Below are 55,830 nucleotides of genomic sequence, written 5' to 3'. Positions count from 1 at the left end.
CCGGTGGCGGACGGCGGGGCCGGGGCACCGGCGGCGGACGGCGGGGCGGCCCCCGCCCGGCCGCGGCGCTGGGCCCGACGCCGGCAGGACCTCGTGGTCTTCGGCCTGTTCCTGCTCGCCGCGGTCTGGGTGACCAGCCAGATCTGGGTGGACCCGGCCGGCCGGGTGGCCTCGCTCTACAGCAGCGACCCGGCCCAGGTGCAGTTCTTCCTCGCCCACTCGGTACGCGTGGTGCTGCACGGCGAGTTCCCGTTCTTCACCGAGCAGTTCAACTATCCCGACGGGGTCAACCTGATGGCCAACACGGCCATCCTCGCGCTGGGCATCCCGATGGTGCCGGTGACCCTGCTCTTCGGCCCGGCCGTGACGTTCGTGGTGCTGGTCACCCTCGCCCTCGCCGGCACCGCCTCGGCCTGGTACTTCGTGCTCTCCCGGCACGTCGTGCGCAGCCCGCTGGCGGCGGCGGTCGGCGGCTGGTTCTGCGGGTTCTCGCCGGCGATGCTGTCGCACGCCAACTGGCACCCCAACATCATCTCCCAGTTCCTGCTGCCGTTCATCGTCTGGCGGGTGCTGGTCATCACCCGGTCCCGGCGGCCGTGGCGCGACGGTCTGGCGCTCGCCCTGCTGGTCACCGTCCAGGCGTTCATCAACGAGGAGATCCTGCTCTTCACGGCGTTGGCCTGCGGGGTGTTCCTGCTCGCCGTGCTCGCCCAGCGTCCGGCGCTCTGGTCGGCGGCGTGGCGGCCGCTGGCGAAGGCCCTGGCGACCTGCACCGTCGTCGCCGGGGCGCTGCTGGCGTACCCGCTCTACATCCAGTTCGCCGGGCCGATGGCGTACCACGGGCTGAGTGACGCGGTCCGCGACTACGGCAACGACATCGCCGCGTTCTTCGCCCCCGGCTCGCCGACGCTCGGCGGCAACGAGCGCGCGAACGTCAACCTCGCCCCGAACTACTCGGAGGAGAACGCCTTCTTCGGCTGGAGCCTCTCCCTGATCGCCGTCGGCATCGTGGCCTGGCTGCGGCGGGAGCTGCTGGTCCGGGCGCTCGCCGTGACCGGGGTCTTCTTCGCCGTGCTCTCGCTCGGCGAGCGGGTGTCCTGGTGGGACCGCGAGCTGGTCACCGGGCCGTGGGAGTGGCTGGTCCGGCTGCCGCTGCTCGACGCGGTGGTGCCGACCCGGTTCGGCCTCATCACCGGCGTGGTGGTCGGCATCCTGCTGGCGCTGGCCGTCGAGCGCTCCCGGGCGCTGCCGGTCGAGCCGCGGACGCTGCGTACGCTCACCGTCGCCGGGCTCGTCCTCGCGCTGCTGCCGATCGCGCCGATGCCGCTGAAGGTCACCTCGCGCCCGCCGGTGCCGGACTTCATCACCGCCGACCGGTGGCGCGGCTACGTCGGGCCGGACCAGACCCTGGTGCCGATCCCGGTGCCGAACATGGGCCACACCCACGGAATGCGCTGGGCCGCGTCCACCAACCTCGACTTCAAGATCCCCGGCGGCTACTTCCTGGCCCCGCGCAACGGCAACACCGGCGACCCCGGCCGCTTCGGTGGCCGGCCCAGCGGGGTGGGGCAGTTGCTGGAGGAGGTCGCGTCGACCGGCCGTACCCCCGAACTGGACGACCGGCAGCGCCGCCGGTCGCTCGACGAGCTGCGGCACTGGCGGGCGGCCATCCTGGTGCTCCCGGTCGACCAGCACCACGCCGAGCCGCTGCGGCGCACCGTCGAGCAGCTGGTCGGCCCCGGCCGCCGGGAGCTGGACGTCTGGGTGTGGGACGTCCGGGCGCTGACCGACCAGCCGGCCTGATGGCCGCCCCGGCGGCGACCGGCACCGTCGACGCGGCACCGGCCCGGCGCCCGCGCCGGCTGCCGGCCCGCGCCGCCGACGCGCTGGTCGTCGCCGGCTACCTCGCCCTGGCGGTGCTGCTGACCGTCGGCCAGTGGGGGCGGCCGGGGCGGCTGTTCCACCAGGCGGGGGACCAGATCCTCTTCGAGTGGATGCTGGCCCGCGCGGCCCGGGCCGTGACGGGCCTGGAGAACCCGCTGTACAGCTCGGCGCTGAACGCGCCGGACGGCGTGAACCTGATGGCCAACACGTCGGTGCTCGGCCTGGGCGTGCCGCTGACCCCGGTCACCCTGCTGTTCGGCTCGCAGGCGGCGTTCCTGGTGGCGGTGGTCGGCTGCCTCGCCGGCACCGCGACCGCCTGGTACGTCCTGCTGCGCCGCCGGCTGGTCGACTCCCGGGTGGCCGCGGCCGTCGGCGGCCTGTTCTGCGGCTTCGCCCCGGGCATGGTCGCGCAGGCCGGGGCGCACCTGCACATGGCCGCGCAGTTCCTGGTGCCGGCGATCCTGGCGCTGGTGTTCCACCCCGACCCGCGCCGGGCGGTGCGGCACGGGGCGCTGCTGGGGCTGCTGGTGGCGTACCAGGTCTTCCTCGGCGAGGAGGTGCTGGTCTTCCTGGTGCTGGCGGCCGGGACGTTCGCGCTCGCGTACGCGGCGGCCGACCGGTCGGCGGCCCGCCGGCTGGCGCCCGCGCTGCTCGTGCGGCTGGGGGTCGGCGTGACGGTCTCGCTGCCGCTGCTGGCGTACCCGCTGTGGTTCCAGTTCTTCGGCCCGGGCCACTACCGGGGGATGCCCTTCCACGCGTACGGCTACCAGCTCGACGCCGCGTCGTTCACCGCCTCCGCCCGGCAGACCGTGTTCGGCGACGACCACCTGCCGGGCCTGCTCGCGCCGAACCCGACCGAGGAGAACTCCTTCTTCGGGCCGGGGCTGCTGGTGCTCGCCGTGGTGATCGTGATCTGGCTGTGGCGCCGGCCGTCGGTCCGCGCGCTGGCCGTCTGCGGGGTGCTCTTCGCGCTGCTCTCCCTCGGCGCGCAGGTGCGCCTGGACGGCACGGCCACCGGCATCCCCGGCCCGTACCGGCTGGTCGCGGAGCTGCCGCTGCTCGACCTCGCGGTGCCGGCGCGCTTCCCGCTGGTCTGCATCCCGGTGCTGGGCATCCTGCTCGCACTCTCCCTGGACCGTCTCCGCGCCGCCGCAGGGGCCGAACCGCGGCCGGGCGGGGTGCCGGTGCGGCTGCTCTGGGGCGGGGCGGTGGCCGCCGCGCTGCTGCCGCTGCTCCCCACCCCGATCCGGACCGTGCCGGCCTGGCCGGTGCCGGCCTTCGTGGCCGAGGGCGGCTGGCGCGCGTACGTGCCGCCGGGCCGGACCCTGGTGCCGGTGCCGCCGGTGACCGGCGCCGGGGTCAGCCCGGCGATGCTCTGGTCGGCCCGCACCGGGCTGGCCTTCCCGACGCCGGGCGGCTACTTCATCGGCCCCCGGGCCGCCGACGACCCGGCCGCCCGCTGGGGCGCGCCGGATCGTCCCACGGCCGTGCTGCTGCGCCGGGCGGCGGAGACCGGCGAGGTGCCGGCGGTCACCGACGCCGACCGCCGGCGCGCGGTGGAGGACCTGCGCCACTGGCGCGCCGCCGTGGTGGTCCAGGGTGGACTGCACCACGGCGACCCGGTCCGGCGTACGGTCGAGGCGCTCCTCGGCCCCGGCCGCGAGGTCGCGGGCGCCTACGTCTGGGACGTGCGCCCGCTGGTGGGGTGACGGGTCAGCCGACCAGGGGACGCACGTCCCACAGCCAGACGTCGTCGACGCGCTGCGGCGGGCCGATCAGCGCGGTCATCAGCTCCCGGAGGACCGCCTCGCGCGGGTGCGCGCCGAGGACGACCACGGACGCCTTCCAGAAGCGCAGGTCCTCGACCGCCTGGCGGCGGTTCTCGTCGGTGAGCGGGGGCACCTCGCCGGAGTCCATCGTGGTGTAGACCAGGGTGCTGGTCGGCCGGTTCGGCGCGCCGAAGACGCCCTCGCCCAGCTCGTTCGGCCCGATGAAGTAGCCGCCGGGGATGGGGAACGCGTGCCGCGTCAGGGCGCTCCAGCGCAGCGTGGGCAGGCCGTGCACGTTGCTCGGGATCGGCACCGGCACCAGCGTCCGGCCCGCCGGCACGTACGGGCGCCAACCGCCGGCGGTGATGAAGTGCGGCGGGGGCTCGACGGGCTGCGCCGGCAGCGGGCGGGGGACGAGCGGCAGCACGGCGAGCGCGACGGCCGCGTACCCGACCGGCCGGCGCCACCGGCGGCGCGGCCTGACGCCACCGGTGGTGTCGTCGCCGACGCGGGGGGCCGGCACCGGCGGGCGGCCGTCGCGGGCCACCGCGTCCCAGGCCAGCGCGAGCAGCACGCCGACCGCCGCCCCCACCACCAGGGCCAGCCGGGTCGGCATCATCATCTCGACCAGCGGCAGGTCGTCGGGGATGTACGACCACGGGCCGTCCGTCTCGGTCTCCACCCCGTTCAGGCGCACCTTCGGGCCGATCGAGGCCACGGTGAAGACCACCACCAGCACCGCCACGATCCGGGCCGCGAGCGAGCGGCGGACCAGCAGCACCAGCGCCACCAGCGACAGCAGCACCAGCGGCCAGCCGAACCAGGTGTTCTGCTCGGTCAGCCCGATGGTCTTCTCCACCGCCTCGTCCCCGGCGACGGTGTCCCGGGCGAACGTGACGAAGGCCGCCAGGTCCTCGCCCCAGTTGTGGAACACCCCGCCCTGCAGGCCCCGGTAGGACTGCGGGCCGTTGAACTGGAACCAGATCGGGTAGGCCGTCAGCAGCAGGGCCAACCCGCCGCCCACGCCGAGCGCGGCGGCGAAGGTGCCGGCCACCGCCCGCGTCCGCGCCGGCCGCATCACGGCGTACGCGACCACGGCGACCAGGCAGGCCAGCGCGGTCAGCAGCAGCATCTCCTCGTTGATGAAGATCTGGTACGCCACCAGCAGCCCGAGCACGACGCCGTTGCGCCGCCACCGGCCGGGCTCGCCCAGCCGGAACACCCGCAGCACGATCAGCGGCAGCAGGAAGTTCGAGACGAAGTTGGGCTGGCCGTTGGCGTGGTGCACGATGCCGGGCGCGAAGCCGAGGAACGCGCCGCCGACGAAGGCCGCCGCCCGGGAGCGCACCAGGTGCCGCGACAGCACCCAGTACGACGTGCCGGCCGTCGCGGCCAGCGCGGCGCCCAGGTAGAGCGCGTACATGACCTGCGGGCCGAGGAGCATGGTCAGCGGCGCCAGCGGCAGCGTCACCCCGAGCAGCGAGGTGTTCGCCATCATGTTCACCCCGTCCGGGGCGTTCTGGCGGTCGGTGAACAGCGGGTTCTCCAGGTGCCGCACCGAGTACGCGCCGTGCGAGAAGAGCCACTCGAACCAACTGTGGTCGGTGGGCAGGTGCGACGACACCCGGTTCTGCACGTCCACCCAGTAGTTCAGGCACACGAGAACGCCGAGCAGGACATAGGCTCCGATGGCCAGTACGTCGGCGCGGGCCGGCCTCCGCCGGGGCCGCCGCGACGGCTCGGCCGCGACGGGCGCGGAGACGGAGTTCAGCGAGGGGTCTATCACCGGCACAGCCACGACGCGCCATCGTACAGGCGCGGATGCGTCGCTTTTGCCGGGCCGGTGCCTCCCCGGCCGGTTTGCCGGTCCATGCGGGAGTGTGACGGGGAGGACAGCACGTGACGGTCATCGACCTCGGTGAGCGGCGGGACGTCCCGCCGCCGGTCGACCCCGGGCCGGGCCGGGCGGTCCGCCGCTGGGCTCCCGCCCTGGTCGCCCTGCTCTGCCTGGCCGTGCTGACCGCCGCCGCGCCCCGGGCCGCGCCACCGCCCGGCGCCGTCATCCCGGCCCGCCCGGACGCCGACGTCGTCGTCGCGGGCGACCTGCTGCTGGTGGTGGACCGCACCGGGCCCGGCGTGGCGCCCGGCCCCGGCCCGGCGGGTGGCCGCCCATCGGCTGCCCTCGGGCCGTCCACTGTGGCAGCTGCCGCTGACCGGGCCGGTGAGTCCCTTCCCCGTCGTGCGCGTCGGCGACGTGGTGGCGCTCGGCATGCCGGAGGAGCCGGCGGGGCCGCAGGTCGTCGGGCTCGCCGCCGCCGACGGCGCGGTGCGCTGGCGCGTCGACGGGCAGTTGGACGGCGCCACGCCGGCCGGAAACCTGCTCGTGTGGGGGACCGCCGGCGCCGGGCCGGGGGCGTCGGTGCTGCGGTCGGTCGACGCCGCCACCGGTACGGTCCGCCGGACGCTGCGGCTGCCCCCGGGGGCCCTGCACTGGTCAACCGGGGACGGCCGGGTGACGCTGTTGACGGTGCTCGACGGCGGGCGGCTGGAGCTGCGCGACCCGGACTCGGGCGACGTCCTGCACGCGGCGGCCCTGCCCGCCGCGGCCGGGCCGCCCCAGGTGCTCGGGGTCACCGACGACCTGGTCCTGGTGTCCGAAGGGGCCGGTGTGCTCTCCGCCTACGACACGGCCGCCCTGCGCCGGCGGTGGAGCGCGCCGCGCGGCCCGTCCGCCCGGCCGTACGCCTTCGGGTGCGGCGTCGTCATCTGCGTCGGGGACGGCGGGCGCGGCTTGCGGCTGCTCGACCCCGCCACCGGCAGCGCCCGCTGGCGCGCCGACGACTGGCCGCTGCTGACTCCCGTGGGCGATCGGCTGCTGGCGGCTGGCTATCCGCGCGGCGGTGCGGCGGAACACGTGCTGCTCGACGCGGCGACCGGTCGCCCGGTGCGGGAGCTGGGCCGCTGGCAGTTGGGCGACCTGGCGCCGTGGGAGGACCGCGCAGTCCTGCACCGTCGGCAGCGGGACGGGCGGGTCCTGGTCGGCCGGCTCGACGAGCGGGGGGACGGCATCCGGGTGCTGGCGGCCCTGCACGGTGTGGTCGGGGCGTGCGGCGCGTACGGGTCGCTCGTCGTCTGCCGCCGGGAGGGCGGCGCGTACGGGGTCTGGGAGCTGCCCGGATGACCGGCGGGGAGGGGCGGGCATGACCCTGATCGACCTCGGCGAGCTACGCGACGAGCCGGACGGCGAGGCGCCGCTGCCCCGCCCGCCCCGCGCCGTCGGGCGGCCGCTGCGGATCGCGCTGGTGCTCGCGTTGCTCGTGGCCACCCTGGCGGGCGCCGCGCCGGCACCGGAGCGGGTCTCGGTCGTCGTGCCGGCCCGCGTCGGGTCCGAGGCGTTCCTCGACGGCGACCGGTTCTACGTGGTCGAACCGGCCGAGGGGGAGCCCGGGGGGACCGTCGAGGTGCGCGCCTACGCCCTGCCCGCCCGGACCCCCGCCGACGGGCGGGCGCCGGCTCCCCTGTGGCGCGCCCGCCTCCTCGCGCCGGGCCGGTTCTGGCAGGTGCAGACCGGGCCCGGGGTGGTGCTGTTCTCGGTCACCGGGGACCAGAGCCTCGGCCAGACGATCGCCCTCGACCCCGCCAGCGGCCGGGAGCGCTGGCGGCAGGCCGGCTACCACTGGGCGGACGTCGCCGGGACGCTGCTGATGCAGGACGCCGCCGCCCTGCGGTCCGTGGACCCGGCCTCCGGGCGGGCGCACTGGTCGGTGCCGACGCCGCCCGAGGGGGTGCGCTTCGGCGTCCGCGACGGGCTGGTCGAGCGGTTCGTGCTGGTCACGGCCGACGGGCGGGCGGAGGTGCGCGACCCCCGCTCGGGCGACCTGCTGCACGCGGCGGACCTGCGCCTCGACGGGCAGCCCTCGTTCGGTCAGCCGACGGTCATCGACGACCTGTTGCTGGTCGCTCGGGCCGGCGTGGTGACCGCGTACGGGCTGGACGGGCTGCGACCGCGGTGGGCGGCGCGCGTGCCGCTGGTCGAGCACGTCATCGACTGCGGCGAGTTGCTCTGCGCCGCCGGGCAGACCGGGGGGTTCCGTGCGCTCGACCCGGCCACCGGCGCGCTCCGCTGGACCGCGGAGGGTTGGCTGGGGGTGCTGTCCGGGCGGGACGGGCGGCTCCTGGCGCTCGCGCCGGGGTCGACCGGGGAGCGGTTCAGCGTGCTCGACGCGGCGACCGGTCGGCAGGTCGCCGACCTGGGCACGTGGCAGCTGATGCCGTGGCAGGACGGCGACCGGCTCCTCGCCGTGCGGCCGGCCGCGTCCGGCGGCGGACTGGTGGTCGGCGAGCTGGACGTCGTGGCCGGCCGGTCCCGGGTGGTCGACCTGCTCAGGGACGCCTCCGGGGACTGCCGGGGCGGCACGGAGGCCGTGCTGTGCCGGCTGCGCACCGGCGAGTACGGCGTCTGGCGGTTCGAGGGCTGAGCCCGGGCGCGCCGGATGGTCGTCCGGCCCACGCCGCCGGGTCACCCGTCGGGCTGCTTCGGGTGCCGGGTCACCAGTTGGGCTGGTCCGGCGCCGGGGGCAGCGGCACGCCGGGCGGCCGGAGCACGTACGCCACCCCGCCGCTGCCGGCCTGCCAGGCGGCCTCGAACCGGTCCCGGTCGACGGTCCGGCGCACCCCGTCGTCGTCCGGGGCGTACGGGTCGTTGAGCACCGGCGCGCCGGTGTCCGTGAAGCCCACCAGCACCAACAGGTGCCCGGCGGTGTCGTAGTCCAGGCCGGGCACCTGGCCGGCGGTGAACGCGGCGGAGACGATCAGCGGGATGCCGGCCGCCACGAACGCCTCCGCCTCGGCCAGCGAGCGCAGCCGGGTGACGAAGGCGTCCACCCCGTGCAGCCCGGCGTACGCGGTGTTGAACGGCCAGTTGCCGGCCCCGGCGTAGGCGTGGTCGTAGCAGTGCCGGGCGGCGTGCACCACCACCGGGCGGGGGCCGGCCGGGGTCACCCAGGCGTACCGGTCCGGGGCGGGGGCGGCGTCCCAGAAGGCGAGCACCATCGACGTGCAGGTGGGGCTGCACCAGGAGTCCCCGCCGCCGCCCCACTGCGGGTGCGCCCCGGCGTGCAGCCGCTGCGAGTAGCGCGGCACGTCGAGCACGGTGCCCCAGGCGGCCGGCGTCGTCCGGGCGGCACCGGGTGCGGCGGCCGGGGCCGGGGCGACTCCGGCGGGCCGGGCGTCCGCGCCGGACGGGGCCGCCACGGACGGTGGGCCCCCGGCCGCCGGCCGGGTCGCCGCGGCCTCCGCGCGCGGTGCGGAGGCGACGGCCCCGACCGTGCGCAGCACCGGCGTGCCGCCGGTCTCGCCGTCCGCCGGCCGGAGCAGGGTCACCCGGGCCTGCCAGCCGGTGACCGTCGCGCCCGTGACCAGCAGGGTGTCCGTGTCCACCCGGGCGTCGGCGTCGCGCTGCCCGGGGACGGAGGTGCGGCGGAACGTCTCGTCGTCGGCGGCCCAGTCGGCGAGGACGTACCAGCCGGTGGCCGGGGCGTCGTCGTGCCAGCCCCGCAGCTCCACCCGCAGCCAGCAGCCGCCCGGGGTCTGCCCGGTCCACGAGGGCACCACGTCGCGGACGGCGAAGCCGGCCGGCACCGGCGGCGAGGTCCAACTGCCCGCGACGTACCGGCGGGTGCGGCCGTCGGCGTCGGTGTGGTCGAGCCGGTCGACCGGGTCGGCCAGTTCGAGCCCTCCGGGGACGGCGCGCAGCCCGGCCAGGACGCCCCGGTCCGCGTCGTCCGGCAGACGGAAGCCCCGGTAGGCGACGTCCCGCCCGGCCGTCGGCGCCGCGTCGGTCATGCGTCTCCCCGTCCGTCGCGAAGGTTGATGCCGGAAGCATCGCGTACGACGAAGGTTTTCTGCAACGGTGGCCGGTCCGGACGGCGGGTGCGGCCCGGGTTGGCGGCCCGCACTAGGTTGTCGGGTGGTCAGGGCGCGAGGAGGCCGGGATGCGGGTACTGGTGGTCGAGGACGAGCGCAACCTCGCCGACGCGATCGTGCGGGGGCTGCGCAAGCGGGGCATGGCGGTGGACGTCGCCTACGACGGTGACAGCGGCCACGAGATGGCGTTCGTCACCCGCTACGACGTGGTGGTGCTGGACCGGGACCTGCCCGGCGTGCACGGCGACCAGATCTGCGCGGACCTGGCGGCCTCCGGCGCGCTCACCCGCGTGTTGATGCTGACCGCCAGCGGCACCGTCGCCGACCGCGTCGAGGGGTTGCAGCTCGGCGCCGACGACTACCTGCCCAAGCCGTTCGCCTTCGACGAACTGGTCGCCCGGGTGCAGGCGCTCGGCCGGCGGGCCACCCCGGCCGCGCCGCCGGTGCTGGAACTCGCCGATCTGGTGCTCGACCCGGCCCGCCGGGTCGCCACCCGGGGCGGGCAGCCGGTCGACCTGACCAACAAGGAGTTCGGCGTGCTCTGCGAGCTGCTCAAGGCGCGCGGCGCGGTGGTCTCCAGCGAGGAACTGCTGGAGCGGGTCTGGGACGCGAACACCGACCCGTTCACCACCATCGTCCGGGTCACCGTGATGACGCTGCGCAAGAAGCTGGGCGACCCTCCGCTGATCGAGACGGTGGTCGGGGCCGGCTACCGCACGGCGGAGGGGGCACGGTGAGCGCGAGGAGTGAGCCGGTTCTGCGAGCCCCGCAGTCGCGAACGAAGGTGGCACGGTGAGCGCGAGGAGTGAGCCGGTTCTGCGAGCCCGGCGGTCCAAACCGAGGGACCCGGCCGTGCGGAGGCGCCTGCGGCCCACCCTGCGGCTGCGGCTGACCCTGCTCAACGGCGTGCTGCTGGTCGGCGCCGGGGCGATTCTGGTGCTGCTGGCCTGGCTGCTGGTCCGCGACGCGCTGCGCCCGACCGACGAGCTGCTCCCCGGCACGACCGTGGTGCTGGCCGACGGCCGGTCGCTGGACGCCGCGCAGTGGCAGCGGCAACTGGTCGACGCCGCCAGCACGGAGCTGCTGGTCAAGGGCCTGGTGGCGCTGCTGGCGATCAGCGTCGTCGGGGTGGCCGGGGCGTACGCGGTGGCCGGGCGGGCGCTGCGCCCGCTGCACCAGGTCACCGCCACCGCCCGGCGGCTCGGCGAGACCACCCTGGACCAGCGGATCGGCTACTCCGGCGCCGACGACGAGGTGGCCGAGCTGGCGAAGACGTTCGACGCGATGCTGGACCGGATCGCCGCCGCGTTCGAGGCGCAGAAGCGCTTCGTCGCCAACGCCTCGCACGAGCTGCGCACCCCCCTCGCCGTGATGCGTACCGAGATCGACGTGACGCTCAGCGACGACGAGGCGGACGCCGCCGAGTACCGCCGGATGGCCACCGTCGTGCGGGACGCCTCCGAGCGGGCCAACGGGCTGGTCGACGCCCTGCTGGTGCTGGCCCGCAGCGAGGCGCAGGCGGGCCGTCGGCTCGGCCGCCGCACCGAGTGCGACCTCGCCGCCGGGACCGCCAACGCCCTGTCGGCCGTACGCCGGGAGGTGGAGCGGATCGGGCTGCGGGTGCAGACGTCGCTGGAGTCCGCGCCGGTGGTCGGCGACCCCGGGCTGCTGGACCGGCTGGCCGGCAACCTGATCGAGAACGCGGTGCGTTACAACCACCTGCACGGCCGGCTCTGGGTGCGTACGGGCTCGGACGGGTGCCGGTCCTGGCTGGTGGTGGGCAACACCGGCTTCGAGGTGGACCAGGCCGACGTGCCGGGCCTGTTCGAGCCGTTCCGGCGCGGCGGCCGGGAGCGCACCGGCGCGCGCGGCTCGGGCCTCGGGCTCTCCATCGTCCGGGCGGTCTGCGACGCGCACGGCGGCACGGTCCGGGTGATCGCCCAGCCCGGCGGCGGGCTGGAGGTCACGGTGACCCTGCCGGCGGCGGAGGCCGCCCCGGCGGTGACCGCCGAGGAACCGGCCGCCGGGCGGTGACGCGGCGCCGGGGGTTGCGGGGCGGGCCGGCTCGATGAAAGGATCATGGTGTCAGCCCGACATCCGGAGGGGGGTGCGTCGAATGTTCACCGTCATGATCTCCGCGCCCCGTCTCGCCGGCTGACCCTCACGCATCCGGGGCGCCTCCATCCCCAGCGGAGGAACCCGTGTATCCACGGATCCACAACATCAGTTTCGATTGTCACGACACCTACGCCCTGTCCGGCTTCTGGTCGGCGGTGCTCGGCTACGCCCGGCACGCCGACGACGCACCGGGCGACCCGGAGGCGGTCCTGCTGCCGCCGGACGGCGACACCACCCCGAGCGTGTTCTTCCAGCAGGTGCCCGAGGCCAAGACGGTCAAGAACCGGGTGCACGTCTGCCTGCAACCGGCCGGTCGGACCCGCGACCAGGAGGTCGAGCGGGTGCTCGGGCTCGGCGCGGTCCTGGTGGACGACCAGCGACGCGCCGACGGTACGGGCTGGGTGGTGCTCGCCGACCCGGAGGGCAACGAGTTCTGCGTCCTGCGCGGCGCGGCGGAGCGGGCGGGTGCGTCGACAGAGGAGGAACACCAGTGAGCGCGACCATCCACAACATCGGCATCGACTGCCGCGACACGTACGCCCTGGCCGGCTTCTGGGCGCAGGTCTTCGACTGCCCCCGGCAGCCGGACGACTTCCCCGGTGACCCGGAGGCCATGCTGCTGCCCCCGGGTGGCCCGGAGGTGCTCTTCCTGGCCGTGCCCGAGGGCAAGGCGGTGAAGAACCGCCTGCACCTCGACCTGGAGCCCGCGGACCGGACCCGGGACGAGGAGGTGGCGCGGCTGCTGAGCATCGGCGCCACCCAGGTCGCCGACTGCCGCCGCCCCGACGGTTCGGGCTGGGTGGTGCTCGCCGACCCGGAGGGCAACGAGTTCTGCGTGCTGCGCAGCGCCGCCGAGCGGGCGGCCACGGCGGGCTGACGCGGCAGGGGCCCGTCACCGGTGGTGACGGGCCCCTCCGTGCCCGGCGGTCAGTACTTCTGCTCGATCTGGCCGCGGATCTCGACGAACTCCGCCGCCGCGGCGGCCGAGGACGAGAAGAACATCACGATGATCCCGACGCTGCCGTGGTCGGCCCACGCGCAGACGCCCAGCGGCACGCCGGCGGACTCGCCGTCGCCGCACCTGGCCTCGCCGCCGTTCGGGCCCGGGGCGATGCTGGTCAGCCTCTTGACCTCCAGCTCCTTGGAGATCCCCTTGACCGCGTCGTCGAGTTCCCGCTCGGGGTTGAGAACGAAGGTGGAGGCGGCGACCACCATGACCATGTCGCGCTCGTCGGCGCTGCCGTAGAAGGCGCCGGCCACGCCCGTCGCCTGGGGCACCGAGGTCTTCAGTTCCCGCACCATGTCGTCGGCCAGCTTCTTCAGCGTCGGCTCGGTGCTCTGCGGGCGGCCCGCGAGGGTCTCCGGCGTGACGACCCGGATCCGGGGGGTGGAACTGGTCTCCGGGGACGGGGCGGCCTCCGACGACGGCGCGGCGCTCGGCGTGGCGCTCGACGCCGGGGTCGCCGTCGGCGTCGGGTTCACGACCGGGGTGTCGTTGTCGGAGAGGGCGACGTAGCCCACGGCGCCCCCGCCGAGGCAGAGCACCAGCAGCCCGACGATGCCCAGGGTCAGGACCAGGTTGACATGCGACCGTGCGGGCCCGCCACCCGGCTGGGGCGCGCCGACGTACTGCGGCGGGTAGCCGGCGTGCGGGGCGGGTGGGAAGCCCTCCTGCGGCGTGACGGGATATCCGCCGTACGGCTGGGTGGGGTACGGGGCCGCGGGGGAGCCGGAGGCCGGCGCGGCGGACCAGCCGCCGTGGTACGGCGGCTGCCCGCCCGCCGGCGGCCAGCCCTCCGCCGGCGGCACGGGATAGCTGTCCGGCTGCGGCGGGTGGAAGTCGTAGTGGGTGTCGTGCTCATGCTGCCCGGACCAGGGATCGACCGGCGGTGAGGACATGGATCAGCTCCAGGCGACGTTGCGAACGCGTGATCGTAGCCAGCCACAACTGCGTCCCGCCATCCCCTTCCCGACCGGGCGGGCCGTAACGACGATCGCGGTGGCCGCCACCATCCAAGCTGGACGGGGCAACCACCGCGAACGCGGGGGAGCGGGGTGGACTCAGGCGGGCAGGCTGGCGACTCCGCGCGGCAGGAACCGCTGGCCCGTCACCTGCTCCGAGGTGCCGGTCCGGTCCAGGTACGGCGTGACGCCGCCCAGGTGGAACGGCCAGCCGGCGCCGAGGATCATGCACAGGTCGATGTCCTGCGCCTCGGCGACGACGCCCTCGTCGAGCATGAGCCGGATCTCCTGGGCCAGCGCGTCGAGCGCGTTCTGGCGCACCTGCTCGGCGGTGAGCGGCTGGTCGCCGACCACCAGCAGCTTCGCCACCTCGTCGTTGACCTGGTCGTCGACGACGATCGGCTGACCGGAGTCGGCGATCCGCTTGAGGTTCTCGCTGACCCCGAACCGGTCCGGGAACGCGGCGTGCAGGGTGCCGCCCACGTGGTACGCGACGGCCGGCCCGACGAGCTGGAGCAGGGCGAGCGGGCGCATCGGCAGGCCCAGCGGGTCCAGCGCGCTGTTCGCCACGTCCAGCGGGGTGCCGGCGTCGACGGCCGCGAAGACGGTGCCCAGGAAGCGGGTGAGCAGCCGGTTGACCACGAACGCCGGCGCGTCCTTCACCAGCACCGAGGACTTCTTGAGCTGCTTGCCGACCGCGAAGGCGGTGGCGAGGGTGGCGTCGTCCGTCCGCTCGCCCCGGACGATCTCCAGCAGCGGCATCATGGCGACCGGGTTGAAGAAGTGGAAGCCGACCACCCGCTCCGGGTGCTCCAGCTCGGCCGCCATCGCGGTGACCGACAGCGACGAGGTGTTCGTCGCCAGCACGGCCTCCGGCTTGACGATCTTCTCCAGCTCGGCCCAGACCTGCTTCTTGACGTTCAGGTCCTCGAAGACCGCCTCGATGACGAAGTCACAGTCAGCGAACGAAGTGAGCTGGCCCGGCGTCGACGCGGCGAAAGCCTCTGCCTTCGGCGAGCCGCTGATCAGGCCGTACAGCTTGGCGGCGGTGCCCTTGTCCATCCGGCCCTTGCTGACGGCCTTCTCGATCTGGGTGTGCACGTAGCCGACGCCCTTGTCGACCCGGGCCTGGTCCAGGTCGGTCAGCACGACCGGCACCTGGAGGCGGCGGGCGAAGAGCAGGGCGAGCTGGCTGGCCATCAGGCCGGCGCCGACGATGCCCACCTTGGTGACCGGGCGGGCCAGGCCCTTGTCCGGCGCGCCGGCCGGCCGCTTGGCCCGCCGCTGCACCAGGTCGAAGGCGTACAGGCCGCTGCGCAGCTCCTCCGAGAAGACCAGGTCCGCCAGGGCCTCGTCCTCGGCGGCGGTGCCGGTCGCGAAGTCGGCGTCCTTCGCCGTCTCCAGCAGGTCCAGCGCCTTGTACGCGGCCGGGACCGCGCCGTGCAGCCGCTGGTCCAGCGTCGACCGGGCGAAGTAGAGCACGCCCGCCCACATGTCCTTGTCGACCTCGGGACGGGTCACGGTGACCTCGCCGCGGACCACGCCGGCGGCCCACTCCAGGGACCGCTCCAGGAAGTCCGCCGGCTCCAGCAGCACGTCCGCGATGCCCATCTCGGCGGCCTGCTTCGGCTTGAGCATCTTGTTCTGCATCAGCGGGTTCTGGATGACCACCTGGGTCGCCGCCGGGATGCCGATCAGGTTCGGCAGCAGCTGGGTGCCGCCCCAGCCGGGGACCAGGCCGAGGGAGACCTCGGGCAGGGCCAGCGCCGCGGCGCCGCCGGAGAGCGTCCGGTAGTGGCAGTGCAGGGCCAGCTCCAGGCCGCCGCCCATCGCCGCGCCGTTGACGAAGGCGAAGGTCGGGATCTCGCTGTCCCGGAGCCGGGCGAAGACCCGGTGGCCGAGCCGGCCGATCTCCAGGGCCTGCTCGCGGTCGGCGAGCTGCGGGAGGCTGGTGAGGTCCGCGCCCACGCAGAAGACGTACGGCTTGCCGGTGACCGCGATGAACGCCGGGTTCGCCGCCACGGCGGCGGTGATCGCCTCGTCCAGGCTGGTCAGGCCGCCCGGGCCGAAGCTGTTCGGCTTGGTGTGGTCGAAGCCGTTGTCCAGGGTGATCAGGGCGGCCGGCCGGTCCAGCCCCGGTACGTTCACCGAGCGCAGCAGCGCCTTGGTGACAACCTCGTTCGGTGCGGCGAGGCTCACTTGTCTCCACCCTCCCAGTGCGGGTTCTCCCAGATCACGGTGCCGCCCATGCCGATGCCGATGCACATGGCGGTGAGGCCGTAGCGGACCTCCGGGTGCTCGGCGAACTGCCGGGCGAGCTGCGTCATCAGCCGCACGCCCGAGGAGGCGAGCGGGTGACCGATGGCGATCGCGCCGCCCCACGGGTTGACCCGGGGGTCGTCGTCGGCGATGCCGAAGTGGTCGAGGAAGGCGAGCACCTGCACGGCGAACGCCTCGTTCAGCTCGAACAGGCCGATGTCGTCGATGGTCAGGCCGGCGAGGCGCAGCGCCTTCTCGGTCGACGGGATCGGGCCGACGCCCATCACCTCGGGCTCGACGCCGACGAAGCCGAACGAGACCAGCCGCATGGCGACCGGCAGGCCCAGTTCGCGGGCGACGTCCTCGGAGGCGAGCAGGCTGGCGGTGGCGCCGTCGTTCAGGCCGGCCGCGTTGCCCGCGGTGACCTTGCCGTGCGGGCGGAACGGGGTCTTCAGGGTGGCGAGTTTCTCCAGCGAGGTGTCCCGGGGCGCCTCGTCCACCGTGGCCAGGCCCCAGCCGCCGTCGGCGTCGCGGATCGCCATCGGCACCAGGTCGTCCTGGAGCTTGCCGTTGGCGTACGCCTTCGCGGTCTTCTGCTGCGAGGCGAGCGCGAAGGCGTCGGTGCGCTCCTTGGTGACGTGCGGGACGCGGTCGTGCAGGTTCTCGGCGGTCGCACCCATGACCAGCGCGGACGGGTCGACCAGCTTCTCGGCGACGATCCGCGGGTTGGGGTCGACGCCCTCGCCCATCGGGTGGCGGCCCATGTGCTCGACGCCCCCGGCGATGGCGACGTCGTACGCGCCCATGGCGATGCCGCTGGCGACGGTGGTCACCGCGGTCATCGCGCCGGCACACATCCGGTCGATCGCGAAACCGGGGACGGTCTTGGGCAGGCCGGCCAGCAGGGCGGCCGTCCGGCCGATGGTCAGGCCCTGGTCGCCGATCTGGGTGGTGGCGGCGATGGCGACCTCCTCGACCCGCTCCGGCGGCAGCTGCGGGTTGCGGCGCAGCAGTTCGCGGATGCAGCGGATCACTAGGTCGTCGGCGCGGGTGTTGGCGTACATGCCACCCGCCTTGCCGAAGGGGGTGCGGACGCCGTCGACGAAGACGACATCCCGGACTTCACGGGGCACTGGAGCCTCCTTTTCGACCATGATTCGGCCTTCGCGCCGACAGGCGGCACGACGGACCGAATGAAGGTCGCCGGCACGGGCGTGTTCCCCCGGATGCTACTCGCCAGTAACCATAGTCGGCACCCACCCCCATGTGGCCAACCCCACACCCACCCCCGGGTCCCCCCGGTCCCCGCCCCCTCCCCGTGCGCGCGTTGATCATGAGGTTGTTGTTTCGACACGCCGGGCGGCGACAGCAACTTCATGATCAACGGCGAGGGCGACGGGAGGGGAGGGGGAAGGAGGGGTCAGGTGGGTGGGGGTGGGTCGGTGAGGGCCTCGGTGAGGTCGGGGAGGAGGAGGCCGATCTGCCACTCGCGGGCGTTGAAGCCGCGCAGTGTCTCCGCCACGGTCTCCTCGGTGACCTCCTCCGGGGGGACCCAGGCCAGGCGGCGGATCGTGTCGGGGGTGATCAGGTTCTCCGGGGGCAGGCGGTGCGCCCCGGCGATCCGGACCACCACCTCCCGGCACCGGGCCAGCCGGGCCGCCGCCACCGGGTCCCGCTCGGCCCAGCGGTGCGGCGGCGGGGGACCCTCGACCGTCGGGGCGACCGGCAGCGCGTCCTCCGGCAGTTGCCGGGCGTCGTCCAGCGCCGCCAGCCAGGTGCGGGCCAGCCGCCGCACCGAGCGGCCGCCGAATCCGGGCAGGGTGAGCAGCGTCTTCTCGTCCTTCGGGTCCAGCTCGGCCGCCGCGACGATGGCCGAGTCCGGCAGCACCCGCCCCGGGGCGGCGTCCCGTCGGGCCGCGATCTGGTCCCGGGCGTACCAGAGGGAGCGCACGCGCGCCTGCGCGCGCGCCCCGCGCACCCGGTGGATGCCGGAGGTGCGGCGCCACGGCTCGGCGCGGACCCGGGGCGGCCGGGCGCCGGTGCGCACCAGCGCGGCGAACTCCTCCGCCGCCCAGGCGGACTTGCCCTGCCGGGTCAGCTCCTCGTCGAGCGCGTCGCGCAGGTCGACCAGCATCTCCACGTCCAGCGCGGCGTAGGTGAGCCAGGACTCCGGGAGTGGGCGGCTCGACCAGTCGGCGGCCGAGTGGTGCTTCTCCAGGCTGTAGCCGAGTAGCTGCTCGGTCAGCGCGGCCAGGCCGACCCGCTCGAACCCGGCCAGCCGGGCGGCCAGTTCGGTGTCGAAGAGCCGGCGCGGGCGCAGCCCCACCTCGGCCAGGCAGGGCAGGTCCTGGCTGGCCGCGTGGAGCACCCACTCGGCCTCGCCGATCACCTCGTCGAGGGCGGTCAGGTCGGGCAGCGGCAGCGGGTCGATCAACGCCGTGCCGGAGCCGGCCCGGCGCAGCTGCACCAGGTATGCCCGCTGGCTGTAGCGGTAGCCCGAGGCCCGCTCGGCGTCCAGGGCGACCGGGCCGGTGCCGGCGGCGAAGCGGGCCACGACCTCGGCGAGCTCGTCCGGCGTGGCCGCCGGCTGGGGTGTGCCCTCGCGCGGGGCGGTCAGCGGAACGGGCCCGTCGGCGTTCGGTTCGGTCCCCGCGTCCTCCGGCTCCGGCCGGGCCGACGGCGGGTGGTGCGCTTCGTTTCCCGTACGGCTTTCGGCGGCCCGACGGCGCAGGGGTGGTTCGTCGGTCACCTGACAACCCTAGTGCGCGACGCGATCCGGCGGGTGCAGCCGGTCCGGTGCGTGTCGATCGGACGGTCGGCCGGGTCCTCCCCCCAGCCGGACATCGGGGAAGACAAACCCCTTTCGCGCAGGTACGGTCCATCGAGCCGTTTGCGCCGGTACGGCATCATCAGGCCCCGGGACACCGCGGGGCGGCTACGGGGAGGGCAAGGCGATCATGACTGCTGGCTACGGGTCGGCGGACACGGGTCCGGCGGGGCCGGGCGACGGGAGCTACCGGCCGGGGCCGCTGCCGCCCCGGATCGAGCCGCCCGCGCCGGCGTACCCGCCGAACGTCCCGGGGCAGGCCCCCGCCGCGCCGCCGCGGACGACCTGGTCACCGCCGCAGCAACAGGGCCAGTGGGGCGCCGCCCCGGTCGCTCCCGCCGGCTGGGGGCAGGGTGGCGCGCCGTCCGCCGCCCCGACAGCCCCCGGCGGCCCGACGTCCGCCGGAGCCGCCCCGGGCGCCGGCTGGCCTCCCGCCGCCGGGCAGGCGTCCCCGGGCGCCGCCGGGCAGCCGCCCGTGCCCGGGCAGCCGCCGGCCGCCGGGCCGGCCCAGCCGTACCCCGCCGGCCCCGTCCAGGTGGGCGCCGCGCCGACCTCCCGGGGCCGCTGGCTGACCGTCACCGCGCTCGTGCTCGCCGGGCTGCTGGCCGTGGTGACGGGTGTGCAGGCGTACCAGATCCACCGGCTCTCGGACCGGCTCGGCGACACCGACCGCCGGCTGGACGCGGCGCAGGCGGCCGACGGGACCCGGCTCGACGGGCTGGAGAACCGGGCCGAGGCGCTGGAGAAGCAGGCGGGCGCCGCGTTCAACCCGGAGGCCGTCGCCAGCGCGGTGCTGCCCAGCGTGTTCCGGGTCCGGGCCGGCAACTCCACCGGCACGGCGTTCGCCATCGGCAAGCCGGCCGCCGGCGGGGGCACCAACCTGTTCACGAACTACCACGTGGTGGAGTCGGTCTGGGAGGCCGGCGAGCGGGAGGTCTTCCTGGAGCGCACCGACCAGCGCTTCCCGGCGACCATCGTCAGGGTCGACGAGGCGAACGACGTCGCCCACCTGCGGACCACCGGCAAGTTCACCGGCCTGGTCGCCGCGCCGGCCGCCGTGAAGTCCGGGCAGCAGATCGTCGTCGTCGGCGCGCCGCTCGGCCTCGAGGACAGCGTCACCACCGGCGTGGTGAGCGCCTTCCGCGAGGCGGGCGGCGGCCAGGGTCCCGTCATCCAGTTCGACGCCCCGATCAACCCCGGCAACTCCGGCGGCCCGGTGATCAACGGCAGCAAGCAGGTGGTCGGCATCGCCACCGCCAAGGCCCGCGACGCCGAGGGGATCGGCCTCGCCGTGCCGATCAAGGTCGCCTGCGACGGTTTCAAGATCTGCTGACCCGGTCAGCACCCGACCCGTACCCACCCGGTCCGGCGACCATGCCACCCGGACCAGCTCACGTGGAGGAAGAACGACATGTCCCAGCCACCGACCGGGCCGGGCGGCTACCCGCCGTACCCGCCGCAGCCGCCGGCCGCGCCCGGTCAGCCGCCGTCGGGCGGCGCCCCGCACGGCACCACCTACGGCACCCCCCGCCAGCACGCTCCCGAGCAGGCCGTGCCGCAGCAGTACGGCACCCAGCCCGCCGGGCCCGCCGGTTACCCGCAGTCGGCGCCGCCGGCCGGGTCCGCCGGTTACCCGCAGTCCGCGCCGCCGGCCGGGTCCGGCTACGCCCCGGCCGGGACGCCGGCTGCCGCGCCCCAGGCCGGCCAGGTCTCCGTCCCGCCCGCCTTCGGACAGCCGATGTCCGTGCCCCCCGCGTCCGGGCCGGCGTACGGGCAGCCGATGTCCGGCCCGCCCGGCTCCACCCCGCCCTTCGGCGCCCCCGCGCCGGGTGCCGGCAAGAGCCGCAAGGTGCTGGTCCTGGCCGTGGTGGCCGGGCTGCTCTTCGTCCTCGGCGGGGTGATGACCGGCCTGTTCGTCAGCACGAGCAGTGAGCTGGACCGCACCGAGAAGAAGATGGCCAGCGAGGTCAGCCAGCGCGACGGCACCATCGCGGCCAACGGCAAGGAGATCGAGAAGCTCAAGGCCGACCTCCAGTCGGTGAAGGACAAGCTGGACGACACCGAGCAGGACCTCACCGGCACCCGCAACGACCGGGACGAGCAGGCCCGGCAGAAGAAGGTCATCGCCAACTGCCTCGACAAGCTGACCACCGCGCTCGGCGCGGCGGCGGCCGGCAACAAGGCGGCCTACGACAAGGCCGTCCAGGGCATGGACAAGATCTGCAACGAGGCCGAGAAGTATCTGTGAGGTGACCCGTCGCGGGGTCAGGCCGCGCCGGCGGGGCGACGCTCCGGCAGCGCGGTCACCCCGGGCGGGGGCAGCCCGGCGGTCGAGGCCAGCAGCGCGCACCAGGCGCGCAGGTGCGGGGCGAGGTCGTCGTCGACCGGCGTCCAGGAGGCACGGATCTCGATGTCGCCGGCCGCGGGCGGCCCGGCCAGGTCGCCGAACCGGGTCGACATGGTCTGGGTGATCGTGCCGCCGATCGCGGTGTGACCGGCGTCCTGCGCGTCCAGGGCGTCGGTCAGCCACGTCCAGCCCACTCCGGGCAGCAGCGGGTCGGCGGCCAGGTCCACCTCCAGCTCCGCCGTCACGTAGGTGACCAGCCGCAGGTTGCCCCGCCACGCCTCGTGCCCGGCCGGGTCGTGCAGCAGGATCAGCCGCCCGGAGGCCACCTCGTCGCCGTCGCGCACGACGGTGGCGGAGAGCGCGAAGGCGTACGGGGCGAGGCGCTGCGGCGCGCCGACCTCCTCCAGCACGATCTCCGACCGGGGTGCCGCGGACCGCAGCCCGGCGACCGCGCGGGCGAAGGTCTCCGGGAGCGCGATCGGGGCGGCCATGCCGGCAGCCTATGCCCGGCGACCCGTCGCCGCCGGAACGGCACGCCGGGAGCCGGCCCTCCCGCGGCCCGCGTGCGACGGCCCGGCGGGCCGGGGAGGCCCCGCCGGAGGCGCCTTCGTCCCGGCGGGCTGACGGGGGTCACAAAAGGCGGCGCTGCCCGCTGCCGCGCGCATGCCGCGTGGCACGATGGCCGCGATGACCACCACCACGACGGGCGACGACGCCCGAGACGAAGACCTCCGCTCCGGCGGACCGGCCGACTCGCCCTTCGTCCGGGCCTGCCGGCGTCGGCCCGTCCCGCACACCCCGGTCTGGTTCATGCGGCAGGCCGGCCGGTCGCTGCCGGAGTACCGCGAGATCCGGGCCAACGTGGCGATGCTGGAGTCCTGCCGCCGCCCCGAGCTGGTTACCGAGATCACCCTCCAGCCGGTACGCCGGCACGGGGTGGACGCCGCGATCCTGTTCAGCGACATCGTCGTGCCGGTCGCCGCCGCCGGGGTGGACCTGGACATCGTGCCCGGCACCGGCCCCGTGGTGGCCGAGCCGGTGCGCACCCTGCCCGACGTGGAACGGATCCGGCCGATCACCCGCGACGACGTCTCCTACGTGGACGAGGCGGTCCGACTGCTCGTCGCCGAGCTGGGCGACACCCCGCTGATCGGCTTCGCCGGCGCGCCGTTCACCCTGGCCAGCTACCTGGTCGAGGGCGGCCCGTCGCGCACCCACGCGAAGACCAAGGCCCTCATGTACGGCCAGCCGGAGCTGTGGCACGCGCTCTGCCGCCGGCTGGCCGAGGTGACGCTGGGGTTCCTGCGGGTCCAGGTGGCCGCCGGGGTCTCCGCGGTGCAGCTCTTCGACTCGTGGGCCGGCGCGCTGTCCGAGGCCGACTACCGCCGCTTCGTGCTGCCGCACTCCGCCGCGGTGCTCGCGGGGCTGGCCGACGCGGGCGTGCCCCGGATCCACTTCGGGGTGGGCACCGGCGAGCTGCTCGGCGCGATGGGTGAGGCCGGCGCCGACGTGGTCGGCGTCGACTGGCGTACGCCGCTGGACGTGGCGACCCGCCGGATCGGCCCGGACAAGGCCGTGCAGGGCAACCTCGACCCGTGCGTGCTGCTCGCGCCGTGGCCGGTCGTGGAGGGCGAGGTGCGGCGGATCCTGGAGCAGGGCCGGGCCGCGCCCGGGCACGTGTTCAACCTGGGGCACGGCGTGCCGCCGGAGACCGACCCCGACGTGCTGACCCGGGTGGTGGCCCTGGTGCACGAGCTGTCCGCCCAGCCGGCGGACCGGGGCTGAGCGGCATGCGGGCGCCGTGGCGGGTGGCGGTGGTCGGCGGCGGGATCGCCGGGCTGGCCGCCGCGGTCCGGTTGCGTGACCGCGCCCCCGCCGACACCGAGATCACCGTGTACGAGCAGTCCGGCACGCTCGGCGGCAAGCTGCGCACCGGCGAGCTGGCCGGCTCGGCGGTGGAGTTCGGGGCGGAGTCGTTCCTGATGCGCGACCCGGCCGGGGGCGAGTCCGCCGCCGTGGCCCTGGTCCGCCGGCTCGGCCTGGGCGAACGGATCGTGCACCCCACCGTCGGGCAGGCCGCGCTGGTGGTCGACGGCGCGCTGCGCCCGATCCCGGGCGGCACGCTGGTGGGCGTACCGGGGGACCTGGAGCGGGTGACCACGGTCGCGCGCCCGACGGCGGACGCCGACACCGACGCGGGCCGGCCGCTGCTCGGTGCGGACGACGACGTCTCGGTCGGCGCGCTGGTCCGGGCCCGGTTCGGCGACGAGGTGGTCGACCGGCTGGTCGAACCGATGCTCGGCGGCGTCTACGCGGGCCGGGCCGACGACCTGTCCCTGGTGACCACCATGCCGGCGCTGGCCCGGGCCGCCCGGGTGGAGCACACCCTGGTGGGGGCGGTGCGCGCCGCGCAGGCCGCCGCTCCCCGGTCGCCGGGTACGCCGGTCTTCGGCACCCTGGCCGGTGGGCTCAGCACGCTGGTCCGGGCCGCGGCGGCGGCGAGCGGGGCGACGATCCGGCGGGACGCGGCCGTGCGCGAGCTGACCCCGACCGGGCCCGGGTGGCGGCTGACCGTCGGCCCGACCCGCGACCCGGAGCTGGTCGACGTCGACGCCGTGGTGCTGGCCGTGCCGGCCCGGCCGGCGGCGCGGCTGCTCGGCGGTCCGGCACCGGCGGCGGCCGAGCGCGTCGGCGAACTGGACTACGCCAGCGTCGCGCTGGTCACCCTCGCGCTGCCCGAGCCGGAGCTGCCCGAGCTGTCCGGCTTCCTGGTGCCCGGCACCGAGGGGCTGCTGATCAAGGCGTCGACCTTCTTCACCACGAAGTGGGGGCACCTGCGCCGGGCGGACGGGCTGGCGCTGGTCCGCGCCTCCGTCGGCCGGTACGGCGAGGAGCGGCAGGTGCAGCGCACCGACGAGGACCTGGCCGCCACCGTGCACCGGGAACTGTCGGCGGTGCTCGGTGCGCCGCTGCCCGCCCCGGTCGCCGGGCACGTGCAGCGCTGGGGCGGGTCACTGCCGCAGTACGCCCCGGGTCACGCCGACCGGGTGGCCGCCGCGCGGGCGGTCCTGCGGGCGCACCACCCGACGCTCGTCCTGGCCGGCGCCGGGTACGACGGCGTCGGCATCCCGGTCTGCGTCCGCTCCGGCGAGACGGCGGCCGAAGAGATCATCACAGCACTGGGAGGATCGGGGACATGACCGAGCAGACCAACGCGGCCCGGCTGCGGGAGCTCAACGCCAGCATCCGCTACACCATGTGGTCGGTGTACCGGGCCAGCAGCCCGCTTCCGTCGCTGCGTGAGAACGTCACCGGCGAGGTCGAGACCCTCTTCGAGGAACTGGCCGGCAAGGACGTGGTCGTCCGCGGCACGTACGACGTCTCGGGCCTGCGCGCCGACGCGGACCTGCTGATCTGGTGGCACGCCGCCTCCAGCGACGCCCTCCAGGACGCGTACCTGCGGTTCCGTCGCACCACCCTGGGGCGGGCGCTCACCCCGGTCTGGTCCCAGATGGCCCTGCACCGGCCGGCGGAGTTCAACAAGAGCCACATCCCGGCGTTCCTCGCCGGCGAGGAGGCCCGCTCGTACGTGTGCGTCTACCCGTTCGTCCGTTCCTACGAGTGGTACCTGCTGCCGGACGCCGAGCGGCGCGAGCTGCTCGCGGAGCACGGCAAGCTGGCCCGCGGCTACCCCGACGTGCGGGCCAACACGGTCGCCTCGTTCGCGCTCGGCGACTACGAGTGGATGCTCGCCTTCGAGGCCGACGAGCTGCACCGGATCGTCGACCTGATGCGCGACCTGCGGGCCGCCGGCGCCCGCCGGCACGTGCGGGAGGAGATCCCCTTCTACACCGGCCGCCGCCGCTCGGTCGCCGACATCGTCAACGGCCTCGTCTGACGTAGGGTCCGGGACCGGCCCGCACCGCGCTGTCGAGCTGCCGCACCCGGTGGCGGCGACGGCGAGCGGCCGCCCCGGGCGGAGGCTGGCCCGCTAGCGGATCCGGTCGACGCCTTCGCGGCGCATCGGGGTGTGCGGGATGCCGTCCTCGACGTAGTCGGGGCCGCTGACGGCGAAGCCGTGCCGGGCGTAGAAGCCGACGAGGTGGGACTGGGCCTCCAGCACGCACGGGCGGTCGCCGACCACCTCCAGTGCCGCCGCCATCAGCCGACCGGCGTGCCCGCCGCCGCGCGCCCGCGGCGTGACCACCACCCGCCCGATCCGCGCCACGCCGCCCGGGTCGGCGAGGATCCGCAGGTACGCCGCCGGCGCGCCGCCGTCGTCGAGCCACAGGTGCCGGGTGCCGGGCTCGACGTCCCGCCCGTCGAGTTCCGGGTACGGGCACGCCTGCTCGACCACGAACACGTCGATCCGGAGCCGGAGCAGGTCGTGGAAGGTGCGGGCGTCCAGGTCGGCGAACGAGGCGACCCGGATCGGAAGGTTCTGCTGCGGCATGCGGCGATGGTAGATCGACTCACGGGCTGCGCGTGTCGCCGAGTGACTCCAGCAGGGTCCGCAGGGTGTCCGCGAGGGTGTCGCGCTGCGCCGGGGTGAGCGCGGCAAGCAGTCGGTTCTCGGTGGCGACGTGGTCGGGCAGGACCCGGTCGATGAGCGCAAGTCCCTCGTCGGTGAGGCCGACCTGCACCGCGCGGCCGTCGGTGTCGCTGCGGGTGCGGGTCACTAGGTTGCGCGCCTCGAGGCGGTCGAGCCGCTGGGTGACGGCGCCGGAGGTGACCATCGACGAGTGCATCAGCTGGGTCGGGGTCAGCCGGTGGGGCGGGTCGCTGCGGCGCAGCGTGGCGAGCACGTCGAAGGACGCGGCGTCGAGGCCGTGCGCGCTGAACGTGCGGTGCAGCTCCGCCCCGACGAGCCGGGAGAGCCGGGACAGGCGACCGAACACCCCCATCGGGGAGGCGTCCAGATCCGGTCGTTGGGCGGCCCATTGCGCCAGCACCCGGTCGACGTGATCGGCCATCCGACCACCCTAGCAGCGGTGCCTTAGCGGTGAGGTAGTTCACGGCGGGCGTCGCGGGATTTACCTTAGCGCTCAGCTAAATTATCTCAGTGCTAAAGAACCGGACGCTCGTCCTCGGCGTGACCGCGCTGGCCCCGGCGATCTGGGGGACCACCTATCTCGTCACCACCGAGCTGCTGCCCCCGCAGCGCCCGCTGCTGGCCGCGGTGGTGCGTGCCCTGCCCGCCGGTCTCCTCCTGGTCGCGGTCACCCGGCAACTGCCCAGGGGCGCGTGGTGGTGGCGGGCGGCGGTGCTCGGCGCCCTGAACATCGGCTTCTTCTTCGCGCTGTTGTTCGTCGCCGCGTACCGGCTTCCGGGCGGGGTCGCCGCGACCGTCGGCGCGGTGCAGCCGCTCCTGGTCGCCGCGCTCTCCGCCGGCGTGCTCGGCGACCGGCTGACCCCGCGTACCGTCCTCGCCGGCGCGGCGGGGGTGGCCGGGGTCGGGCTGCTGGTGCTCCGGGCGGACGCCCGCCTCGACGCCGTCGGCGTCGCCGCCGCGCTCGGCGGCGCGGTGGTGATGGCCGGCGGCGTGGTGCTCAGCAAACGGTGGTCGTCGCCCGCGCCGCTGCTGGCCACCACGGGTTGGCAGCTCGCCGCCGGCGGCCTGCTGCTCCTTCCGGTCGCCGTGCTGGTCGAGGGTCCCCCGCCGGCGGTGCTGACAGCCGGGAACCTGATCGGGTACGGCTACCTCACGCTCGTCGGCTCCGCCCTCGCCTACGCCCTCTGGTTCCGCGGCATCCGCGCCCTCACGCCCACCACCGTCACCTTCCTCGGCCTGCTCAGCCCGCTGGTGGCGACGGCGTTGGGCTGGCTCGTGCTCGCCCAGGAGCTCACCCCGGCGCAGCTGTCGGGCGGGCTGGTCGTCCTCGCCGCCATCGTCGTGCAGTCCCGGGCGTCCCGCCCGGCCCGATCGCCGCGCCGCATCGCCCCGTCGGCGGCGGCCCCCCGGTGAAACCCGCGTCAGGCGGGGCGGGCGCCCACCGCGTCGCGGATCTCGGCGCCCTGGGCGCCCTCCTCGGCGCGGGCGCAGTGCGCGCAGCAGAAGAACCGGCCGGACACCTCCACCCCGTGCCCGACGATCTTGATCTGGCAGTGCTCGCAGATCGGCGCCATCTTGTGCACGGCGCACTCGAAGCAGTCGAAGGTGTGCACGTCGCCGCTGACGGTTCGCACCTCGAACGCCATCCAGTAGTCGTTACCGCAGACCTCGCAGGTTGCCACGACATAACCCCCCGAAACAGGACACGTTTTCCCAAGCCTGCGGTACGCGCGCGGCTCTGGCGGTCGAAACGGTCGAGCTGGTCGGGTCCGGCGGCGTGTCGCCCCCGGCGTGTCGGCCGTTGTACGGGGTGACCGCGTGCGACCGGAGGAACGACGACATGATCAAGCGGAACAAGCTCTTCGGCAACCAGACCCGGGTCACGTTCAGCCTGCCCCGCGACACCCCGCCCGGCGCCGTCAGCGTGGTCGGCTGCTTCAACGGCTGGGAGCCGGGGCGGCACGAGTTGGTCCCGCGCCGCGACGGCACCCGTACGGTCACCGTGCGGCTCGGCCCGGGTGAGTACCGCTTCCGCTATCTCGCCAGCGGGGGTGTGTGGCTGGACGACGACTCCGCCGACCGGATCGACGAGCGGGGCGGCCTGCTGTTGCTCTGAGGGCTGCGCGCTGAGGGTCATCGATGTTTTTATCGACAGGAGTCTTTACTGTTAAGAAGGTTTAATTTATGTTGGGTGGCATCTCACCAGCCCGAAGTCCGAAGGAGCTGCCACCATGCGCCGAAGAATCACCATCCCGCTCGTGGCGACGGGCGCCGTCGTCTCCACCCTGGCCGTCGCGGCGCCCGCCCAGGCCCACGGCTACGTGTCGGGGCCGCCGAGCCGCCAGGCGCTCTGCGCCCAGGGCCGGGTCCCGGACTGCGGGCAGATCAAGTACGAGCCGCAGAGCGTGGAGGGCCCGAAGGGGCTGCGCAGCTGCCACGCCGGGATCGCCCACTTCGCCGTCCTGAACGACGACAGCCGTGGCTGGCCCGCCACCGCGGTCGGCTCCTCGGTGACCTTCACCTGGACCAACACCGCCCGGCACGCCACCAGCAACTGGGAGTACTTCGTCGGTGGCACCCGGGTGGCGGTCTTCGACGGCGGTGGGCGGCAGCCCGGGGCCACCGTCTCGCACACCGTCAACCTGAGCGGCTGGCCCGGGCGGCAGAAGGTGCTCGCCGTGTGGAACATCGCGGACACCGCCAACGCCTTCTACTCCTGCGTCGACCTCGAGGTCGGCGGGGGCGGCGGCCCGTCGCCCACGCCGAGCCCGACGCCGCCGGCCCCGTCGCCCACCCCGACCCCCACCGCCTCCCCGACCACCCCTCCCGCCCCGGGCGGCAGCTGGACGGCGGGCCGGGCGTACCAGGCCGGCGACCAGGTCACCTACGGCGGGCTGACGTACCGCTGCCGGCAGGCGCACACCGCGATCCCCGGCTGGGAACCGCCCTACGTGCCGGCGCTCTGGACCCAGGTCTGACCGTACGGGTGCGGCCCGCCCCCCGGCGCCCGCCGCACCCGTCACCACCCCCCGGATCGGAGTACGCCATGCGACGGCTGCGCACGGTCGCCCTGCTCGCCGCTCTGCTGCTGGCACCCGGCTGCGGCGCGGGAACACCCCCGGCGCCGCCCGCGCCCGCAACGAGCGCGGCCACCGGGAGCGCGCTGAGCGGGCTGGACGTGGTCTTCCTGACCACCATGGCGGCGCACACCGAGCAGACGCTGGAGATGGTGCGGCTCGGCCGGGACCGGGTGACCGACCGGAAGCTGCGTACCCTGGTCGCCGCCATCGAGGTCACCGAGTCCGACGAGCTCGCCACGATGCGCGGCTGGCTGCGGGACGCCGGGCCCGCCGCCGGGGCAGCCCACCGGCACGACCACGACCACGGGACCGCCGCCGGGGACCTGGCACGCCTGCGGGCCGCCCCGGACGGCGAGGTCGACCGCGTCCTGCTCGACGTGCTCGGCGCCCACCAGGGCGGGGCGGCCGACCTGGCCCGGGCGCACCTGGCGGTCGGCAGCGACCCGAGGGTGCGCGACCTCGCCGGACGCGTCGAGCGCTCGCGTACGGCCGAGGTCTCGCTCCTGGCCGGGCTGGCGGCGGCCCGGCGCTGACCCGGCGGCCCGTGGTCGGGGTCGCCCGGCCGCCCGACCCGGCGGCGCCCCCGCCTCAGGCGTCGGCGCGCGGCTCCAGCCGGATGGAGACCGAGTTGACGCAGTGCCGGGTGTCCCTGGGGGTGAAGCCCTCGCCCCGGAACACGTGACCGAGGTGGCTGTCGCACCGGGCGCAGCGGATCTCGGTGCGGCTCATCCCCAGGCTGCGGTCCTCGATCTCCTTGACCGCGCCGGGGATGGCGTCGTCGAAGCTGGGCCACCCGCAGTGCGAGTCGAACTTCGTGTCGCTCGGGAAGAGCTCCGCGCCGCAGGCCCGGCAGCGATAGATCCCCGGCGTCTTCGTGTCGACGTACTCGCCGGTCCACGGGCGCTCGGTGCCGGCCTCCCGCAGCACCCGGAACTCCTCGGGGCTGAGCCGGACCCGCCACTCTTCCTCGGTGCGGGGCAGTTCGCTCTCGTCAAGACTCACCCGCCAACGGTACGCCGGACGTCGGGGGTGTGGCATAGGGTCGCGCCATGGGTGGCACGAAGGCCGCGGCCGAAGAGATCGAGGTGGCCGGGCACACCGTACGGCTGACCAGCCCGGAGCGGGTCATCTTCCCGCAGCGCGGCTTCACCAAGGCCGACGTCTTCCACTACTACGTCGCCGTGGGCGACGGCATCATGCGCGCGCTGCGCGGGCGTCCCACCACATTGCAGCGTTTCCCCGAGGGCGTCGAGGGGGAGGCGTTCTTCCAGAAGCGGGTGCCCGCGCGGGGCGTGCCGCCGTGGGTGGAGACGGCCACCATCAGCTTCCCGAGCGGTCGCAGCGCCGCCGAACTCTGCCCGGCCGACCTGGCCCACGTGGCGTGGGCCGCCCAGATGGGCACCATCGTGTTCCACCCGTGGCCGGTGCGCGCCGCCGACGTCGACCGCCCCGACGAGCTGCGCATCGACCTCGACCCGCAGCCGGGCACCGACTTCGCCGACGCGGTCGCCGCCGCCGGCGAGCTGCGCGGGCTCCTCGACGAGCTGGGCGTCCCCGGCTGGCCGAAGACCTCGGGGGGTCGCGGCGTGCACGTCTACCTGCGGATCGCGCCACGCTGGACGTTCACCGAGGTGCGCCGGGCCACCATCGCGCTCGCCCGCGAGCTGGAGCGGCGCCGGCCGGAGCTGGTCACCACCGCCTGGTGGAAGGAGCAGCGGGGCACCCGCGTCTTCGTCGACTACAACCAGATGGCGCGGGACCGCACGATCGCCTGCGCGTACTCGCTGCGGGCCAACGCCCGGGCCACCGTCTCCACCCCGGTCACCTGGGACGAGTTGCCCGACGTCGACCCGGACGACTTCGACCTGCGCAGCGTCCCGGCCCGGCTGGCCGAACGCGGCGACCCGCACGCCGGCATCGACGACTCGGCGTGGGACATCACCCCGCTGCTGGAGTGGGCCGACCGGGACGCCGCCGCCGGCCAGGGCGACATGCCGTACCCGCCGGACCACCCCAAGATGCCCGGCGAGCCGAAGCGGGTGCAGCCCTCCAAGGACCGCGACCGGCCCCGCTGACCGGCCCGCGCCGGCTGCCGCCCGATGGCGTGGCCGTCACCGCCGGTCGGCGTACGCCTCCACGGCCTCCTTGGCCGAACGCAGGTCCGCGCCGGTCGCCTTCCGGTACGCGGCGATCGCCTTGATCTTGTCGCCCCGGGCCAGGTGTTCCCGGACCCCCGGCGGCACGGGCGCGGCGTCCACCACGCCCAGGTGGTCCATCACCAGCGTGAGCCGACGCTCGATCTCGGCGAGCCGGTACGCGGTCCGCGCCTGCTCGGCCCTGCCGGGCACCTGGGCGGCGAGCAGCGCGACGACGGCGACCACGAGCACGGTGAGGACGATCTCCATCCGGCGATGGAAGCACAGCGCCGCCATCCCGTCCGCCCGCGCCCGACGATGGACCGCCGCCGATCTGGTAACGATCAAGTAACGGGCGCGAACCTTTCCCGGACCGTCACCCCTCTCCCTGATCGTCGGCCCGACACCGGGCCAGGGGAGGGCATCGGATGAAGCTGGTGTGGAGGCGGGCCCACGAGGCGCGCGGGCTGTTGCTCGCCGCGGCGGTCGCGGCCCTGGTGGCGGTCGCGTTGGTCACCGGCCTCTCCGACTACAACCGCCGAGCCGTCGAGGCCGGCCAGCGCGCCCTGCTCACCGGGGCCTCCTTCGAGGAGCGCAGCGTCCTGGTCAGCGGTGCGGCCGGCCGGGACGCGACCGAGTTCGCCACCCGGGACCGGGCGGTCCGCGACGGCTTCGCCGCCGGTCTCGGCGGTGCGCCGATCACCGTCGACGCCGCCCGCTACGGCGGTGGCCGCGAGCTGACCGGCGACCTCGGCCCGGTGGTCCGGGAGGGCGACGACCCGGTCTTCGCCAGCCTCGCGACCCTCGACGACCTGCCCCGCCACGCGGAGCTGAGCAGCGGCGCGTGGCCCACCCCCGGGGCGTCGCCCATGCAGGTGACGTTGCCGGAGAAGGTCGCCGGCGCGCTCGGGATGGCCACCGGCGACCGGGTGCCGATGCTGGACCGCAGGTCCGAGCGGACCAGCGAGGTGGTGCTCGTCGGGACGTGGCGCCCGCGCGACGCGGCCGACCCGTACTGGCTGCTGGCCCCCGGGGTGGGCGCCGGCAGCGCGGCGGACTCCGGCACCTCGTACGGGCCCTTCGTGCTGGACCGGGCCGACTTCGTCGCGACCTACCCGGGCGCGGTGTCGGCGTCCTGGGTGGTCGAGCCGGACCTCGCGGCCGTGGCCCGCGCCGGCCGGCTGCTCGACGTGCGGGCGGCGCTGAGCGCCGCCGTCGCCGAGGTGCCCGAGACGGCCGGGCTGGGCTCCTCGGCCCAGACCGTCACGGCGATCGACCGGCTGCTCGACCGCGTCGCCCGGGCCGACCTGGTCGGGCGCTCCTCACTGGCCACCCCGCTGCTGCTGATCGTGGTCCTCGGCGGGTACGCGCTGGTGCTGGTCGCCGCGCTGCTGCACGAGGACCGGCGGGGCCAGACCGCCCTGCTCCGGGCCCGCGGCGCCGCCCGGCGGCAACTGGCCGGCCTGGCGGCCCGGGAGGCGGCGCTGGTCGTCCTGCCCGCCGGCGTGCTGGGGCCCCTGATCGCCGGCGAGGCGCTGCGGCACGTGGGCACCGACGGTGCCGCCCCGCTGGCGCTCTCCTCGGGAAACACCACGCTGGTCTGGGCCGCCGCGGCCGCCACCGCCGCCGGTTGCCTGGTCGCGATGGTCGTCCCGACGCTGCGGGGGGCCGGCACGTACGTCGCCGACATGGCGGCCCGGTCCCGTCCCACCCGCGCCGCGACCGTCCAGCGGGCCAGCCTCGACCTGGTGCTGGTCGGCTTCGCCGTGCTGGCCTGGACGCAGCTGCGCCAGTACTCCTCGCCGGTCACCGGGGCCGGCGGGCGGCTCGGGGTCGACCCGCTGCTGGTCGCCGCGCCGACGCTGGGCGTGCTCGCCGGCGCGGTCGTGGCGCTGCGGTTGCTGCCGCCCGCGACCCGGTTCGCCGAGCGGTTCGTCGACCGCCGGCCGTGGACGGCGACGATGTTCGGCATGTGGCAGGCCGGCCGGCGCCCGCACGCCGGCCCGGTGCTGCTGCTCGCCCTCGCCGTCGGCGGCAGCACCCTGGCCTGGTCGCTGGTGACGACGGGGGAGCGGTCGCAGGCCGACCAGGCCGAGCACACCGTCGGCGCCGACCTGCGGGTCGTCGAGCGCACCGGCGCGGCGCCCGACGACCGGGCCGGTCAGCTCGGCGTGCTGCCCGGCGTCGACGGGGTGCTGCCGGCCTGGCGGGACGAGATCCGCCTCGGCCGCGACGACCTGCCGACGACGGTGGTGAGCCTGGACGCCGTGGGCGCGGCCGGCGTGCTGCGGCTCAACGAGCGACTGGCCGACGAGCCGGTGCCGGCGCTGCTGGACCGGCTGACCCGGGCGCGCGGCGCGCCGGCCGGCATGGACCTGCCCGCGGGCACCCGCTCCCTCACCGGCACCGTGCGTACGCCCGTGCGGGACGCCGTCACGCCGCACCAGATCGGTCTCTGGGTGCTGTTGACCCGGGCGGACGGGCTGGCCTTCCGGATCCCGGCGGGCAGCAGCGGCAGCGACGGCCGGCCGGTGCCGTTCACCGTCGCCGTCCCCGACGGGGCGGGCGCCGTGCGGCTGTCCGGCTTCGAGATCGACGGCGGGGACGCGCGCGGGCGGGCGTACCGCCTGGAGGTGTCGGACCTGCGGCTGGTCGGCGCGGACGGCGCGGCCCAGCCGGCGTCGCTGGCCGGCGGGTGGGTGGCCGCCGACGGCCAGGGAAAACCGGTCAGCGCGAACGTCACGGCCACCGGCCTGAGCGCCGAGCGGGAGGTCGAATACCTGGCGGGGGGCCGGTTCGCGTTCCAGCCGCCGAGCCGCTTCGCCCTGGTGCCGGCCGCCGAGAACCGGCCGGTACCCGCGCTGATGACCCCGGCGGTGCGCGACGCGCTGAGTCTGCGCACCGGTGACACGGTCGACCTCGTGCTGTCCGGCGCGACGCTGCCGGTCACGCTGGTGGGCGAGCTGGACGAGGTGCCGTCCACGGCCGGCGAGGGCGTGCTGCTGGACCTGCCGGCGGCGACGGACTGGCTGATCCGGGACCGGGGCGCCATCCGGCCGGTCGCGGAGTGGTGGCTGGGCACCGACGGCGACGGCCACGCCGAGGCGGCCCGCGGGGCGGCCGAACTGGCCGGCACCACGCTGCTCGACCGGCGGGAGGTGGCCGAGCGGGCCGCCGGCGACCCGTACTGGCAGGGGGCCCGCACCGGGCTGCTCGCCGCCGCGCTCGGGTCGGTGCTGCTGGCGCTGGTCGGCCTGGTCGTCGACGTCTGGGCGACCGCCCGGCACCGGCTGGGGGAGTTCGCCGTGCTGCACACGCTCGGCGCCAGCCCCCGGCTGCTGGCCCGGGCGCTGCTGGCCGAGCAGACTTTCCTGGCCGGCATCGGCGTCGGCGTCGGCCTGCTGCTGGGCGCCGCGGTCGGCGCGACCATGGCCCCGCTGGTCATCCTCACGCCGTCCGCCGGTCGGCCGGTGCCGGAGGCGGCCTTCGTGGTGCCCTGGCTGCCCATCGGCCTGACCGCGCTCGGCCTGCTGCTGGCGGCACTCGCCTTCAGCGCGTTCATCGCCCTCGGCATCCGGCAGCGGGTGGCCGTGGCGCAGCTGCGGATCGGGGGAGACCGGTGACCGGGTGGAGCGTAGGGACGACCAGGAGCGGAGACGGGGCGTGGTGAGCATCGGGGCGGTCACCCGCCGGGTACGGGCGTACGGCGGACAGTTCCTGCTGCTCGCGGCGCTGACGCTGGTCGCCGTGCTGGTGATCAGCGGCGTGCCGAGGATCGTCAACGATCACGCCCAGCAGGGCCTGCGGTCCCACCTGGGCGCCGTGCCGCCGCAGCAGCGCGACGTGACGTACTCGACCGGGCCGCTCGTCGACACGGACACCGACACCTCCCTGGTGGCCACGCACCAGGGCGACCTGGCGAAGCTGGAGGCCGGACTGCCGCCGGTCGTACGCCGGATGGTCGAACAGCGGTGGTTCACCGCGGAGACCGCGGCCAGCCGGGTGCGAGGCCCGGACCTGGCGGCGAAGAACCTCCTGGTCGACCTCGGCCTGCGGGCCGTGCCGGGGGTCGAGGAGGCCGGCACCCTGGTCGAGGGGCGCTGGCCGGCCGACGCGCCGAAGGGCCAGCCGGTGCAGGTGGCGCTGGCCGAGGACGTCGCCCGCAAGCTGAACCTGCGGCTCGGCAGCCGGCTCACCCTCGCCGCGCCGACTGCCGGCTCGCCCTTCGAATCCATGCCCCCCGTCCAGGTCGCCGTGGTCGGTCTCTTCCAGCCCCGCGCCGGCACCGACGGGTTCTGGGACGGCCTGCCGCCGCTGTTGCGGATCGTCGAGCCGGAGGGGGACGGCGAACCCTTCATCATCGTCGGCGTCGTCGACGGCGCGGCGCTGGACCGCCAGGCTGTCGCCGGCTGGCCGATGTCGTTCAGCTGGCGCTACCGGTTGGGTGCCGACGGCATCGACGTCCGCGAACTGGACCAGGTGATCGACGGCCTCCAGCAGACGACCCGGGAGACGGCCGGCCGGGACATCATCCAGGGGCTGGACATCCCGCTGCGGGAGTTCGCCGCCGAGGTGGACAGCGCCCGGACGGTGCTCGGGGTGATCGCCGCGGGCGTGTTGGCCACGCTGGCCGGCCTCGTGGCGCTGGCCGCCGGGCTGCTGGTGCGCCGGCGCCGGGCGGAGTTCGTCCTGCTGCGTGCCCGGGGCGGGGCGGCCACCACGAACGCGGGCCGCAGCCTGGCCGAGGCGCTGCTGGTGGTGCCGCCCGCCGCCGTGCTCGGCTGGCTGCTCGGCGGCCTCGCTCCCGGGGCGCCCGGGGAGACCTGGTGGCTCGCCGTCGTCGCGACCGTCCTGGTGGCGTCGGCGCTGCCGGTGGCCACCCTCGCCGTCTCCACCGGCGGCACCGGGCGGCGTGACCTGGTCGGAGCGCGCCCCTCCGTGCGTCGGCTCACGGTGGAGGCGGCGCTGCTGGTCCTCGCGGGTCTCGCGGTCGTGCTGCTGCGCCGCCGTGGCCTCACTCCCGGCGAGGTCGATCCGCTGCTGGTCTCGGTCCCGGTGCTGCTGGCCGTCGCCGCGGCGGTGGTCGCGATGCGGTTGTACCCGTGGCCGCTGCGGCTGGTCAGTCGGCTCGCGGCCCGCGCCCGGGGCAGCGTCGCCTTCCTCGGTACCGCCCGGGCCGGCCGGTCGGTCGTCGCCGTACCGCTGGTGGTCGTCGTGCTGGCCATCGCGACGGCGGCGTTCTGCGCGGTGACGGCCGCCGGGATCGAGGCGAGCCGGGACCGGGCCGCCAGCCGGGCGGTCCCCGCCGACGCCCTGATCCTGGGGGAGCGGATCGCCCCGGACACGGGCGCCGAGTTGGAGCGGCTGCCGGGGGTGCGCGCCGCGAGTCCCGTGCTGCACGAGGTGGGCCAGCGCCTGACGAAGGACGCGATCGGCACCGACACCATGCTCGGCAGCGTCACCGTGCTCATGGTCGACGGCCCCGCCCTGGCCCGGATGGTCGGCCAGGCCGGCGTCGACGTGACGGTGCCCGCGGCGCTGCGCACCCCCGCCGGGGGAGCCGGGCCGCTGCCCGCGGTGGTCTCCCCGGCGGTCGCCGCCGAGCTGGCCGCCGCCGGACTGGACGGCTCCGCCTTCGTCAGCGCCCAGGGCCAACGGTACGAGTTCCGGGTCGCCGAGCGGACGGAGAGCTTCCCGCTGCTGCGCGCGGGCAGCAGCCGGTTCGTCATCCTGCCCTGGCAGTCGTTGCCCCGCCGGGACTACGCCGCCGTGCCGACCGGCTTCCTGGTCGTCGGCGACGGGCTGGACGTCGAGGCGCTGCGCCGGGTCGGCGACGCCGGGCAGTCCCGCTTCCAGACGGGCGGGACGGTCGTCGGTCGGGAGCGCCTGCGCGGCGTCGAGGTGCTCACCTTCGCGGACACCCGCCGGCAGGTGGGCGAGGGCGGTGCGAACGGGGTGCTCGCCTTCGGGTTCGCCGCCGGCGCGGCCGGCGGGACCGCGCTCGGCCTGCTCGCGATCGCCTTCACGGTGCTCGCCGGCGCCCGGGAGCGCGGCCAGGTGCTGTCCCGGCTGCGCACCCTCGGCCTGTCCCGGCGCCAGTGGCGCGGGCTGCTGGTGGTGGAACTGGCCCCGCTGGTGGGCGTCTCGGTGGTGACCGGCGCGCTGGTCGGCACGGTGTTGCCGCTGCTGCTCACGCCGGTGCTCGGCCTGTCCGCCTTCACCGACGGCGTGGAGGTCCGGGTGGCGTTCGAGCCCGGCCTGGCGGCGGGGGTCGTCGCGTTGGGGGCGGTCGCCCTCGGCTTCGCGGTCGCCGTCGAGGCCCTGAACAACCGCCGGATGCGCCTCGGCGAGGTGCTCCGGCTCGGAGAGGAGAGCTGACATGACCGCTACCGCGGAGACCACCGCCGTGCCGGACCTGGCCGCCCTGCAACAGCGGGCCGCCGAGCGTGCGGCGGAGCGGGCCGGTGGCCGGGACCTGTTGCGCGGGCACATCGTCTGCGACGGGCTGGTCCGGATCTTCAAGACCGAGGGGGTGGAGGTGGTCGCGCTACAGGGGCTCGACCTGGTCATCGACCGGGGCGAGCTGGTGGCGATCGTGGGCGCCTCCGGTTCCGGCAAGTCGACCCTGCTGAACATCCTCTCCGGGCTGGACACCCCCACCGCCGGCATCGCCCGCGTGGGCGACTACGACCTGCTCAACCTCTCCGCACGGCGGAGACTGAGCTACCGGCGTGACATGGTGGGGTTCGTCTGGCAGCAGACCGGCCGCAACCTGCTGCCGTACCTGACCGCGCTGGAGAACGTCGAGCTGCCGATGCGGCTGGCCGGTCGGCGGGGCGGCCGGCGGGCCAACCGCGAGCGGGCGCGGGAACTGCTCGACCTGGTCGGCGTGGGCCACTGCGCCGACCGGCGGCCGGGGCAGCTCAGCGGCGGCGAGCAGCAGCGCTGCGCGGTGGCGGTGGCGGTCGCCAACGACCCCGAGGTGCTCTTCGCCGACGAGCCGACCGGTGAGCTGGACGAGGCGACCGGCGCCGAGGTGTTCGGGGCGCTGCGCACCATCAACGCCGAACTCGGCGTCACCATCGTGGTGGTCACCCACGACCACGCCGTGGCCACCCAGGTCCGCCGGACCGTCGCGATCCGCGACGGCCGGACCGCCTCCGAGGTACGCCGGACCGCTCGGATCGGCGCGGACGGCAGCACCGAGCTGGTCAGCGAGGAGTACGCCGTGCTCGACCGCACCGGCCGGATGCAGCTGCCGGCGTCCTTCGTCGACGCCCTGTCGCTGCGGGACCGGGTACGGCTCAACCTGGAGCCGGACCACGTGGAGGTGCGGCCGGGCGACCGGGCGCGGGACGAGCGGGAGGCGACGCAGTGAGCGGGCCAGGAATCAGTCGGTACCGCGTGGCCGAGCCGGTCGGCCGCGCCGAGCGCAGCGGGGCGGGATCATGAGCGAGCGGGACGTGATGGCGGACGGCCGGTACGACGGGGCGACGGTCGACGGGCGCTCCGGCGGGACGGTGACGGACGGGCGCTCCGGGGACGTCGCGGACGGGCGGCCCGGCGCAGGCGTGGCGGGCGTCGCGGTCACCGACGAGGTGGTCCGGGTGACGGAGGTCAGCCGCACGTTCGGCCGCGGCGAGCACGCCGTGCACGCCGTGCGGGAGGTGTCCTTCTCCGCCGGGCGGGGCGAGCTGGTAGCCGTACGGGGACGCTCCGGGGCGGGCAAGACCACCCTGCTGAACCTCGTCGGCGGGCTGGACCGGCCCGACTCGGGCCGGGTGGTGGTGGCGGGGCACGACGTGACCGGGGTCGGCGAGCGGGAGCTGCTGGAGCTGCGCCGGGGCATCGTCGGCTTCGTGTTCCAGACCTTCGGGCTGGTGCCGATCCTCTCCGCCGCCGAGAACGTCGGCGTGCCGCTGCGGCTGGCGCGGGTGCCGGCGGCCGAGCGGGAGGAACGGGTGGCGGTGCTGCTGGAGCTGGTCGGCCTGGGCGGGCACGCCGCGCAGCGGCCGTACGAGCTGTCGGGCGGGCAGCAGCAGCGGGTGGCGGTGGCCCGGGCCCTGGCCAACGAGCCCGACCTGCTGATCGCCGACGAGCCCACGGGCCAGCTCGACTCGGAGACCGGCCGCTCGATCATGGACCTGATCCGGGCGGTCGTGCACGCTCGGGGCATGACCGCGCTGGTCGCCACCCACGACCCGGCCCTGATCGACCTCGCCGACCGCGTCCTCACCCTCCGCGACGGCCGCCTGGTCGACGGCTGACCGGGGCGGGTCCGCACCGACGTGCGGTGCGGACCCCCGGGCGCCGGCGACCAGGGCGAACGAGGCGCCCGGGCTGCGCGGGTCGAGGCCGGTGGCCGGCTCGTCGAGCGCGGCCCGCACTCAGTCCCGGCAGCGACGCCGGTGGTAGGCCACGGTGAGCGCGAGCAGCAGCGGACCCCAGAGCAGCAGCGGGAGGTAGCAGGCCAACAGCAACGCCGCTCCGCCGGGGGAGAAGCCGAACCCGTCGCCGCGCGGGAGCCCGCCAATCGCGGCGTACCCCCAGATCAGGATGAGCGCGACGCCGCCCGCGGTGGCCGCGGTCTCGGCGAACGGCGGCGGCACCCGCCGGCCGCCGACCAGCGGCAGCCAGCGTGGGAAGATCTCGCCCCACTGCCGGACGAGTCCGATCGAGAGCAGCGCCAGCGCCTCCTGGACCACGCTCAGCGACAGGATGTAGACGGCTTCCCAACCGCCGACCCGGACCGGCTCGCCGTTCACGAACGCGCCGATCGGGACGCCGGCCACCAGTGCGATGCGCCACAGCCCCGACGGGAGGGTGACCAGGGGAATCAGGTGGGCGGTCCGCACCGCCCACCGCGGTGCCGATCGTCCGTCCCGGGCGTGACCCGACGGGGCGATGGCGGTCGCGGTGCTCATGACAAACTCCGTTCCTCGGCGGCTGCTGCTCCAGCCTCGCCGGCCGAGGACGGCCCGCCACCCCGCCGGTGGGTGAACCGGCTCCCCGACGCGGGGGAGCGTCCCCGGTCCCGGGCCACCGTGCGGCTCGCGGAAGGCGGGGGCGGCGGGCCGGGCCCCGAGGTCAGAGCGGAAGCTTCATGCCCTCGTGGCTGGCCACGAAGCCGAGGCTGAGGTAGAAGCGGTGGGCGTCGTGGCGGGTCTTGTCGGTGGTGAGCTGCACCAGGGCGCAGCCGCGCTGCTTCGCCTGGTCGACGGCCCAGGTCATCATCTGCCGGCCGAGGCCCCGCCCACGCCGGTCCGAGCGGACGCGGACGGCCTCGACGAGCTGCCGCTCCGCGCCGTGCCGGCCGAGCCCGGGGATGTAGGTGAGCTGCATGCAGCCGACCACCTCACCGTCCGCGTCGGCCACGATCAGCTGGTTGCGCGGATCGGCGGCGATGTCGGCGAACGCCCTCTCGTACGCGTCGTCGACCTCCGTGAAGTCCCGGGACTTCCCGAGCACGTCGTCGGCGAGCAGGGCCAGCACGGCGGGCAGGTCGGCCCGGACCGCCTCCCGGAAGATCACGTCGCTCATGCCGCCAGCGTGACACAACGATGTGGGGCGATGCGGGGGCGGCGCTTGCCGGCACCGGGCAGCATGATGGCTCATGGACGTCCTGCTGCTGCCGTTCCGGTGGATCTACCGGGCGCTGGTCTGGTTCGCCAACTCGCCCCGGACGTTGATCATCTCCTACCTGCTGATGATCGTGGTGGCCGGCGTCATCTACGGCCAGGTGGAGAACCGAACGGCGGCGGACGCGGTCTGGTGGGCGGTGGTGACCGCGTCCACCGTCGGGTACGGCGACATCTCACCGGTCAGCTGGCAGGGCCGGGCCCTCGCCGCGCTGCTCATCTCGACCATGGTGCTGCTGGTCATCCCGTTGATCACCGCGCACTTCGCCAGCCAGCTGATCGTCGACGACGACGCCTTCGAGCACGACGAGCAGGAGGAACTCAAGGCCGACGTCCGGCGGATGCGGGCGCTGCTGGAGGAGATCGCCGCGCGGCAGGGCATCGAGCTGCCCGACCTGCCGCCGGAGCGGCCGGTCAGCGGGCCGGGCAGCGCAGCCCCTCTCTGGGCACGGTCAGGTCGGTCAAGTAGGCGTCGACCGCCTCCGTGATGCAGGAGGACTGCGGGTAGGCGGTGTGCCCCTCGCCCTCCCAGGTGAGCACCCGGCCGACGCCGAGCATCTCGGCCAGCTCGCCGGTCTGCTCGTAGGGCGTCGCCGGGTCGCCGGTGGTGCCCACCACCAGGATCGGCGGCGCCCCGTCGGCCCGCCCGGTCGGGTACGGGTCGCGGCCGCCCGGCCACTCGGTGCAGGAGAGCATGCCGACGGCCAGCGACGGGCCGAACAGCGGGTACTTCGCCCGCCACTGCGACTGGAGCTGGCGGATCCGCTCCCGGGTCGGCTTCTCCTCCTCGTCGGCGCAGTTGACGGCCAGGTTGGCGTCGAACAGGTTCGAGTAGTGCCCGTCGGAGTCCCGGTCGGCGTACGCGTCGGCGAGGCGGAACACGTCCGTCGGGTCGCCGCCCTCCAACTCGTCGATGGCGCGGGCCAACTCCTGCCACCCCTGCTCGGTGTAGAGCGAGGAGATGATCGCGTAGAAGACCCAGCCCGGGGTGGCCTCCCGGCCGTCGTCGCCGCGCACCGGGGACACCCGGGCCTTGTCGATCGCCGAGGTGACCGCGGCGCGGGCGTCCGGGGCGATCGGGCAGCGGCCGGCGTTGGCGGCGCACCACCGGGTGAAGTTGTCGAAGGCCCGTTCGAAGCCCTTGGCCTGGCTCTCCGAGCCGGCGACCAGACCCTGCCTCGGGTCGATCGCGCCGTCGAGCACCATCGCCCGGACGTGCTGTGGGTAGAGCTGCGCGTAGGTGGCGCCGAGCAGGGTGCCGTAGGAGTAGCCGAGGTAGGTCAGCCTGTCGTCGCCGACGGCCGCGCGGACCGCGTCCATGTCCCGGGCGGCCTGCTCGGTGCCGTAGAGCGGCAACTGGTCGCCGTAGCGGTCGCCGCAGCCGCGCCCGATCCGCTGGTTGAGCGCCACGAACCCGTCGAAGGACTCCTGGCTGCGCGGGTCGGGGTCGTAGCCGAAGCTCGCGTCCAGGTCGGCGTCCGGAATGCACTTCACCGGGCTGGAGCGGGACACCCCGCGAGGGTCGAAGCCGACGATGTCGAACCGGTCGGTGATCGAGGCGGGCAGGCCGCCGAACGCCGGCCCGTAGGAGAGGTAGACCGCCGTGTCCACCCCGGATCCGCCCGGCCCGCCCGGGTTGACGACCAGCGAGCCGATCCGCTCGCGCTGCTTCGTCGACCGGGCGCGCAGCAGCGCGATCTCGAAGGTCTGCCCGGCGCCCGGGCCGGTGCCGGCCGCGCCGCCCATGCCCCAGTCACGCGGCACCTTGATCCGCGCGCACTCGTAGCGCATGTTCGGCGCGCTCCGCCCGACCAGCTCCTCGGCCACCTCCGGGCAGGGCCGCCAGGTCGGCGCGGTGCCCGGCGCGGCGGCCTCGCCCTCGACGTCCGTCCGGGGGGCGAACGCCGGGAGGGTGCAGCCGGCGGCGAGCAGCGCGGCGGCGGCCAGGCCGGCCAGGGTGAGCCGGAACCGGCGGATCCGGGCGGAAGTGCGGGTCACGAGGGCCTCCGTGATCGATTTCGACGGCCAGGCTACGCCGGGCCCGCCCCGGAGCCCACGGTCACCGTCGGGTCGCCGCGGAGCACCTGGTCCACATCGAACCGGACCGGCCGGTCGAGCTGGTCGTAGCGGCAGGAGCCGGGCTCGCGGTCGGGCCGCCACCGGACGAACCGGGCGGTGTGCCGGAACCGGTCGCCCTCCATCGCGTCGTAGCCGACCTCGACCACCAGCTCGGGGCGGAGCGGCTCCCACTCCAGGTTGCGGGTGCCGGTCCAGCGGCTGACCCCGCCGGGCAGGCGCTGGCCGCGCTCGTGGTCGCCGTGCACCCACGGGTGGTCGGCGCCGGCGTCCCGGTAGGGCTCCAGCTCCTCCAGCAGCTCGGCGCGGCGGGCCATGGTGAACGAGGCGCTCACCCCGACGTGGTGCAGGACGCCCGCGTCGTCGTAGAGCCCGAGCAGGAGCGAGCCGACCACCGGGCCCGACTTGTGCCACCGGAACCCGGCCACCACCACGTCGGCGGTGCGGGCGTGCTTGACCTTGAACATGAGCCGCTTGCCCGGCTCGTAGGGCAGGTCGGCCGGCTTGGCGATCAGGCCGTCCAGGCCGGCGCCCTCGAAGACGTCGAACCATCGGTGGGCGGTGTCGACGTCGGTGGTGACCTGGGTGACGTGCACCGGCGGGCGGACCCCGCCCAGGGCCGCCTCCAACCGGGCCCGCCGCTGCGGATAGGGCTGGTCGAGCAGGGTCTCGTCGTCGAGGAGGAGCAGGTCGAAGGCGACGAAGTCGGCCGGCGTGGTCTCGGCCAGCAGCTTCACCCGGGAGGCGGCCGGGTGGACGCGCTGGGCCAGCAGCTCGAAGTCGAGCCGGGGCTGCCCGCCCGGGCCGTCCCGCCGGATCACGATCAGCTCGCCGTCGACCGCGCACCGCTCGGGCAGCTGGCGGCGGGCCTGCTCGACCACCTCCGGGAAGTAGCGGGTCATCGACTTGCCGCCCCGGCTGGACAGCTCGACCTCGTCGCCGTCGCGGAACACGATGCACCGGAAGCCGTCCCACTTCGGCTCGTACGTCATCCCGGACGCGGTGGGGATCCGCGGGACGCTCTTGGCCAGCATCGGCTCGACCGGTGGACTGATCGGCAGTTTCACGGCGCCAGTCAACCAGACGTCGCCGACATTCGTGAGGCAGATCACGGTCGGGCGGCGGGCGGCGTGTCTCCCCGCGCGCCCCTCGTCCCCGCCCGGGCGAATCGGATAACCGCAGGTCAGAGCTACTTTCGCGGGGTGTCGGAGTGGGTCTGCGGGTGCTGCGGTCGGTGGCGGGTGAGCGTCGAGCTGATCCGGGGCCGCCACCGGTACCGGCTCGTGCGCCGCTACCCGGCCCGGTTCGGCGGGGGCAAGGACGTGCTCGGCGAGGTCGGCTCGGTGGCGGAGCTGGAGGAGCTGCTGCGCCGGCGTACCCCACTGGGGCTGGCCGACCTGCGCGAGGCCGCCTGACCCGGCGGCGCCCGCGCCCGGCGGTGACCGGCCGGACCGGCGGCGACCGGCCGGACCGGCGACGACCGACCGGCCGGCGGATGCCGCGGTCACGATCCGGCGGGCAGCGTCGTCACCGGTGGGCGCGGCGCGCGGGGCGCCGCCCGGGAGGGGGCGCGATGCGGTTCGAGGCCGGTACGGAGGTGGCCGCCGAACCCGGACGGGTCTGGGCGGTGCTGGTCGACGTCGAGCGGTGGCCGGAGTGGACGCCCTCGGTGCGCCGGGCCCGGCGGGGGGAGCCGGGGCCGCTCGCGGTGGGCGCCACCGCCAGGCTGGAGCAGCCGAAGCTGCGGCCGGCCGTCTGGCGGGTCACCGAGCTGACCGAGGGGCACTCCTTCGCCTGGGTGTCGCGCAGCCCCGGCGTGCGCACCCTGGCCGAACACCGGGTGCTGCCGCTCGCCGACGGGCGCAGCCGGGTCGAGCTGGTGCTCGCGCAGTCCGGGCCGCTGGCCGGTCCCGTCGGCTGGCTCTACGGCGACCTGATCCGCCGCTACCTGCGGATGGAGGCCGACGGGCTCAGGCGTCGCTGCGAGCGGGACTGACCACGGCCTTCTCCAGCAGGGCCAGCCGGTGGCCGTTCGGGTCCGGCCGGTGCCCGACCACGCGGTAGCCGTGCCGGTGGTACAGCCGCAGGTTCTGCTCGCTGTCGGCCCCGGTGAAGAGCGCGAAGCGGCGTACGCGGGCGGCGCAGGCCGCCTCGACCGCCCGTAGCAGCCGCCCGCCGACGCCCCGGCCCTGCTGGTCGGGGGCGACGGCGAGGCGGCCGACGTGCGCGGTGTCGCCGTCGACGTGCGCCCGCACCGAGCCGACCAGCCGGTGGCCGAGCCGGGCGGTGAGCACCGTCGCCGGCCCCGCCAGCGTGGCCCGCACCTCCTCCAGGGTTTCGGTCAGCGGCGGCAGGAACGGGTCGGCGTAGCGCTGGGCCTCGACGAGGTACGCGGCGCGCTGCACCGTGAGGATCTCGCCCGCGTCCGGGACGTCGGCGGGGGCGATGCGCGGCTCCATCACGCCGACAGCCAACCACACGGCCCCGCCGCGCCGCCCGTACGCTGGCGGTGATCCGTCGAGCCCCGGGGGTGCGCGCCGTGCCGGCACTGACCTATCCGCACGTCGGCGCCACCCGCGTCGGGGACCTGCCGCCCGGCTGGCGGCACGTGCGGCACCGGGTGCGGCTGCCCGACTCCTGCTTCGCCGCCGCCGGTGCGGCGGTGCTCGGCTGGCGCCTGCACCGGGCGGCCGGCATCCGGATGGACGCGGCGGCCGACCGCGCCGCGCCCGGGGTGCGGGTGGTCTCCCGGCTGGGCGTCGGCCCGCTGCGGCTGGCCGCGCCCTGCGAGGTGGTCTGGGCCGTCGACGACGACCGGCGGGCCGGCTTCGGGTACGGCACGCTGCCCGGGCACCCGGCCAGCGGCGAGGAGGCGTTCGTGGTCAGCCGCGACGCCGCCGGCCGCGTCTGGTTCGAGGTGGTCGCGTTCAGCCGCCCGGACCGCTGGATCATGCGGGTGGCCGGCCCGGCCGGCCGGGCCTTCCAGCACGCGTACGCCTGGTGGCTCGGCCGCACCCTGCGCCGCCTCTGCGCCCGGTCCTGACCGCGCCCGTCCACGGCACCGCCCCGCCGGCCAGAACGGCGGCGGCCGGTCAGAACCGGGCGAAGGAGCGGATCGGCATCCGGGGGCCGTACCTCGGGGCCTGGACGCCCCCGGCCTCCAGCAGCACGCAGACCCGGCCCCGGTGCCCCCGGAACGGCTCCAGCAGCGCCAGCATCCGGGCGTCGTCCCCACGTGGCTCGCCCGCGAGCGCCCAGGCCACCGTGTTCGGCACGTGGAAGTCGCCGACGCTGACCGCGTCCGGGTCCCCGTACGCGATCCGCACCACCTCGGCGGCGGTCCACGGCCCGATGCCGGCGATGGCGGTGAGCCGGCGGGTGGCTTCGGCGGAGTCCGCGCAGCGCTCCAACCGCTCCGCGACGGCGGCGGCGCGGCGCAGCGTGTCGGCCCGGCGCTGCTCCACCCCGAACGGGTGGAACACCCAGTACGGGGTGGCGGCCACCGCCGCCGGCTCAGGCGGCAGCAGCAGCGGCTGCATCGGCCCGGGCGCCGGCTCGCGGAAGTGCCGCACCGTCGCGGCGTACGCGCGGTACGCCTCCTTGCCGGTCACCTTCTGCTCGAGGACCGCCCGGAGCAGCCGGGGGAAGACCTGACCGGTGGCCGGCATCCGCAGCCCCCGCTGCTGGGCCGCCAGCCGCGCCACCACGGGGTGGCCGGCGGCGAGTTCCGCGAACCCGCTGAGGTCGTCGCGCAGCCCCGCGACCGCGTCCGCCCGCTCCACCACCCAGTCGGCGCCCGGGCCGTAGCCCTCGGCGAGCAGGTCGCCGCCGGCCGGCCGCAGGGCGAGGGTGGCCGGCCCGTCGGGGGTGCGGGTGGCCCACCAGAAGGTGCCCGCCGCGACGCGCGCGCAGGGGTCGTACGCGCTGAAGGTCAACGCCCGGACCGACGCGGCCAGCCGGTAGCCGGCCGGCGGGCGCAGCTCCCGGCGGGCGGAGGGTTCGGTCCCGGTCACCCGCCCATGCTGCCACGTCCCGGTCCCGTGACCAGCGGCGCCGCCGGGGCGCGGCGTCCCCGGTACGCCGCTCGTCCCCGCCCGTCGGGCCCCCGCGAACGGATCAACGACGCACGGAGAAGATTCCGGGCGGCGGCGGGGTCGAGTCGGTGGCGTCGGCGTCGCGGACCACCGGGGCCCCGCCGGCGAACCGGTCCAGCTCCGCGCCGGCCAGCACCCGGCCGGGGAACCAGTCCCCGGCGGCGCGCCGGGTCAGCTCCGGCACCGGCGGCTCGACGCGGCTCGCCACGAGCACCAGGTTGCCGTAGCGCCGCCCGCGCAGCACCGCCGCGTCCCCGACCAGGCAGGCCCGGGGCAGCACCGACCGGACCGTGGCGACCTGCGCCCGCGCGTGACGCAGCGGCGGGCCGTCCGCGACGTTGGCCAGGTAGCAGCCGTCGGGGCGCAGCACCCGGGCCACCTCGGCGGCGTACTCCACCGAGGTGAGGTGGGCCGGGGTGCGCGCGCCGGCGAAGACGTCGGCGACCACCACGTCGTAGCCGGCGTCCCGGCTGGCGGCGAGCACCGCGCGGGCGTCGGCCACCCGCACCTTGAGCCGGAAGTCCGCCGGCCACGGCAGGGCACGGCGGACCAGCTCCACCAGCGCACCGTCCACCTCGACCACCCGCTGGATGGAGCCGGGCCGGGTGGCGGCCACGTAGCGGGGCAGGGTCAGCGCCCCGCCCCCGAGGTGCAGCACCCGCAGCGGCGCACCGGCCGGGGCCACCAGGTCGATCGCGGCGGCCAGCCGCCGGACGTACTCGAACTCCAGGTGCGTGGGGTCGGCCAGGTCCACGTGCGACTGCGGCGCGCCGTCCAACAGCAGGGTCCACGACCCCGGCCGGTCCGGATCCGGCACCAGCTCGGCCAGCCCGGTGTCCACCCCCGTGGCCACCGTCTCGGCGCCCCGCCTGCGCCCCATCAGCGGCGGGCCCGGGCGGCGGCGGTGAGCACCCGGTGCAGCAGCCGCGCGTCGCCGAGCAGCGCCCGCAGGCGGCGCTCCAGGCCCGCGATCGGGATGAGGTTCTGCGGTGCCCGCGGGTCCTTGTACGGGGTGGAGGCGAACCGGGGCAGCGTCACCAGCGACAGGTCGGCCAGCTCCACCGCCTCGTCGATGCCCAGCTCGGCGGAGCACTCCATCCGGACGATGCCCGCCCACGGCGCCCCGAGGGCCACCGGCAGCCGCAAATACCACGACCAGCCGCCCCATGCCGTGCCGAGCCGGAACACCGGGGACCGCTCGCCGGCCGCCAGCCCGGTGACCACCGCCGTCAGCCGGGCGTCCAGGTATTGGCTGTGCTGCGTCTTGATGTAGCCCAGCGTGCGCGGCAGCTGTCGCCGGTTGCGCAGCGGGCCGTCCACCACCAGCAGGTCGCCGTCGGTGCGGGCCGCCCCGGAGACCTCCACCTCCAGCGCGGTCAGCGGCCCCTGCACGGCGGCGGGGAGCTTGTTCAGCTCGCCCGTGCCGCTGACCCGGTGCACCGGGTAGCGGACGCTGCCGGCGACCACGTCCACCGCCGACGGGCTGGCGGTGAACAGGCCCCGGCCGACCTTCGCGCCGGCGAGCCGCGCCGCGCCGCGCTCCAGGTCGCACCGGACCACCCCGGCGGCGTACGAGGCGGCCAGGCCGGGAAAGGACGCGCCGTCGTCCTCCGCCGTCCACACGCTCGCGTCGATCCGGCGCACCCCGTCGACCAGCAGCACCACGTCGGGGGCGCGTACCCCGGGGCGGGGCCCGATGGCCCGCCAGTCCACCGCGGGCAGCTCGGCGTCCGCGTCGACCTGGGCGCTGCTCGGCGCGGCGGGACCGCCGCCGGACGCCTCGAACGAGGCCCCGTACGCCGGGTCCCAGGCGTCGACGAAGAACCGGGGATCGGTCACCGGGGCGAGCCTCCCGTCGTGGCCCGGGGGACGCCGCGGCGGCCCCCGCTCACCGGCCGGTCCGCTCGACGCGGGCCGACCGGGCGTCCTTGCTGACCTCGTAGCGGACCGGGATGCGCTCGGCCAGCGCCGGCACGTGGGTGACCACCCCGACCATCCGGTCGCCCCGGGCGGCCAGGCTCTCCAGGGTGGCGGCCACCGTGTCCAGGGTGGCCGCGTCGAGCGTGCCGAAGCCCTCGTCGAGCACGATCGACTCCAGGCTCGCCGCGGTGGTGGACATGCCGGCGAGCTGCTCGGACAACGCCAGCGCCAGCGCCAGCGACGCCTGGAAGGTCTCGCCGCCGGACAGGGTGCGCACGCCCCGGCGCAGCCCGGCGTCGTGGTGGTCGACGACGAAGAACTCGCCCTTGTCGTGCACCAGGTCGTACTGCCCGCCGGAGAGCTCCCGCAGGATGCCCGACGCGCCGTCGACCAGCAGGTCCAACGCCTCGGCCAGCAGCCACCGCTCGAAGTTGTTGGCCCGCAGGTGCCCCGCGAGGGCCCGGGCCACCTGCGCCTCGTGCTCGTACCCGGCCCGCTGCTCGCGCAGCCCGCCGGCCTGCTCGCGGCGGCGCTCCAGCTCGCGCAGGTCGCCCTCGGCCCGCTCCAGGGCGCGGTCGGCGGCGCGTACCGGATCGTCGGTGGCCGGCAGCCCGGCGGCGGCGAAGATGCCCGCGATGCGCTCGCCGACGCCGGCCGCCACCGCCTCGGCCTCCGCCACCGCGGCGGCCCGCCCCGCCCGCTCGGCGCGGCGGCGCTCCGCCTCCGCGCCGGCCCACCCGGTGAGGGCCGCCCACGCCGCGCCGAGGTCGTCGCGGTCGGCCGCCGGCGGCCCGAACCGGGCCAGCCCGTCGCGGGCGGCGTCGAACGCCCGCCAGGTCGCGCGCAGCCGCTCCTCGGCGGCGTCCACGGCCGCCCGGGCCCGCCGGGCCGCCTCCCGGCCGGCCCGCACCGCCGCCGCCGACTCCTCCAGCGCCCGGCGCAGCCGCGCGTGGTCGTCCAGCTCGCGGCGCAGCACCGCCGGCTCCGCCGCCCCGGCCAACTGCCCGTCCAGCTCGGCCAGCCGGGCGTCCAGCTGGTCCTGCCGGGCCCGCGCCCGCACCAGCACCCGCTCCAGCTCGCGGGCCGCGGCGTCGCGCTCCGCCACCACCGCCTGTGCGGCCTTCGTGGCGGCCCGCGCCGCCCGGCCCGCCGCCGTGGCGGCGGCGACCGCCGAGTCCGCCGGCACCGCCGGCACCCGGGCCACCGTCTGCTCGCAGACCGGGCAGGTCGCCCCGTCGCGCAGGTGCGCCCGCAGCGCCACCGCCTGGTCGGTCGCCTTGGCCTCCTCGTGGGCCCGGAAGGCGGCCTCCAACTCGGCCTCGGCCCGCTCGGCCGCCGCCCGCGCCTGCGTCAGCGCGGTCACCGCCGCCGCGTGCTCGCCCTCCGCCGTGCCCACCGCCGCCCGGACCGTCTCCGCCTCGCCGGCCAGCTTCTCCCGGTCGGTGTACGCCCGCAGCAGCAGCCGCATTGCGCTCTCGTCGCCGGCCGCGGCCAGCTCGCCGCGGAGCTTCTCCTCCCGCTCCTCGGCCAGCGACACCGCCGTCGCCGCCTCGTCCGCGCCCGCCCGCGCCGACGCCACCGCCCGGGCCACCTCGGCCACCCCGTCCGGCGCGCGCACGGCGGACAGCACCGCCAGGTCGGCGTCGAGCGCGGCGAGCGCCGCGCCCGCCTCGCGCGCCGCCTCCCGGGCCGCCGCCAGCTCCGGTACGGCCGCCGCCACCGCCCCGACCAGCTCCCGCATCCGGTCGACCTGCCCGGTCGCCGTCGCCAGCGCGGCGTCGTCGACGTCGGTGAGCCCGGCCAGCGCCTGGTCGACCGCCTCCAGCTTCGCCTCGGCCTGCGCGGCCCGCGCGGTCGCCTTCTTCTGCACCTCCTCGTAGACCCCGAGACCGAGCAGGTTCACCAGGATCTGCTGCCGGGTGGCCGGCTTGGCGTGCAGGAAGTCCGCGAACTGCCCCTGCGGCAGCACCACGCAGCTGGTGAACTGCTCGTACGGCAGCCCGACCGCCTCCAGCACCGCCTGCTCCATCTCGGCGGGGGTGCCGGCGACCACCTCGCCGAGGTCGTCGGGGCTCAGCCCCGTGTCGAGCTTGGTCACGTCGAAGCCGGCCGGCATGAGCTGCAACCCGGCGTTGGCCGTCTTGACGTTGCCCCGCCCGTCCCGGCGCACCACCCGGGTCGCCACGTAGCGGGACCCGCCGGACTCGAAGACCAGCCGCACCCGCGCCTCGGTGGCCGACGGCGCGAGGGCGTTGGCCAGTCCCCGGGTGCCGCCCCAGCGGGGCACCGTGCCGTAGAGGGCGAAGCAGATCGCGTCCAGCACCGTCGACTTGCCCGAGCCGGTCGGCCCCACCAGGGCGAAGAAGTCGGCGTCGGTGAAGTCGATCGTCGTCTCGTCCCGGAAGACGGTGAAGCCCGCCATGTCCAGCCGCATCGGCCGCATCAGTGGTCGACCTCCTCGAACAGTTCGTCGAAGAGTTCCCGCACCCCGTCGTCGGTGTGCCCCCGGCTGTCGAGGTAGTCGGCGAAGAGCTGCCGGGGCGAGCGGCCGGCCCGCTGCGCCACCCGGGCGCCGCCGCCCGGGGCGGGCACCAGCTCGGGGTCGACGCGGATCTCCAGGGCGCGGGGCAGCAGCTCCTGCACCTCCTCGCGCAGCCCGGCGCGGGGCTGCTCCCGCACGTACACCCGCAGCCAGGCGTCCGGCACGTCCAGCTCGGCGAGCTGGGCCAGGGTGCCCCGGACCGTGCGCAGCGTGGCCGCCGCGACGACCGGCACCTCGCGGACCTGCGCCGCCGTGGTCGCGGTGACCTCGACGATTGTCACCGACGGCACGTTCTCCTGCTCGCCGAAGTCGACGGCGAGCGGGCTGCCGCTGTAGCGGATCGGGCAGGGGCCCTGGACCCGCTGCGACCGGTGCAGGTGGCCCAGCGCCACGTAGTGCGCGGTGCCCGGGAAGACGGTCGCCGGCACGGCGTAGCCGAGCACGGTGTGCGCGTCCCGCTCGCCGCCGCCGGTCGTCGCGCCGACCACGGTCAGGTGGGCGGTGACCAGGTGCACCCGGTCCGGCTCGGTGAAGCTCTCGGTCAGCCGGCCCAGCACCCGGCCCAGGTGGTCGGCGTACGTCTGGGTGGCCTCGGCGGCGGTCAGCTCGTACATCTCCACGGCCCGGATGGCGTAGCGCTGGGAGAGGAACGGCAGCGCGGCCAGCCGCCAGCGCTCGCCGCCGGCCGTGGTGCCGTCGACGACGTGCTCGTCCGGGTTCTCCCGGACGCCGCCGCGCAGCGTGATCCCGGCCGCCTCGGCCCAGGGGCGCAGCGCGTCGAGGGCCTGGCCGTTGTCGTGGTTGCCGCCGATCGCCACCACGTCGGCGCCGGTGCGGCGCAGCGCGGTCAGGGCCCGGGTGACCAGGCGGGTGGCCTCGGGCGTCGGCGCGGCGGTGTCGTAGAGGTCGCCGGCGACGATGACCAGGTCGGGCCGCTCGGCCCGGGCGACGTCGATCACCCCGGCGAGGACCTGCTTGTGCTCCTCGGCCCGCGACTGGCCCTTGAGGACCTTGCCGACGTGCCAGTCGGAGGTGTGCAGGATCTTCACGGGTTCTCCCCCTAGAACGGGATGTCGTCGTCGCTGGCGCCGCCGCCGGAGCCCACCACCGCGAACGGGTCGGCGGACTGGGTGATCGACCGGAGCGTCTCCGACGGCGCCCGGCCGGCCTCGGAGACCCGGGTGGCCCAGGCCGGGAACGGGAACTCCAGGCAGAGCGGCACCGGGATGTCGGGCTGGTTGACGAACATCGTGCCGGGCTTGGCCAGCAGCGCGCGCTGCCGCTGGGCGGGCGGCAGGAAGCCGTATTCCGGGCGGGACGCCTCGGCCGGGTCGAGCCGGCCGACCACCCGGATCGCCGAGTTGGTGACGATCCTCCGCTCCACCTCGCTCGCCGTCTGCTGGGCGCCGACCAGGATCACCCCGAGCGAGCGGCCCCGCTCGGCGATGTCGAGCAGCACCTCCTTGATGGGGGAGGACCCCTCGCGGGGGGCGTACTTGTTGAGCTCGTCGAGCACCACGAAGAGCAGCGGCTTGGCGGTGCCGGCCTTCTCCTTGCGCTCGAACTCGCTCTTGAGCGTCACGCCGACCACGAACCGCTGCGCGCGGTCCGGCAGGTTGTGCAGGTCGACCACGGTGACCTGGGCGCTCTCGGCGGTGTTGATCGAGTGCGGGCGGCGGGTGGCCAGGTCGCCCCGGATCAGCCGGGACAGGTCCTTCTTGCTGCCGATCAGCCGGCGGGCGAACGCGTTGACCGTGCCCAGCCCGACCGCGCTGCCGGCCCAGTCGGAGCGGGTCTCGTCGTCGTTGAGCTGCTCGACGACGTGGTCGACCAGGTCGGCGTACGAGCCGAGTCGCACCCCGTCGATGCTCACCCCGCCGTCGGCGGGCTGGGCGTGCCGGGCCAGGTGGGCGGCGACCGAGTGGACGACCATCGTGTACTGCTGGCGCTCGTCGTCGGCGTCGGCGAAGACGTAGGGCAGCAGGCGGTCGGCGCAGAACTCGGCGAGCGTCCAGTAGAAGCTGTCCACCCCGGTGAGGCGGCTGCTCACGTCGGGCGTGCCGGAGGAGTCGCCGACCCTGGGCGGGGCGTAGACCCGCACGTCGGGGAACGCGCCGGCGGTCAGGCCGAGCTTCGCGTACGCGGCGCGGGTGGCGTCGTCGAGCCGGGTGTTGGGATGGTCGAGGAAGAGCAGGTCCTCACCCTTGACGTTGAAGATGAGCGCCTTGGCGTTGACGGCGTCGCCCCCGAGCACGCCGGAGCGGAAGACCGAGTAGAGCAGGAAGGTGGCGAAGCTCGTCTTCGTGGCGACGCCGGAGATGCCGGAGATCGACACGTGCGCGCCCCGGCTGCCGTCGAGGAAGTCGGCGTTGAGGTAGACCGGCACCCCGTCGCGGCCCATCCCCATCGGGATCCGCCGCTCCATCCGGTCGAAGTGCAGCGCCCTCGCCCGGGCGTCGCCCTCGGCGCGGTGCACCACCGCACCGGGCGACGGCGGCACGTAGAGCTCCGGGTCGACGCGGGTGGTGGTGATCTCGGCGGCCTCCTGCACCTGCGCCGGCAGCGTGCCGTCGGCGATGGCGAAGACGTCGGAGTCGAACTGGGCGCCCTCGTGCCGGGCGCGCACCTGGGTGACCACCCCGGCGATCGTCACCGGCTCGCGGTCGGGCAGCTCCCGGCGGGTCACCACGACGTCGTCGAGCTGGAGGTAGCTGCCGGGGGAGACCGCCGTCCAGAACTGCAGGGGGGTGGCGTCGGCCGTGCCCAGCACCCGGCCGACCTCCTCGCCCGGGCCGTCGAACCCGTCGTCAGTCATCGGGCAACTCCGGTCGGCTGGTCGTCGCGGTCGGGGCACACGTGGTGCATCCTGCCGCAGGAGTACGACAGGTTGCCACGCGACGCGGCGGACGCCACGCACCCGGCCCGCCACCCCGTCGCAGGGTGCGTGCCCGACCACGCTCAGTTGCGGGCGTAGCGGAGCATGAGGACGCCGTCGGCGGCGGCCAGCACGTGCCGCAGCGGCAGGTGGCGTACCTCGCTGGCGTGCCCGGCGGTGATCCGCCCCGGGCCCGCCCCGGCGAGCAGCGGGGCGACGGTGAGGCAGACCTCGTCCACCAGGTCGGCGGCGGTGAGCGCGCCGAACAGCCGCGGCCCGCCCTCGCAGAGCAGCTGGTCGAAGCCGCGGCGGCGCAGCTCGGCCAGGCCCGCGGCGAGGTCCACCCGGTCGTCGCCGCAGCGCACCACGTCGGCGACGTCGGTGAGGCCGGGCGGCGCCGCCGCGTCGGACCGGGTGAGCACGACGGGCCGCGTCGGCGCGTCGGCGAACGCCGCCTGCGCCGGGTCGAGGTCGAGCGAGCCGGAGACGACGACCAGGGTCGGGTACTCGGGCAGCCCGTGCTCCCGGCGCCACGCCCGGCGCCGCTCGTCGAGCCGGACCGCGCGGTAGCCCTCGTGCCGCAGGGTGCCGGCGGCCACGACGAGGGCGTCGCAGAGCATCCGCAGCAGGCCGAAGACGCGCTTGTCCGGCTCGCCGGACAGCCCGGCGGAGTAACCGTCGACGGCCACCGCGCCGTCGACGCTCGTCACGAAGTTCACCCGCAGGTGGGGGCGGCCCGCGCGCCCGTAGCGGGCCGTGAGCGCGGCGTCGTCCAGCGGCTGCGCCGACGGGTCGGGCCAGAGCGCCGAAATCGGGATTCCGACGCTCATTCGCCGGCCGGACCGGTGACCGGAGGGGTGGGTCGGGGGGTACGGTGCTGGCAGTCGCACCAGTTCCGCCCCGGACAGTCGTCGTGCCGCCTCGCCCGGCACGCTCGGCAGATCATGCTCGCAGCCTATGCCGAGGAAGGATGGGACAACATGCCGCGTCAGATCTTCCAGCTGAAGATTTCCCTGGCCGGGGTCCGGCCGTCCGTCTGGCGCCGGGTGCTCGTCCCGGGCGGCTACACGCTGGACCGGGTGCACCGGGTGGTGCAGCACGGCATGGGCTGGCGGGACTGCCACCTGCACTCGTTCGAGATCGAGGGCCGGCAGTACGGCGAGCCCGACGCCGACGGCGAGCTGGCCCTGCGCGACGAGCTGGACGTCCGGCTCGACGCGGTGGTCGGCAAGGGCAGCCGGTTCCACTACACCTACGACTTCGGCGACTGGTGGGAGCACGACCTGGTGGTGGAGGACGCCTTCACCGCCGACCCCGACGAGCGCTACCCGTCCTGTCTGGACGGGGAGCGGGCGTGCCCGCCGGAGGACGTGGGCGGGCCGATCGGCTACCAGGCTCTGCTGGCCGCGGTGGCCGACCCGGGCCACCCCGAGCACCGGTCGATGCGGGACTGGGTGGGCGAGAGCTTCGACCCGGCCGCCTTCGACGCCGGCCGCGTCGCCACCCTGCTGCGCCGCTTCTGCTGAACGCCCCGCCGCCGGCCGGCTCCGAGTCGCGGGCGGGGCCGCGGTAACGATCTGGGAACGCTCCCACCCGGTCGTTGACACCCCCGGGCGGCCCCCGACATGCTCGTGGCAGCGCCGCAGGCCCCCGGTTCCCGTCGTCCTCCCGCGACACCGCGCGGGATCATGGAAGGTGCCGTCACGTCGTGAGCAACCCCGCCACCCCGCCCGGGGGGGGGGGGGGGGGCCCCCCCCCCCCCGCGGCCCACCCCCCCCCCCCCGCCCGCGGGGCGGGGGGCGCCCCCGCGCCCCAACGTCGCGCGGG

General features: G+C 75.7%; 51 protein-coding genes. 27 read left to right on the top strand and 24 right to left on the bottom strand.

All coding sequences use genetic code 11. The annotated features are described in order from the left end of the window. Positions 1-3: 3 nt before the first annotated feature. Both AB0L34_RS06170 and AB0L34_RS06165 read left to right on the top strand, forming a co-directional pair. The gene (locus AB0L34_RS06170; protein ID WP_363702359.1) at positions 4-1,803 is read left to right on the top strand and encodes a hypothetical protein; all 1,800 of its coding nucleotides are present in this window, start codon (positions 4-6) and stop codon (positions 1,801-1,803) included. Next, positions 1,803-3,593 (top strand): hypothetical protein, encoded by a 1,791-nt coding sequence (locus AB0L34_RS06165; RefSeq protein WP_363702342.1) that lies wholly within the window; start codon positions 1,803-1,805, stop codon positions 3,591-3,593. Before AB0L34_RS06170 ends, AB0L34_RS06165 begins: the two co-directional genes overlap by 1 nt. A 4-nt stretch (positions 3,594-3,597) precedes the next feature. On the opposite strand, the gene AB0L34_RS06160 is transcribed toward AB0L34_RS06165, so the two are convergent. Beyond that, positions 3,598-5,439 (bottom strand): hypothetical protein, encoded by a 1,842-nt coding sequence (locus AB0L34_RS06160; protein WP_363702357.1) that lies wholly within the window; start codon positions 5,437-5,439, stop codon positions 3,598-3,600. Positions 5,440-5,814: 375 nt separating this feature from the next. On the opposite strand from AB0L34_RS06160, the gene AB0L34_RS06155 reads away from it, so the two are divergent. Continuing rightward, on the top strand, positions 5,815-6,834 hold the full coding sequence (locus tag AB0L34_RS06155; protein ID WP_363702341.1) for a PQQ-binding-like beta-propeller repeat protein: 1,020 nt from the start codon (positions 5,815-5,817) through the stop codon (positions 6,832-6,834). A gap of 19 nt (positions 6,835-6,853) precedes the next feature. Next, positions 6,854-8,131 (top strand): PQQ-binding-like beta-propeller repeat protein, encoded by a 1,278-nt coding sequence (locus AB0L34_RS06150; protein WP_363702340.1) that lies wholly within the window; start codon positions 6,854-6,856, stop codon positions 8,129-8,131. Between the two features lie 70 nt (positions 8,132-8,201). Here the strand turns inward: AB0L34_RS06150 and AB0L34_RS06145 are convergent, their stop codons facing one another. Next, complete coding sequence (locus AB0L34_RS06145; RefSeq protein ID WP_363702338.1) at positions 8,202-9,497, bottom strand: peptidase C39 family protein; 1,296 nt, start codon at positions 9,495-9,497, stop codon at positions 8,202-8,204. 149 nt (positions 9,498-9,646) lie between these two features. Between AB0L34_RS06145 and AB0L34_RS06140 the strand changes: the two genes are divergently transcribed. From AB0L34_RS06140 to AB0L34_RS06125, 4 genes are all read left to right on the top strand, one after another. Then, on the top strand, positions 9,647-10,315 hold the full coding sequence (locus tag AB0L34_RS06140; RefSeq protein WP_357696546.1) for a response regulator transcription factor: 669 nt from the start codon (positions 9,647-9,649) through the stop codon (positions 10,313-10,315). Positions 10,316-10,430: 115 nt separating this feature from the next. After that, positions 10,431-11,612, top strand: coding sequence for a HAMP domain-containing sensor histidine kinase (locus AB0L34_RS06135; protein ID WP_350711021.1), 1,182 nt, complete (start codon positions 10,431-10,433; stop codon positions 11,610-11,612). Between the two features lie 167 nt (positions 11,613-11,779). Continuing rightward, positions 11,780-12,190: a VOC family protein gene (locus AB0L34_RS06130; RefSeq protein ID WP_363702336.1), complete on the top strand. Its 411-nt coding sequence runs from the start codon at positions 11,780-11,782 to the stop codon at positions 12,188-12,190. After that, on the top strand, positions 12,187-12,573 hold the full coding sequence (locus tag AB0L34_RS06125; protein ID WP_363702334.1) for a VOC family protein: 387 nt from the start codon (positions 12,187-12,189) through the stop codon (positions 12,571-12,573). Before AB0L34_RS06130 ends, AB0L34_RS06125 begins: the two co-directional genes overlap by 4 nt. A 50-nt stretch (positions 12,574-12,623) precedes the next feature. Here AB0L34_RS06125 and AB0L34_RS06120 read toward each other — a convergent pair whose 3' ends face one another. The 4 genes from AB0L34_RS06120 to AB0L34_RS06105 all read right to left on the bottom strand — a co-directional run bounded on the left by AB0L34_RS06120 (position 12,624) and on the right by AB0L34_RS06105 (position 18,666). Then, complete coding sequence (locus tag AB0L34_RS06120; protein WP_363702332.1) at positions 12,624-13,595, bottom strand: hypothetical protein; 972 nt, start codon at positions 13,593-13,595, stop codon at positions 12,624-12,626. A gap of 162 nt (positions 13,596-13,757) precedes the next feature. Then, positions 13,758-15,857 carry a 3-hydroxyacyl-CoA dehydrogenase NAD-binding domain-containing protein gene (locus tag AB0L34_RS06115; protein WP_363702330.1) on the bottom strand — a complete coding sequence of 700 codons (2,100 nt, stop codon included), beginning with the start codon at positions 15,855-15,857 and terminating at the stop codon, positions 13,758-13,760. Then, positions 15,854-17,050: a thiolase family protein gene (locus AB0L34_RS06110; protein WP_350711030.1), complete on the bottom strand. Its 1,197-nt coding sequence runs from the start codon at positions 17,048-17,050 to the stop codon at positions 15,854-15,856. Before AB0L34_RS06110 ends, AB0L34_RS06115 begins: the two co-directional genes overlap by 4 nt. 287 nt (positions 17,051-17,337) lie before the next feature. Continuing rightward, positions 17,338-18,666, bottom strand: a complete 1,329-nt coding sequence (locus AB0L34_RS06105; RefSeq protein ID WP_363702328.1) for a ribonuclease D — start codon at positions 18,664-18,666, stop codon at positions 17,338-17,340. Positions 18,667-18,874: 208 nt separating this feature from the next. On the opposite strand from AB0L34_RS06105, the gene AB0L34_RS06100 reads away from it, so the two are divergent. Together AB0L34_RS06100 and AB0L34_RS06095 are read left to right on the top strand one after the other, a co-directional pair. Beyond that, the gene (locus AB0L34_RS06100) at positions 18,875-20,077 is read left to right on the top strand and encodes a trypsin-like peptidase domain-containing protein (protein WP_363702326.1); all 1,203 of its coding nucleotides are present in this window, start codon (positions 18,875-18,877) and stop codon (positions 20,075-20,077) included. A 78-nt stretch (positions 20,078-20,155) separates the two neighbouring features. After that, positions 20,156-20,992, top strand: a complete 837-nt coding sequence (locus AB0L34_RS06095; protein WP_363702324.1) for a hypothetical protein — start codon at positions 20,156-20,158, stop codon at positions 20,990-20,992. A gap of 17 nt (positions 20,993-21,009) precedes the next feature. On the opposite strand, the gene AB0L34_RS06090 is transcribed toward AB0L34_RS06095, so the two are convergent. Next, positions 21,010-21,582 carry a DUF3000 domain-containing protein gene (locus tag AB0L34_RS06090; protein WP_363702322.1) on the bottom strand — a complete coding sequence of 191 codons (573 nt, stop codon included), beginning with the start codon at positions 21,580-21,582 and terminating at the stop codon, positions 21,010-21,012. A gap of 196 nt (positions 21,583-21,778) precedes the next feature. Here AB0L34_RS06090 and hemE point away from each other — a divergent pair, with 196 nt between their 5' ends. Genes hemE through hemQ form a run of 3 tightly spaced genes read left to right on the top strand, consistent with a single transcriptional unit; the run spans position 21,779 to position 24,989 of the window. After that, the gene (gene hemE / locus AB0L34_RS06085; protein WP_357453903.1) at positions 21,779-22,876 is read left to right on the top strand and encodes a uroporphyrinogen decarboxylase; all 1,098 of its coding nucleotides are present in this window, start codon (positions 21,779-21,781) and stop codon (positions 22,874-22,876) included. A gap of 5 nt (positions 22,877-22,881) precedes the next feature. Further along, positions 22,882-24,291 (top strand): protoporphyrinogen oxidase, encoded by a 1,410-nt coding sequence (gene hemG / locus AB0L34_RS06080; RefSeq protein WP_363702320.1) that lies wholly within the window; start codon positions 22,882-22,884, stop codon positions 24,289-24,291. Next, on the top strand, positions 24,288-24,989 hold the full coding sequence (gene hemQ, locus AB0L34_RS06075) for a hydrogen peroxide-dependent heme synthase (protein WP_357696520.1): 702 nt from the start codon (positions 24,288-24,290) through the stop codon (positions 24,987-24,989). The genes hemG and hemQ overlap by 4 nt, the downstream gene beginning before the upstream one ends. A 93-nt stretch (positions 24,990-25,082) precedes the next feature. On the opposite strand, the gene AB0L34_RS06070 is transcribed toward hemQ, so the two are convergent. Together AB0L34_RS06070 and AB0L34_RS06065 are read right to left on the bottom strand one after the other, a co-directional pair. Beyond that, entirely contained in the window at positions 25,083-25,544 is a 462-nt protein-coding gene (locus AB0L34_RS06070; RefSeq protein ID WP_357453894.1) for a GNAT family N-acetyltransferase, read from the bottom strand. A gap of 19 nt (positions 25,545-25,563) precedes the next feature. Continuing rightward, a complete protein-coding gene (locus AB0L34_RS06065) occupies positions 25,564-26,064 on the bottom strand; it encodes a MarR family transcriptional regulator (protein WP_357453891.1) in 501 nt (166 codons plus the stop codon). 89 nt (positions 26,065-26,153) lie between these two features. On the opposite strand from AB0L34_RS06065, the gene AB0L34_RS06060 reads away from it, so the two are divergent. Next, complete coding sequence (locus AB0L34_RS06060) at positions 26,154-27,056, top strand: EamA family transporter (protein WP_363702317.1); 903 nt, start codon at positions 26,154-26,156, stop codon at positions 27,054-27,056. Positions 27,057-27,064: 8 nt separating this feature from the next. Here the strand turns inward: AB0L34_RS06060 and AB0L34_RS06055 are convergent, their stop codons facing one another. Then, positions 27,065-27,325 carry a Prokaryotic metallothionein gene (locus AB0L34_RS06055; RefSeq protein ID WP_091096395.1) on the bottom strand — a complete coding sequence of 87 codons (261 nt, stop codon included), beginning with the start codon at positions 27,323-27,325 and terminating at the stop codon, positions 27,065-27,067. 158 nt (positions 27,326-27,483) lie between these two features. Between AB0L34_RS06055 and AB0L34_RS06050 the strand changes: the two genes are divergently transcribed. From AB0L34_RS06050 to AB0L34_RS06040, 3 genes are all read left to right on the top strand, one after another. After that, positions 27,484-27,759: an isoamylase early set domain-containing protein gene (locus AB0L34_RS06050; protein WP_357453885.1), complete on the top strand. Its 276-nt coding sequence runs from the start codon at positions 27,484-27,486 to the stop codon at positions 27,757-27,759. A gap of 115 nt (positions 27,760-27,874) precedes the next feature. After that, entirely contained in the window at positions 27,875-28,621 is a 747-nt protein-coding gene (locus AB0L34_RS06045) for a lytic polysaccharide monooxygenase (RefSeq protein WP_357453882.1), read from the top strand. A 68-nt stretch (positions 28,622-28,689) separates the two neighbouring features. Further along, positions 28,690-29,256 (top strand): DUF305 domain-containing protein, encoded by a 567-nt coding sequence (locus AB0L34_RS06040; protein ID WP_363702314.1) that lies wholly within the window; start codon positions 28,690-28,692, stop codon positions 29,254-29,256. Between the two features lie 55 nt (positions 29,257-29,311). Here the strand turns inward: AB0L34_RS06040 and msrB are convergent, their stop codons facing one another. After that, complete coding sequence (msrB, locus tag AB0L34_RS06035) at positions 29,312-29,725, bottom strand: peptide-methionine (R)-S-oxide reductase MsrB (RefSeq protein ID WP_350711057.1); 414 nt, start codon at positions 29,723-29,725, stop codon at positions 29,312-29,314. Between the two features lie 47 nt (positions 29,726-29,772). On the opposite strand from msrB, the gene ligD reads away from it, so the two are divergent. Then, positions 29,773-30,798, top strand: coding sequence for a non-homologous end-joining DNA ligase (ligD, locus tag AB0L34_RS06030; RefSeq protein ID WP_363702312.1), 1,026 nt, complete (start codon positions 29,773-29,775; stop codon positions 30,796-30,798). A gap of 36 nt (positions 30,799-30,834) precedes the next feature. Here the strand turns inward: ligD and AB0L34_RS06025 are convergent, their stop codons facing one another. Further along, a complete protein-coding gene (locus AB0L34_RS06025; protein WP_357696502.1) occupies positions 30,835-31,128 on the bottom strand; it encodes a hypothetical protein in 294 nt (97 codons plus the stop codon). 158 nt (positions 31,129-31,286) lie between these two features. On the opposite strand from AB0L34_RS06025, the gene AB0L34_RS06020 reads away from it, so the two are divergent. From AB0L34_RS06020 to AB0L34_RS06005, 4 genes are all read left to right on the top strand, one after another. Next, a complete protein-coding gene (locus AB0L34_RS06020) occupies positions 31,287-34,481 on the top strand; it encodes an FtsX-like permease family protein (protein WP_363702310.1) in 3,195 nt (1,064 codons plus the stop codon). 4 nt (positions 34,482-34,485) lie between these two features. After that, complete coding sequence (locus AB0L34_RS06015; RefSeq protein WP_363702308.1) at positions 34,486-37,236, top strand: FtsX-like permease family protein; 2,751 nt, start codon at positions 34,486-34,488, stop codon at positions 37,234-37,236. Position 37,237: 1 nt separating this feature from the next. Next, positions 37,238-38,236: an ABC transporter ATP-binding protein gene (locus AB0L34_RS06010; RefSeq protein ID WP_350711066.1), complete on the top strand. Its 999-nt coding sequence runs from the start codon at positions 37,238-37,240 to the stop codon at positions 38,234-38,236. Between the two features lie 70 nt (positions 38,237-38,306). Further along, on the top strand, positions 38,307-39,125 hold the full coding sequence (locus AB0L34_RS06005; RefSeq protein ID WP_363702305.1) for an ABC transporter ATP-binding protein: 819 nt from the start codon (positions 38,307-38,309) through the stop codon (positions 39,123-39,125). Between the two features lie 120 nt (positions 39,126-39,245). Here AB0L34_RS06005 and AB0L34_RS06000 read toward each other — a convergent pair whose 3' ends face one another. Together AB0L34_RS06000 and AB0L34_RS05995 are read right to left on the bottom strand one after the other, a co-directional pair. Next, complete coding sequence (locus tag AB0L34_RS06000; protein WP_363702303.1) at positions 39,246-39,782, bottom strand: hypothetical protein; 537 nt, start codon at positions 39,780-39,782, stop codon at positions 39,246-39,248. A gap of 163 nt (positions 39,783-39,945) precedes the next feature. After that, the gene (locus AB0L34_RS05995; RefSeq protein ID WP_363702301.1) at positions 39,946-40,398 is read right to left on the bottom strand and encodes a GNAT family N-acetyltransferase; all 453 of its coding nucleotides are present in this window, start codon (positions 40,396-40,398) and stop codon (positions 39,946-39,948) included. Between the two features lie 73 nt (positions 40,399-40,471). Between AB0L34_RS05995 and AB0L34_RS05990 the strand changes: the two genes are divergently transcribed. After that, positions 40,472-40,984, top strand: coding sequence for a potassium channel family protein (locus AB0L34_RS05990; RefSeq protein ID WP_357453849.1), 513 nt, complete (start codon positions 40,472-40,474; stop codon positions 40,982-40,984). Here AB0L34_RS05990 and AB0L34_RS05985 read toward each other — a convergent pair. Together AB0L34_RS05985 and AB0L34_RS05980 are read right to left on the bottom strand one after the other, a co-directional pair. Continuing rightward, positions 40,911-42,473, bottom strand: a complete 1,563-nt coding sequence (locus AB0L34_RS05985) for an alpha/beta hydrolase (RefSeq protein WP_363702355.1) — start codon at positions 42,471-42,473, stop codon at positions 40,911-40,913. The genes AB0L34_RS05990 and AB0L34_RS05985 overlap by 74 nt on opposite strands. A 53-nt stretch (positions 42,474-42,526) precedes the next feature. Continuing rightward, a complete protein-coding gene (locus AB0L34_RS05980; protein WP_363702299.1) occupies positions 42,527-43,639 on the bottom strand; it encodes an ATP-dependent DNA ligase in 1,113 nt (370 codons plus the stop codon). 135 nt (positions 43,640-43,774) lie between these two features. Between AB0L34_RS05980 and AB0L34_RS05975 the strand changes: the two genes are divergently transcribed. Next, entirely contained in the window at positions 43,775-43,987 is a 213-nt protein-coding gene (locus tag AB0L34_RS05975) for a hypothetical protein (RefSeq protein ID WP_357453842.1), read from the top strand. Positions 43,988-44,145: 158 nt separating this feature from the next. Further along, a complete protein-coding gene (locus AB0L34_RS05970) occupies positions 44,146-44,568 on the top strand; it encodes an SRPBCC family protein (RefSeq protein ID WP_363702297.1) in 423 nt (140 codons plus the stop codon). Here the strand turns inward: AB0L34_RS05970 and AB0L34_RS05965 are convergent. Continuing rightward, positions 44,543-45,031, bottom strand: coding sequence for a GNAT family N-acetyltransferase (locus AB0L34_RS05965; protein ID WP_363702353.1), 489 nt, complete (start codon positions 45,029-45,031; stop codon positions 44,543-44,545). The genes AB0L34_RS05970 and AB0L34_RS05965 overlap by 26 nt on opposite strands. 50 nt (positions 45,032-45,081) lie before the next feature. Between AB0L34_RS05965 and AB0L34_RS05960 the strand changes: the two genes are divergently transcribed. Next, a complete protein-coding gene (locus AB0L34_RS05960; protein WP_363702295.1) occupies positions 45,082-45,615 on the top strand; it encodes a DUF1990 domain-containing protein in 534 nt (177 codons plus the stop codon). A 49-nt stretch (positions 45,616-45,664) separates the two neighbouring features. Here the strand turns inward: AB0L34_RS05960 and AB0L34_RS05955 are convergent, their stop codons facing one another. From AB0L34_RS05955 to AB0L34_RS05925, 7 genes are all read right to left on the bottom strand, one after another. After that, positions 45,665-46,585, bottom strand: a complete 921-nt coding sequence (locus AB0L34_RS05955) for a DNA-3-methyladenine glycosylase 2 family protein (RefSeq protein WP_363702293.1) — start codon at positions 46,583-46,585, stop codon at positions 45,665-45,667. Between the two features lie 103 nt (positions 46,586-46,688). Next, a complete protein-coding gene (locus AB0L34_RS05950; protein WP_363702291.1) occupies positions 46,689-47,546 on the bottom strand; it encodes a fused MFS/spermidine synthase in 858 nt (285 codons plus the stop codon). Next, on the bottom strand, positions 47,546-48,505 hold the full coding sequence (locus AB0L34_RS05945; protein ID WP_350711640.1) for a hypothetical protein: 960 nt from the start codon (positions 48,503-48,505) through the stop codon (positions 47,546-47,548). Before AB0L34_RS05945 ends, AB0L34_RS05950 begins: the two co-directional genes overlap by 1 nt. Positions 48,506-48,554: 49 nt before the next feature. Next, on the bottom strand, positions 48,555-51,029 hold the full coding sequence (locus tag AB0L34_RS05940) for an SMC family ATPase (protein WP_363702289.1): 2,475 nt from the start codon (positions 51,027-51,029) through the stop codon (positions 48,555-48,557). After that, positions 51,029-52,177, bottom strand: coding sequence for an exonuclease SbcCD subunit D (locus AB0L34_RS05935; protein WP_363702287.1), 1,149 nt, complete (start codon positions 52,175-52,177; stop codon positions 51,029-51,031). Before AB0L34_RS05935 ends, AB0L34_RS05940 begins: the two co-directional genes overlap by 1 nt. An 11-nt stretch (positions 52,178-52,188) precedes the next feature. Next, positions 52,189-53,943 (bottom strand): ATP-binding protein, encoded by a 1,755-nt coding sequence (locus AB0L34_RS05930; RefSeq protein ID WP_350711645.1) that lies wholly within the window; start codon positions 53,941-53,943, stop codon positions 52,189-52,191. A 143-nt stretch (positions 53,944-54,086) separates the two neighbouring features. Next, positions 54,087-54,833: a pyrimidine reductase family protein gene (locus AB0L34_RS05925; protein WP_363702285.1), complete on the bottom strand. Its 747-nt coding sequence runs from the start codon at positions 54,831-54,833 to the stop codon at positions 54,087-54,089. Between the two features lie 150 nt (positions 54,834-54,983). Here AB0L34_RS05925 and AB0L34_RS05920 point away from each other — a divergent pair, with 150 nt between their 5' ends. Next, positions 54,984-55,529: a plasmid pRiA4b ORF-3 family protein gene (locus tag AB0L34_RS05920; RefSeq protein ID WP_363702283.1), complete on the top strand. Its 546-nt coding sequence runs from the start codon at positions 54,984-54,986 to the stop codon at positions 55,527-55,529. Positions 55,530-55,830: the final 301 nt, after the last annotated feature.

This window comes from Micromonospora sp. NPDC052213 (genome assembly GCF_040679695.1).
In the GTDB taxonomy this organism is placed as follows: Bacteria; Actinomycetota; Actinomycetes; order Mycobacteriales; family Micromonosporaceae; genus Micromonospora.
This window is presented reverse-complemented; position numbering and strand designations above follow the sequence as displayed.

Coding starts and splice junctions, on each gene's coding strand:
- AB0L34_RS06165 (WP_363702342.1), top strand. CDS start 1,803: ATGGCCGCCCCGGCGGCGACCGGCACCGTCGACGCGGCACCGGCCCGG.
- AB0L34_RS06150 (WP_363702340.1), top strand. CDS start 6,854: ATGACCCTGATCGACCTCGGCGAGCTACGCGACGAGCCGGACGGCGAG.
- AB0L34_RS06145 (WP_363702338.1), bottom strand. CDS start 9,497: ATGACCGACGCGGCGCCGACGGCCGGGCGGGACGTCGCCTACCGGGGC.
- AB0L34_RS06140 (WP_357696546.1), top strand. CDS start 9,647: ATGCGGGTACTGGTGGTCGAGGACGAGCGCAACCTCGCCGACGCGATC.
- AB0L34_RS06120 (WP_363702332.1), bottom strand. CDS start 13,595: ATGTCCTCACCGCCGGTCGATCCCTGGTCCGGGCAGCATGAGCACGAC.
- AB0L34_RS06100 (WP_363702326.1), top strand. CDS start 18,875: ATGACTGCTGGCTACGGGTCGGCGGACACGGGTCCGGCGGGGCCGGGC.
- AB0L34_RS06095 (WP_363702324.1), top strand. CDS start 20,156: ATGTCCCAGCCACCGACCGGGCCGGGCGGCTACCCGCCGTACCCGCCG.
- AB0L34_RS06090 (WP_363702322.1), bottom strand. CDS start 21,582: ATGGCCGCCCCGATCGCGCTCCCGGAGACCTTCGCCCGCGCGGTCGCC.
- hemE (WP_357453903.1), top strand. CDS start 21,779: ATGACCACCACCACGACGGGCGACGACGCCCGAGACGAAGACCTCCGC.
- hemG (WP_363702320.1), top strand. CDS start 22,882: ATGCGGGCGCCGTGGCGGGTGGCGGTGGTCGGCGGCGGGATCGCCGGG.
- hemQ (WP_357696520.1), top strand. CDS start 24,288: ATGACCGAGCAGACCAACGCGGCCCGGCTGCGGGAGCTCAACGCCAGC.
- AB0L34_RS06070 (WP_357453894.1), bottom strand. CDS start 25,544: ATGCCGCAGCAGAACCTTCCGATCCGGGTCGCCTCGTTCGCCGACCTG.
- AB0L34_RS06065 (WP_357453891.1), bottom strand. CDS start 26,064: ATGGCCGATCACGTCGACCGGGTGCTGGCGCAATGGGCCGCCCAACGA.
- AB0L34_RS06050 (WP_357453885.1), top strand. CDS start 27,484: ATGATCAAGCGGAACAAGCTCTTCGGCAACCAGACCCGGGTCACGTTC.
- AB0L34_RS06045 (WP_357453882.1), top strand. CDS start 27,875: ATGCGCCGAAGAATCACCATCCCGCTCGTGGCGACGGGCGCCGTCGTC.
- AB0L34_RS06040 (WP_363702314.1), top strand. CDS start 28,690: ATGCGACGGCTGCGCACGGTCGCCCTGCTCGCCGCTCTGCTGCTGGCA.
- ligD (WP_363702312.1), top strand. CDS start 29,773: ATGGGTGGCACGAAGGCCGCGGCCGAAGAGATCGAGGTGGCCGGGCAC.
- AB0L34_RS06025 (WP_357696502.1), bottom strand. CDS start 31,128: ATGGAGATCGTCCTCACCGTGCTCGTGGTCGCCGTCGTCGCGCTGCTC.
- AB0L34_RS06020 (WP_363702310.1), top strand. CDS start 31,287: ATGAAGCTGGTGTGGAGGCGGGCCCACGAGGCGCGCGGGCTGTTGCTC.
- AB0L34_RS06010 (WP_350711066.1), top strand. CDS start 37,238: ATGACCGCTACCGCGGAGACCACCGCCGTGCCGGACCTGGCCGCCCTG.
- AB0L34_RS06005 (WP_363702305.1), top strand. CDS start 38,307: ATGAGCGAGCGGGACGTGATGGCGGACGGCCGGTACGACGGGGCGACG.
- AB0L34_RS06000 (WP_363702303.1), bottom strand. CDS start 39,782: ATGAGCACCGCGACCGCCATCGCCCCGTCGGGTCACGCCCGGGACGGA.
- AB0L34_RS05995 (WP_363702301.1), bottom strand. CDS start 40,398: ATGAGCGACGTGATCTTCCGGGAGGCGGTCCGGGCCGACCTGCCCGCC.
- AB0L34_RS05990 (WP_357453849.1), top strand. CDS start 40,472: ATGGACGTCCTGCTGCTGCCGTTCCGGTGGATCTACCGGGCGCTGGTC.
- AB0L34_RS05970 (WP_363702297.1), top strand. CDS start 44,146: ATGCGGTTCGAGGCCGGTACGGAGGTGGCCGCCGAACCCGGACGGGTC.
- AB0L34_RS05965 (WP_363702353.1), bottom strand. CDS start 45,031: ATGGAGCCGCGCATCGCCCCCGCCGACGTCCCGGACGCGGGCGAGATC.
- AB0L34_RS05950 (WP_363702291.1), bottom strand. CDS start 47,546: ATGGGGCGCAGGCGGGGCGCCGAGACGGTGGCCACGGGGGTGGACACC.
- AB0L34_RS05940 (WP_363702289.1), bottom strand. CDS start 51,029: ATGCGGCCGATGCGGCTGGACATGGCGGGCTTCACCGTCTTCCGGGAC.
- AB0L34_RS05930 (WP_350711645.1), bottom strand. CDS start 53,943: ATGACTGACGACGGGTTCGACGGCCCGGGCGAGGAGGTCGGCCGGGTG.
- AB0L34_RS05925 (WP_363702285.1), bottom strand. CDS start 54,833: ATGAGCGTCGGAATCCCGATTTCGGCGCTCTGGCCCGACCCGTCGGCG.
- AB0L34_RS05920 (WP_363702283.1), top strand. CDS start 54,984: ATGCCGCGTCAGATCTTCCAGCTGAAGATTTCCCTGGCCGGGGTCCGG.